We start from the raw sequence: 57,671 nt of genomic DNA, 5'->3' as shown, positions 1-57,671 counted from the left end.
GCTCGAAACCGGTGAGACCCTGCCCGAGTCCACCATGGAATCCCTCAAGAAGCACGACGCGATTCTCTTCGGTGCCATCGGTGCCGACCCGCGCAGCGGCAAGATTCCCTCCGGCCTCATCGAACGCGAAATGCTCCTGAAGTTGCGCTTCGCCTTCGACCACTACATCAACCTGCGCCCCTCCCGTCTGTACCCCGGCGCAGTCTCCCCGCTTGCTAACCCCGGCAACATTGACTTCGTCGTTGTGCGTGAAGGTACCGAAGGCCCCTACATCGGCAACGGCGGCGTGATTCGCCAGGGCACCCCGCACGAAATCGCCACCGAAGTCTCCCTCAACACCGCGCACGGCGTGGAGCGCCTGGTGCGCTACGCCTTCGAGCTGGCCTCCACCCGCCGCAAGAAGGTCACCCTCGTGCACAAGACCAACGTGCTCACCCACGCAGGTCGCCTCTACAACCGCTACTTCGCCGAAATCGCGGCTGAATTCCCCGAGGTTGAGACCGACTACCTGCACATTGACGCGACCACCATCTTCATGGTCACCGACCCCGCACGCTTCGACGTGATCGTGACCGATAACCTTTTCGGCGACATCATCACCGACCTGGCCGGCGCGGTCACCGGCGGTATTGGCTACGCCGCCAGCGGCAACATTAACGCCGTCGGCGAGTTCCCCTCCATGTTCGAGCCCGTACACGGCTCGGCACCGGACATCGCCCGCCAGAACAAGGCCAACCCCACCGCCGCAATCCTCGCCGGCGCGATGCTGCTGCGCCACCTCGGCTACGATGCCGCCGCGGCCCGCATCGAGGACGCCGTCGAGGCGGACATGCGCGAGAACGGCGCCACTGTGCGTGGCACCGATCGGGTTGGCGCGGACGTGCTCGCACGCCTCGGTTAATACTTGCCCGGCTAAAACTGGCTCGGCTAAAACGTGAACTACGCTAGTGAAGCCCGGAAGGAACGCACCTTCCGGGCTTTACCTGTGCCTGCCCCGCGCTCGTCTGCCCACGCTCGTGGCTACATATATCTGTGCGGGCGGGGGAGAGGTATCCACTGCCGCTAGGTTTAAACCCGCCCGCCGAACCTGACCTGCGAAACCCACCTGTTCACATCCTGAATGGGGTAAAAGGTGCACATGCGGCAAAAGCATCTTTCCGGTACTCTAAAACAGTCGAGCACACCCGCCCGACCTCCTCGGCGGTGGATACCCTCCACCGCGTACCTTGATGCATCCACGCTGCTCGAAAGCACGAACCGTCCCCACGGATGCACCACCTGCCTCGGCACCGCGCCCACCGCACACACCCCGGCGCATCAGCGGCCGCAGGCAGCCCCGGCCGCTCCCACCGTGCGAGAGCGACCGAACTCGAAGAACGCAGAATGATGCATTAGACGAAGAGGAACGCAGAACGATGGCCATCGAATTCAGCCACGAAGCAAACCAGTCACCCGCCTCCGCCGAACGCCGCGAAGAAATCCTCAAGAACCCCGGCTTCGGCGACTACTTCACCGACCACATGGTCACCATCGACTGGGAGGGTGACTACAAGACCGGCGGCACCTGGTACGACGCCCGAGTCCACCCCTACGGCCCGCTCGTTCTGGACCCCGCAGCATCCGTCTTCCACTACGGTCAGGAAATCTTCGAGGGCATTAAGGGCTACCGTCACGCCGACGGCTCCGTGTGGACCTTCCGCCCCGAAAAGAACGCCGCCCGCTTCGCGAACTCCGCGCACCGCCTCTCCCTGCCGCAGCTGCCCGCCGAGACCTTCATCGAGTCCCTGCGCCAGCTGATTAAGGCGGACGAATCGTGGGTCCCCACCGGTGACGGCGAGGCCTTCTACTTCCGCCCCTTCATGATCGCAACCGAGGCATTCCTGGGCGTTCGCCCGGCCCGCCACGTGCAGTACCACGTGATTGGCTCGCCCGCAGGTAACTACTTCGGCACTCCCGAGCCCGTGGACATTTGGCTCTCCACCACCTACGCCCGCGCGGGCGAGGGCGGCACCGGCGCAGCCAAGTGCGGCGGTAACTACGCGGCCTCCATGATCGCCCAGACCGAGGGTGAAAAGCACGGCTGCAAGCAGGTGATCTTCAAGGATCCGCACCGCGGCGACGCCATCGAAGAGCTCGGCGGCATGAACGTGTTCTTCATCTTCGGCAAGGAAAACAAGATCGTCACCCCCGAGCTGACCGGCACCATCCTGGAGGGCGTGACCCGCTCCTCGCTGATTCAGCTGGCCAAGGACCGCGGCATGACCGTGGAGGAGCGCGCCATCACCCTCAACGAGTGGCGCGAGGGCGTGGCCAACGGCGACATTACCGAAATTTTCGCCTGCGGTACCGCAGCAGTGATTGCCCCCATCGGCAAGCTCAAGGCCGAGGATTTTGAGATTCCGGCACCCACCGAGCACTTCGGTGAGATTTCCAAGAGCCTGCGCGAGGAGCTCGTCGGTATTCAGCTGGGTACCGTTGAGGACCGCCACGGCTGGATGACCCGCCTCATCTAATCTTTCACGCGAAATCCCCGCGGGATGCGCTCCCACCCGGAACGCACCCGCGGGGATTCGCTGTGCCCGGTCAGTGCTGTGCTCAGCGAATATTGCGCGCGGCGTTGATAGCGCGAGGACAGGGGAGGGGAGGCGCACTCCGCCGAACCTAACAGCGTTGAACCCCGCCGGGCTAAAACCTGCCTTGCCAATTCCGCGCCGCCGCCCACACCCTCGAAGGCTGGTACCCTAGAAAGTATGCGTATTGCACGATTTACCGTAAATAATGAGCTCCACTTCGGGCTGGTCGAAGGCGAAGCGGGCGAAGAGACCCTGCGCGTCATCGCCGGCGACCCCTTCTACTCGGGCGTCGAACCGACCGGCACGACCTACCCCATCGATCAGGTGCGTCTGCTCGCCCCGATCATCCCCCGCTCCAAGGTGATTGGAGCGATCGCAAACTGGGCAGGAACCGAGGCGCCCGCCTCCCCGCAGTTCTTCCTCAAGCCCAACACCACCGTGATCGGCCCCGGCGACCCCGTGACCCTGCCCGAGTACTCCGAAGCCGTCAGTGCAGAAGGTGAACTCGCCGTCGTTATCGGTCGTATCGCCAAGTCCGTGCCGCTCGAGCGCGTGCACGAAGTCATCTTCGGCTACACCGTGGCCAACGACCTCACCGCCCGCGACCTGCTCGAGGACCGCCAGTGGACCCGCGCCAAGGGCTTCGACGGCGCCACCCCGCTCGGCCCCTGGATTGAAACCGACCTGGACACCGACTCGCTGAACATCACCACCTGGGTCGACGGCGACGTCGTGCAGGAGGGCAACACCTCCGAGATGCACTACTCCGTGGCCGAACAGGTGGCCGCAGCCTCCGAAATCTTCACCCTACTGCCCGGCGACGTCATCCTGACCGGCACCCCCGCCGGCGTCAGCGTGCTGCGCGACGGCAACGAAGTAGAGGTCGAGGTCGAAGGCATCGGCTCCCTCGTCACCCGCGTGCGCGACTAAGCCGCCCGCGCCCCACACCATCTACCGTCCATCCTGAACACACCGTCAAGGAGACAACATGACCGAGTACCACGGTCCCGAACTCAACACCCCCGCAGACACCCGCGTGCGTTTCTGCCCCTCGCCCACCGGCACCCCGCACGTGGGAATGGTGCGCACCGCCCTCTTCAACTGGGCCTACGCACGCCACACCGGCGGTAAGCTCGTCTTCCGCATCGAGGACACCGACGCCGCACGCGACTCCGAAGAGTCGTTCAACCAGGTGCTCGACTCCCTGCACTGGCTCGGCATCAACTGGGACGAAGGCGTGGGCGTTGGCGGCCCGCACGAGCCCTACCGCCAGTCCGAGCGTAAGACCGCCGGCATCTACAACGAGATCTTCGAAAAGCTCGTTGAGGGCGGCTACGTGTACGAGGACTTCTCCACCCCCGACGAGGTGAAGGAACGCCGCAAGGCAGCCGGCCAGGACCCGCAGCTCGGCTACGACAACTACGACCGCAACCTCACCGAGGAGCAGAAGGAAGCCTACCGCGCTGAGGGCCGTAAGCCCGTGTGGCGTCTGCGTATGCCCGACGAGGACATCACCTTCAACGACCTCGTTCGTGGTGAAATCACCTTTAAGGCCGGTACCGTGCCCGACTACGTGGTCGTCCGCTCCAACGGTGACCCGCTGTACCCCTTCGTGAACCCCGTGGACGACGCGCTCATGGGCATCACCCACGTGCTGCGCGGCGAGGACCTGCTCTCCTCCACCCCGCGTCAGATTGCGCTCTACCGCGCGCTCATCGACACCGGCGTGACCACCTTCATCCCCGAGTTCGGCCACCTGCCCTACGTCATGGGTCAGGGCAACAAGAAGCTCTCCAAGCGCGACCCCGAGTCGAACCTCTTCCTGCTACGCGATGCCGGCTTCATCAAGGAAGGTCTGCTGAACTACCTGTCCCTGCTGGGCTGGTCCCTCTCCGCAAACCAGGACGTCTTCAGCATCGACGAGCTCGTCGAGCACTTCGATGTGCACGACGTTGTGGCCAACCCCGCCCGCTTCGACGTGAAGAAGGCGGAGTCCATCAACGGTGACCACATCCGTGCGCTCGACCCCAAGGACTTCCGCGACCGCCTCATCCCGTACCTGCAGGCTGCAGGCGTACTCGGCGAAACCCTCACCGAGCGCCAGGAGCAGGTCCTCACCGAGGCCGCACCCCTCGTCCAGGAGCGTATGCAGCTGCTCGGCGAGGCCCCCGGCCTGCTCGCCTTCCTCTTCAAGAGCGACGACGAGATTACCGTGGCGGACGACGCCCGCAAGCAGCTCAAGGAATCCGCACCGCAGGTGCTGGCCGCCGCCATCGAGGCCCTGGAGCCCCTCGAGGACTTCACCGCCGCCAACATCGAGGCAGCGCTGCGCTCGGCCATCGTCGACGGCCTGGAAATCAAGCCGCGCCTGGCCTTCGGCCCCGTGCGCATCGCAGTGTCCGGCGAGCGTATCTCCCCGCCGCTGTTCGAGTCCATGGAGATCCTGGGCAAAGATTCCTCCCTCGCACGCCTGCGCAAGCTGGCCGCTGAGCTGGGCTAACCATGAGTCGGCCGAATAACCAATCCATCATCGGCAAGGCGCTGTTCAAGGGCACCCTCATGGCGCTCACCAATGCCTGCATTATCTGGCTGATTCTGTACATCGCCAACATGGACAAGTCCGTCTTGATGGTGGTCGCTGTTGTCGTTGCGGCAGCCTTCGGGTACGTGACCGCCTACATCGAGGCGCGCGCCGCCCTGAACGCTCAAGAAGCTCAGGCACGGCACGCCCGCGGTGGCGACGTCAGTAGCTCCTCGTCTGACGGCGTAGACACTTCGGATTCTTCGGACTCTTCGGATTCCTCGCGTGAAGAGGATGACAAAGATGACTTCGTGGACCCGGGCCCCGACCCCTACGCCGGCGACTTCGACTCCGGCTCAAGTAGCTCCGACTACAGCAGCTCGGACTCCGGAGGCGGCGATTCGGGCGGCGGCGATTCGGGCGGCGGCGACTAGCGCCTCCTGACACCTGCCTGAGCGGCCGGATACTCGGCATGCTCGTAATGCTAAACATTCCCCCTCTTGACGGAGGGTTTACCGGAATATCTTCCGGGAAACCCTCCGCCGGGAGGGGGAATTTTTGTTGGTCAAAGAAAAATTTTTGTGATGGATAATCCATCTATATTCGCTTGTCAATGCATTTTTATGCGTAAATTTTGGGGCCTGGGATGCGCAGAGGAGAAAGCTTTGGGTTGCACACTCTGTTCGGTATCCGTATAGTTATATCCGTTGCCGCGACAAACAAAGTTTGAAGCGAAAACATGCGGTTGTAGCTCAGTTGGTAGAGCACCACCTTGCCAAGGTGGATGTCGCGAGTTCAAGTCTCGTCAACCGCTCCACTGAAAGCCCCGAGGTTCGCCTCGGGGCTTTTTCGTTGTCTCCAAAAGTTTTGTGTCTTAGTGAATAAATCTGCGAGGGGTGGGGGCGGGTGGAAGTGAAATCCCTGGAGAATGGCGAGGCGTTGAAGCGGGGGCGCGGGATGCGGTAATTCTGTGCCGGTCAATCCCGCACTAACCCTCTAGCTTGTCCGAGGTGTTTTCCGAATCGGATACCTTGAGCTGATTTCTAGGTAGTGGCAGGGATTCAAAAAATCTTCAAAAATTTTGGTGGGCAAATCGTGCGGGGGAGGGGCGGAAACTGCGTTCTGGACCCTCCTTCGACTGCTTTGAGGGGCTAAAATTGGCTCCAGAGCCCTCTCTTTGAGGTTTTTTAAAGAATTTTTTGACCCCAAAAACCCCGGAATTCTGCGGAAGTAGCGGATACTAGGGTGAGAGTGTGAGGCAGGTTACCATATTTTGGCTTGCGTGCCCCCCGAAAGCCCCGTATAGTTATTACTCGTTCCGGTGATGAGCCGAAAGGCGAAAGGCGGAACGGTAACTCAATAGAGTAATGGGATATGGTGTAATTGGCAACACGAAGGTTTCTGGTTCCTTTGTTCTAGGTTCGAGTCCTGGTATCCCAGCTAACCTCCATCTGGAGGTTGCGGCCCCATCGTATAGCGGCCTAGTACTCCGCCCTCTCACGGCGGCAACACCGGTTCAAATCCGGTTGGGGTCACACTAGGAAAGAAGCCTGGTTTCTTCGGAAGCCAGGCTTCTTTGTTTATGTCTTTATTCGTTAGAACTCTCTGGCTCTGCGGTGCCGCCGTGAGCCTCTCACGGCGCCGCTCCTTACGTCGCGGCACTCCGGGGCATGATGGATTTCCTCGCACGCTCGGCATCATGCCCCTCCGTCACCGTTACAAACCGGTTGGGGTCACACTAGGAAAAAAGCCTGGTTTCTTCGGAAGCCAGGCTTCTTTGTTTATGTCTGTATCCGTCGGAAGACCTTTTAGATTCTATGGTGCCGCCGTGAGCCTCTCACGGCGCCGCTCCTTACGTCGCGGCATTCGGACGCATCATGAATTCCCTCGCGCGCTCGGCATTATGCGCCCTCATCACCATACAAACCGGTTGGGATCACACTAGGAAAAAGCCTGGTTTCTTCGGAAGCCAGGCTTTTTTGTTTATGTCTTTATTCGTTAGAACTCTCTGGCTCTGCGGTGCCGTTCCGATGGGAGAGGGCGGCAAAGTTTTTCAAAAAAGTTGGTTCCTCAATTTGACCTCCCCTCAAACCGTCGGTATAGTCTTATCCGTAAGCGTGATTGGCGCAGTGGTAGCGCGCTTCGTTCACACCGAAGAGGTCACTGGTTCGAACCCAGTATCACGCACCAAAGAACCCCCGTTTCAAGGAACGGGGGTTTTATTGTGTCCACCCCGGCACACCCTCCACAAAGGCTCCGAAACCCCGCCGACCGCTCGGTCGCCCCGCCGAGGGAACGCCAACCCCGACACGGCCCCACCACGAACGAGGTACCCCCGTGACATCACCCGAACTCGCAACCTCCACCGACTACGGACGAATGTACTCCCGCAAGCGCGGGGGAGAACTGCTCGTGCCCTCCATTACCACCGTCATCGGCCAGCACGCCACCGACCTGAGCGGCTGGCACGGATACATGGCCGCCAAGGCCGCACTCGAAGACCAGCGCGCCTACCGCGCCTCCGGATCCCACGGCCTCAAGTTCGCCATTATCCGCGACGCCGCCAACGCCTCCGAACGATACCGCGACGCAGCCGCCGCCCGAGGCGACCGTGTGCACAACTACGCCGAAAACGTCGCCCTGCGCGCCATGGGACGTGACCACGACGTCGCCGGATGCCGCGAGCTGCTCATCGCTAACGGCGAGCAAGCCTACGCCGACCGCTTCGACGAGTGGTGGGAAGCCTTCAACCCCCGCCCCCTCGCCGCCGAAATCACCATCTGGAACGACACCGTCGGCTACGCTGGCACCCTCGACCTCGTTGCAGAAATTGCGGGCCGCACCTGCATCATCGACTACAAAACCAAGGGCACCGACAAGCGCGGCCGCGTCAAAGCGCTCGACGAGAAGGTCGTCATGCAGCTCGTCGCCGGCCTCAAAGCCGAAGAATCCCTCGTCGACCCCGACGCCGGCACCTGGGAACCCTGGAAGTACGGGGACGCGCCCGTGCTCATGGGCGTGGCCCTCGGTGAGACGCAGGTTCTGCCACAGCAGGCGAACCCCGCCATCCTCGAACGCAACTGGTACAAGTTCTGCGCCCTGCGCCGCGTCTGGGAATTCGACCGTCAGGTGCAGGAATTCGAGGATCCCGCGCTCATGCCCGTGGTGCCGCCGCCCACCGAGCGACGCTCCGCCGCGTAGCATCACGAGGCAGGGCCGACCGGAACGAACCCCCGGCCGCTCCGCTCAGCTCCCGCGGCGACGACCGGCCCGGGGGTCCGGCTCGGAGACTCCTCCCGGGGACTCAACCCGGAGACTCAACCCGGAGACTCAACCCGGAGACCTCGGCCCGACACCCTCTAGATTTACCCACCCCGATTCGGGGACAATGGGGGAGAGCCGCACCCCGCGGCACCCCACCGAATATCCGTTAGCACATTAGACCGGCCCGGCGCCGGCAGAGGAGAACTATGACCATTCTGAGCATCCGCACCGTGGGCGACCCGGTGCTGCGCAGCGTCTGCGAACCCATCACCGTCTTCGACGACGACCTGGCGCGACTCATCGACGACATGCTGGAAACCATGTACGACGTGGGCGGCGTGGGGCTTGCCGGACCGCAGATCGGCATCTCCAAGCAGATTTTCACCTTCGGTGGCATTGACGACCGTGAGGGCTACATCATCAACCCCGTGCTCGAGGTCGGCGAAGAAGACCAGGAAGGTGGCGAAGGCTGCCTCTCCGTGCCCGGCCAGAAGTCCGCGACCCCGCGCAAGAACTGGGCGCGCGTGACCGGCGTGGACCGCCACGGCGAACCCCTCGTGCTGGAGGGCGAAGGCCTGTTCGCCCGTATGCTGCAGCACGAGACCGACCACCTGCACGGCAAGCTCTTCATCGACCGCCTGGTCGGCGAGGACCGTCGACGCGTGATGCGTGCCCTGCGCGCCGCAGACTACAACACTGTCGCCGCGAAGACCGTGACCGAGCGTGCAACCCGCGTGGGCGGTGCCTTCGGCGGCGCGTTCGGTGCAGGTTCTGCCGGTTCCTCCTTCGGTAGCTTCGGAAAGTAGGCTCACATGCTCAATATCATTTACGCAGGCACCCCCGACGTTGCCGTGCCCCCGCTCGACTACCTGGCGAACTCCGATAAGGTGCGCGTGGTCGGCGTGCTCACCCGCGAAGACGCCCCCGTGGGCCGCAAGCGCGTGCTCACCCCCTCCCCGGTCGCGCAGCGCGCCGAGGAGCTCGGCCTGCCCATCGTGAAGGCAAACCGCTGGAACGACGAAGCCGCCGCAGCCATCGCAGAGCTGAACGCCGATGCAGCCGCCGTGGTTGCCTACGGTGCGCTGCTGCCCCTGTCCGCGCTGGAATCCCTGCGCTACGGCTGGGTCAACCTGCACTTCTCTAAGCTGCCCGCCTGGCGCGGTGCCGCCCCCGTGCAGCGCGCCCTCATGGCCGGCGAGCAGGAAATCTTCTCCACCACCTTCCTGCTCGAGGAGGGCCTGGACACCGGCCCCACCTTCGAACAGGAATCCACCCCCGTGGCCGCCGACGACACCGCAGGCACCGTGCTCATGCGCCTCGCAACCAGCGGCGGCGCGCTGCTTGAACGCACCTTCGAACGCCTCGAAGCGGGCGAGAACGGCACCGTGCAGGTCGAGGACGAATCGGTCAGCTACGCCTCCAAGATGAGCATCGCCGACGGCCGCCTCACCTGGACCGAACCCGCCGAACAGATCCTGGCACACTTCCGCGGCGTCACCCCCGAACCCGGAGCCTGGTGCGAACTGGGCGAAAACCGATTCAAGATTGGCGGCCTGGCTGTTGCCGATGAGCGCCTGGTGCAGTCCCTGACCGAGACAAACGGCGGCCCCCTCGCACCCGGTGCGGTGCGTCTACACGCGAAGAAGGTACTGGTCGGCACCGGTACCGACCCCCTGCAGCTGCTACAGGTTCAGCCCGCCGGTAAGAAAATGATGGATGCGCCCGCCTGGGCTCGCGGCGCTGGCAAGGACATGGCGGAAGGCCTGGTGGTACTCGCATGAGCAACGAAAAGCGCCCCTACCAGGGAGGACACGGCAAACCCGGTCACTCCGGTAAGCCCGGCAACGGCAAGTTCAGCCAGGGTAGCGGTCAGGGTAAGTTCAACCAGGGCGGCGGCCAGGGCGGCGCGAAGCGTAAGCGTCGCCGCCGCTCCGGCTCGGGTAATGGCTCGGGTGCAGGCGAGCAGAACCGCCAGCAGAAGTGGGATAACAACTCCCGCGGCGACAAGAAGCGCTTCGAGCCGCGCGGCGAAAATCGTCATGAGAACCGCGCAGAATCCCGCACCGGCCGCCGCTTTGACGGCCTGACCAGCGTCGAACGCGCCGAACGCCGTGCCAAGACCGCGCACGAGGACACCAAACGCGGTGGCGGCGGCACCTCCCAGCGCAATAAGAGCGGCCACGAACGCAACCGCCGCTCCATGTCGGCCCGGGAGTTCTCGGCGGCGGCACCCTCCGCACGCTCGCGCACCGCAGACACCGCACGCGCAACCGTCTTCGACGTACTGCGCTCCGTGGCGGAATCCGACGCCTACGCGAACCTCGTGCTGCCCAAGGCGATTCGTAGCCACCGCCTCGACCACCGCGACGCGGGCTTCGCCACAGAGCTGACCTACGGCACGCTACGCCACCAGGGCACCTACGACGCGATCCTGCGCCACTGCGTGGACCGCCCCCTCGAGAAGGTCGGCACCACCACCCTGATTGTGCTGCGCATGGGCGTGCACCAGCTGCTGAACATGCGCGTTCCCGCCCACGCGGCGCTGAACCAGAGCGTGTCCCTGGCCCGCGAAAAGATCGGGTCGGGCCCGGCAAGCTTCATCAACGCGGTGCTCCGCCGCGTCTCCGAGCGAACCCCCGAAGAATGGTACGAACTCATCATCGAGGAGGCCAAGGACGACACCGAGCGCATGGCGCTGCTCGCCTCGCACCCCGCCTGGATTGTGCGTTCCATGCGCCAGGCACTCGTCGCGCACGGCCGCCCCGCCTCCGAAATTGAGCAGCTGCTCGAAGCGGACAACCTCGCCCCGGTGGTGAACCTGGTTGCGCTGCCCGGCCTGGGTAGCCTCGACGAGGCACGCGAACAGGGCGCCGTGGACGGCGAACTGGTCGAGGACTCGGCGCTGTACGCCTCCGGCGACTTGGCACGCCTGGAATCCGTACGTGAAGGCACCGTCCGCGCCCAGGATGCCGGCTCCCAGCTGGTGGCACGCGCGCTCGCCGCAGCCCCCCTGGACGGCCCCGACACCGCATGGCTCGACCTGTGCGCCGGCCCCGGCGGTAAGGCGGCGCTCCTCGGCGCGCTCGGTATTCAGCGCGGCGCATCCCTGGTCGCCAACGAGGCGGCACCGCACCGCGCGCAGCTAGTGGAAGGCTCCCTGCGCCCCCTGCCCGAGGACAGCTACACGGTACTCACCGGCGATGGCCGCCAGATCCGCGAGACCCTGCGCAAGAACGCCTCCAACCTGCCCGGATCCATTGAGCCCGACCAGCTCTTCGACCGCGTGATGGTGGATGTGCCCTGCTCCGGCCTGGGCGCCCTGCGCCGCCGTCCAGAGGCGCGCTGGCGCAAGTCCCCGCGCGATATTGCCGAGCTGCTGCCCCTACAGCGTCAGCTCCTGGATGCGGCCATCAGCGTGACCCGCCCCGGCGGCGTGATCGCCTACGTGACCTGTTCCCCGCACGCGGCAGAGACTCAGAACATCGTGGCCGAGGTGCTCGAAAGCGGCGCGGTGAGCCTGCTCGACTCCGCCGCCGCACTGCGCGAAGTCGCCCTGCACACGGAAGGCCCGAACGGCGAGCCCGTGAGCGTGCTGGCGGGGGAGAAGGACCCCGGCCACACCCCCGAAATCAAGGTCAAGAAGGGTGCCCCGGTCGTGAACGCCTCGGCGACCACCGCTCAGCTGTGGCCGCACGTGCACGGGACCGACGCCATGTTCCTGGCCCTGCTGCGCAAGAACTAGGCTCCGGAAGCCTCGGGCGTAAACCTGGGCGTTTCAATCCCGCAGATCCGGAATTGCAGACCCGAACCCGCGCAAAATTAGACCGTCACTCGCCCCGCCCGGCCCATGCTCCATTCCCCGGAGCGCGGGCCGAGCGCGGGGGAGTGCAACGTAAGGACAACACAATGGGCATTGCCATTAACCCGTCGATTCTCTCGGCGGATTTCGCGAACCTGCAGCGCGAGCTCGAACGCATCGCGACCGCCGACGCCGCGCATATTGACGTGATGGACAACCACTTCGTGCCGAACCTCACCTGGGGCCCGCCGGTGGTCAAGCGTCTGCGCGAGGTATCGCCGGTGCCGTTCGACGTGCACCTGATGATTGAAGACGCCGACCGTTGGGCCCCCCAGTACGCCAGCATGGGTTGCGAGTCGGTGACATTCCACGCGGAGGCCGCGATTGCCCCCATCAAGCTGGCGCGCACCCTGCGTGCCGAGGGCGCGAAGGCCGGCATGGCGCTGCGCCCCGCGACCGCCGTGGAACCCTACCTGGACATGCTCAGCGAGCTGGACATGCTGCTGATCATGACCGTGGAGCCCGGCTTCGGCGGCCAGGCCTTCCTGGAGGTGACCCTGCCGAAGATTGCCCGCGCCGCCAAGGCGATTGAGGGCGCGAACCTGCCGGTGACCGTGCAGGTGGACGGCGGCATCACCAAGGAGACCATTCTGCGTGCGGCCGAGGCGGGTGCGACCTGCTTCGTGGCCGGTAGCTCGGTCTACGGTGTGGATGAGGCGCTCGGCGGTCCGGAGGCGGCCATCGCCTCCCTGCGCGCCGCGGCCGCCTCGGTGCAGCGTTCCAAGACCGGATGCGGTTGCGGCCACTAGCGGCCCTCGCCGATGGCGGAACCCCGGAGCCCGCGCACCCCGCTCGTACCTAGAAGGCATCACCGAAACCACGTGTGCCCCGTCGTGGGGAGACGCCCCGTCGCGAACCCCGCGGCGGGGCGTTTGCGCGTTGTAAAGGGGCGGGGAGAGGTACGTCTACGCGCTCGCTCGATTATTTTGACACTCTGTCAGCAAAATTATGACAAATATATGAAAAGTAAAAACCTTGAAAATCCGCGATAGGGCGGGTCGTTACGCCGGGAATGTATGCGAGACTCTGAATATCTTGAAGTGGCACTCAGATATCTGTAAGGTTAGGTATAGTTTAGTGATATCTAGGGAGAACTATGTCTTTCAACCGTTCCGAGCTGACCGACCCCGAGAACCAGGGCGCATCGGGCGTTAACCGCCGCGCCTTCTTCGGCCTGGCCCTCGCATCCTCCGCTGCCCTCGCCCTCGCGGCCTGCAGCAGCGAGACCACCACGACCACCACCTCCGGTGGCTCCGCATCGGGCGACTCGAACTCCGGTGGCACCCGCACCATCCAGGACGTCGATGACGAAAAGGTTGAGGTTCCCGCCAACCCCAAGAAGGTCATCGTGCTCTCCGAGCCGACCCTCGACGGCCTGCTGGCCCTGGGTGTGACTCCCGCCGGTTCCGTCTCCGGCCGCGGCCAGTCCGGCGTACCCAACTACCTCGCCGACCGCGCCAAGGACGTTCAGATTATCGGCACCGTTGCCCAGGTGAACTACGAACAGATCGGCAACCTCGACCCCGACCTAATCCTGGTCGACTCCACCGGCGTGGATAAGCGCTCTGAGGCCTTTGAAACCCTCAAGAAGATCGCCCCCGTGGTCTACTGCGGCTACGCCGGCGGCGACTGGCGCATCAACTTCCGCAACGTTGCGAACGCGATGAACATGGTCGACAAGGGTGAAGAGGTCATCAAGGCCTACGAGGCAAGCGCAGCGGCACTGAAGGAGCAGCTGGCCCCCAAGTACGGCGACAAGACCTTCTCCATCGTGCGCTGGGCGGGCAACGGCCCCGCCCTGATCCTCAAGGAACTGCCCGCCGGCCAGGTACTCAACGACCTGGGCCTCAAGCGCCCCGAGGCGCAGGACCGCAACGGCCAGGGCCACTCCGAACCGGTCTCTCTGGAGAACCTGGCAACCATCGACGCGGACTACATGTTCCTCGGCACCCTCGGCGGCGCAAGCCAGAAGAACCCGAACGCACAGGGTACCGCAGGTCTGCAGGGCGCCGAAGAAGCACTGAATAAGGCGAAGGAAACCTCCGGCTTCACCAACCTGAAGGCAGTCAAGGACGACCACGTGATTCTCGTGGACGGCTCCAAGTGGACCTCCACCGGCGGCCCGCTGCTGCTCAACGGCATTATCGAGGACGTCAAGAAGGCCCTGCCCCTCTAAGCCCTCACCCCCCCCTCTGGCTTCCCGTAGCGGCCCGGTCGCTGCGGGAAGCTTGCACGACTCACCACCTCGCAAGGAACAACCACCATGACCGATCACCGCCCCGCCCGTGCCGCCGCACGGTACGGCGCTGTCGTTGCGCTTGCCGGCGCGCTCGTGGCTCCCGGTGCGGCCCTGACGGCACCGACCGCATTCGCGGATTCCAAACTGCCGATTGGAATCGCCTCGGATCCGGCGGCCAGCCCCTCGGCCACCCCCAGTGCCGAGCCCAGCAAGACCGCGGACCCCACCCAGTCTGTTGCGCCGAGCCCCACCTCCGCGTCACCGAAGTCCACCGACTCCAAGCCCGCGAACCCCGTGAAGGCGACCGTGACCATCTCCACCGAAAAGTGGCGCGAAGGCAAGCTTGTGGTGCGCGGTGAAGGCTTCGTGAGTAATGCCCCCGGCCGCGGTGCCGTATTTGCGGTCAAGTTCCTGGACGCCCGCCCCGATGAGGCTCACCAGGCCATTAACCCCCTGACCAAGAAGGGCGGAAACTCGCCCGCGAACTTCATGGCAATCGCTAATGAAGACGGCACCTTCGAGGTTGAGGTTCCCCTGCCCACCACCGAAAACACCGGTCTGAGTGCTGAAGAACTGGCTAACGCAGGCTGGGCTACCGAAAATTCCGAGCACAACGTGCAGGTCCTCTCGGGCTCCCTGGGCGGAGCGGATGAGCAGGATAATAACTACGACCGTAGTGTGTCTATTCGACAGAAGATTAAGCTCAGCGACACCGCCCCCGAGTACAAGCCCACCGAGGCACCCGAAGCGATTCACGCGACCGCGCTGACCGACGGCAAGGGCGTGCAGGTGCGCCGCGATGGCTCCACCGTGACCGTGACCGTTCCGGGCGCGGAACCGGGCACCTGGGTGTACGCCGCAACCTACCTGGGGGATTCCCCGCAGGCGCTGTACGCCTCCGGCTGGAAGCGCCTGGACGATAACCGCAGCTTCAGCTACGAAACCAGCGAGACCATGCCATCGGCAACCTATCGCGTGGTCGTGCACAACGGTAACCAGGGCGCCGAGAATGCCGTGCTCGGCTTTGCCGACATGACCGTCGAGCGTGCCGCGGCACCCCGCGAGGACGCATCCGATGACGACCTGGGATCCTACGAGGCAGAGCCGACGCTCGCCACGGTGGTCACCCCCGCCGAGACCGTCGTGAACCGCGTGCAGGCCAAAGCGAAGGAAAAAGCTCCCCAAAGCACCGCCGCGAAGCCCGAGGCTAAGGCGACCGCCAAGGCTACCAGCTCGCCTTCCGCCTCGCCGCGTTCGACCACCAGCGCCTCAGCCAGCCCCACGGCCCTGACCGCTCAGGGCCCGACCGTTGAGGGCACCGAGCTGACCGGCGCGACCAAGTGGTTCGTCAACAACGCGAATAATCTGCTGCTCTCCGCGGCCGGCCTGGTGATTCTGGCCCTGGCGCTGACCAGCCGACGCACGAACAAGTAACCCCCCCAAGAGCCCGGGACCGCTCCCGATAGGGCTCACCCGACCTCCGCCGCCTTTTTTCGAGAATGAACGCGGCGGAGCCGGACCAGAACCAACGGGGCGCCCGGCAACGGGACCGCCGGCCGCCCCGGAAAAATGTGAAAGGACCACCATGCGTGCACCTTTTTCGGCTGCCTCCTCGAAGGCACCCTTCACCCGCAAAGCCCTGACCGCCTGCGCCGCGGCCTCCCTGGCCCTGGGCCTGGGAATGGGTAGCGCCTCCGCCCTGCCCCCGGGCGGCGCGAAGGCTTCCACCCCCGGTACCTCCTCGACCGTCTCCTCCTCCGTGAGCGAGCACGGCGTGATTTCCTTTACCCTGAGCGGTTTCCCCGCGAACACCCAGGTGTCGGTGAAGGTTGACGACGGCAACCTGTGCCCCTCCGATGCGGCTCAGGGCGCCTGCGTGGTGCACCAGCAGATGAGCGATGGCAACGGTAACGTCTCCGGCTCCTTCGTTCTGCCGGATGTTGGCGCCGGCACTCACACCCTGCGATTCCTGGCTACGGGTGAGAAACACGATAAGGACGGCAAGTACCTGGGTACCGAGGCGTACAGCAACCGTAGCCCCGAGTTCACCGTGACCTCCGAGGGCGGCTCCGATTCGTCGAACTCCTCGAAGTCTTCCTCGCACCGCACTGGCTCCGAGGACTCCTCGAGCTCACAGGGCGATGAGTCGAACGGCGAGGTCGAGACCGTGTACACCGATGCCGAGGGCAACGTCATCTCCAAGGAGGAGTACGACCGCCTGAACGCGGAGGCCGGTTCGTCCGAGTCTGCTTCCGCATCGGCTGAGCCGAAGGAAACCGTGAAGGCTACCGCGAGCGCTTCGGCCTCCTCGAGCGCCCCCGCACGCGGCAGCGCCTCGGTGCCTTCGGCCTCGGCATCCGCATCGGCTTCGAGCGTGAATAACGCCGAGAAGACCGTGCAGACCGTGACCTACGGCGCCGCATTCCCGTGGGTCGGCGTGATCGTTCTGGGTCTGAGCCTGGTCGCCGCCGCAGCCGTCTTGGTGATTCGTAAGCGCTAATATCTCTGAACGTCGGAGGCGGGTGGGGGAGTGCCCCTCCCGCCCTCGGCGTTTTCTCGCGTCGGCACGCACCGTGCCTGCGTCCCCTGTTTTTGTCCTCATCGAGCATGTCTATAGGAGCAATGTGACCGTCAAGAGTGCATCGCCCAGGCCCGCTCCGCACGAGATGACGACGTCCCCGGCCCGCGTGAAGGATTCCGTGGTACAGGGCCGAAAGCTGGGCCGCCGCCTGGCCTGGTTGGCCCTGCTGGCGCTCCTGCTGGTGGTCGCGGTGGTTGCCTCGTTGCTATTCGGGTCGAATAATCTGCCGCCGGATCAGGTGGTGGGGGTGTTGACCGGGAATGCCTCGGAGGAGGCCCGGACCATCGTCATGGAGCAACGCGTTCCGCGTACCCTGGTGGGAATTATCGTGGGCGCGGCCCTGGCGATTGCGGGTTCGCTCATGCAATCCCTGACCCGCAACCCGCTGGCCGAGCCCGGCCTGATGGGCGTGAACGCCGGCGCCTCGGTGGCCGTCATTGGCTCCGTGGTGGCGTTTGGCGTGATGGGCATTTGGCAGTACATGATTGCCGCGACGATTGGTGGCGCGCTGGCCGCGATGCTGGTGTACACCCTGGGCCGCGGCCGTGACGGGTCGATCGTGAAGCTGGCGTTGGCGGGTGTGGCGATTTCTGCCGCGCTGTCGGCGCTCGCGCAGGGCCTGCTGCTTGCCAATCAGGATGCGTACAACGAGTTCCGCCTGTGGGTTTCCGGTTCTCTGGAGGGTCGTGGCATGGATATCGTCTCGACCGTTGGCCCCGTGATTGCGGTGGGCGTGCTGATCGCCTTTGTGGTGGCCCCGGCCATTAACGCCCTGGGCATGGGCGAGGAGGCGGCCACGAGCCTGGGCGTGAGCGTGCGTACCACGCAGAACCTGACCCTGCTGTCGGTGACGGTGCTGGCCGGTGCCGCGACGGCCGCGGTGGGCCCCATCAGCTTTGTGGGTTTGGCGGTGCCGTTCGTGGTGCGCGCCCTGCTCGGTAACGATGTGCGCTGGGTGAACTACGGCTCGGCCCTGCTGGGGCCGGTGTGGCTACTAGGCGCGGATATTCTGGCGCGCGTGCTGGTGGCCCCGCAGGAGACGCAGGCGGGCATCGTGGCGACCCTGGCTGGTGCTCCGGTCTTCCTGTTCCTGATGACTCGTCGTAAGGTGGAGGCGCTCTGATGTCGAATAGTTCTGTTTCGGCGCGCTCCGCGTCGACTTTTTCCTCGGCTACTGTTTCCGCGGCTGCCGGGGCGGGGTATCCCCGCCGCGGTCGCGACCTGGGCGGTCGTCCCGTTCTGACCGTGCGCGGGCCGCTCAGCGCGCAGATTCCGTGGCGCGTGGTCATCCTGAACGTAATCCTGGTGGCGGCTATCGCTTCGCTGGCCTTCTGGGGCATGTTGCAGGGCGATTACAAGCTCGCCTCCGAGAAGGTCATCCCGGCGCTGCTGGGTGAGGGCAAGCCGATTGCGGTAACCTTTGCCCAGCAGCGTGCGGCGCGCATCGTGGCGGCCCTTCTGGTGGGTGCCGCGCTGGGCCTTTCTGGTTCGATCTTCCAGGTGATTTCGGGTAACGCCCTGGGCTCGCCGGATATTATCGGTTTCACGAACGGCGCCGCGACCGGTGCCCTGCTGCAGATTATTGTGTTCAACTCCGGGCCCGTGGAGGTGGCGCTGGGCGCGGTGATTGGCGGCCTGGCGACCTCGATTCTGGTGTGGCTGATGACGCGCAATACGGGTCTGCACGGTTTCCGCCTGGTGCTGGTGGGTATCGGCGTGGGTTCGACCCTGGCGGCCTTCAATGCGCTGCTGGTCGTGCGCGCCTCCCTGACGCAGGCGCAGACGGCGGCCTCGTGGCTGGCCGGCTCGCTGAACGATATGACCTGGGAGCGCACGTACTCGCTGCTGGGCCTGCTGCTGGTCGTGACTCCGTTGCTGCTGATGCTGGTTCGCCCGCTGGGAGCCATTCGTTTTGGTGATCAGGTGGCCTCCGGCCTGGGTGTGAGCGTGAACTCCTACCGCGTCGCAGCCCTCTTCATCGGTGTGCTTTTGGTCTCATTGGCGACCGCGACGACCGGACCCATCGCCTTCGTGGCCCTGGCCGCGCCGCACATCGCGAAGAGCCTGGGACGCATCGGCGGGGTGGGTTTCACCTCCTCGGCGCTCATGGGTGCGCTCATGGTGCTCGGTTCCGACCTCATCGGTCGATTCGCTATTCCGGGCCGCATCATTCAGGTGGGTGTGGTGACTGGCGCTATTGGCGGTCTCTACCTGATTTATCTGATTTATCGTGAAAGGACGAGGAGCTAGTGAGCACGAAGACTAGCGTGACCAGCCGCCTTGAAGGCGAGCAGATGGTGGTGGCCTACGGCGAGCACACGGTGCTCAACGGGGTGGACTTTCAGGTTCCCGAGGGTGAGCTGACCGTTATCCTGGGCCCGAATGCCTGCGGTAAATCGACGACCCTGAAGGCTCTGGCCCGCGTGAATCCGCTGAAGGAAGGCGAGGTGCGCCTGGATGGCACGCCGCTGCCGCAGATGAAGTCCCGCGCCATCGCCAAGATTCTGGCGATGCTCCCGCAGACCCCCGAGGCGCCCAGCGGCGTGACCGTGGCGGACGTGGTGGCGCGCGGACGTTACCCGCACCAATCGCTGCTGCGTTCCTGGTCCGAGGAGGACGAGCGGGCCTGCGTGGAGGCGATGAAGGCCGCGAACGTCCTGGAGCTTGCGGAGCGTCCGATTGAGGCGCTCTCGGGCGGTCAGCGTCAGCGCGTGTGGATCGCCATGACCCTCGCGCAGCAGACCCCGCTGATTCTGCTCGATGAGCCGACGACCTATCTGGACATCACCCACCAGATTGAAGTGCTGAACCTGACCAAGAAATTGCACGCCGAGGGTCGAACTGTTGCCGTGGTGTTGCATGACCTGAACCTCGCTTTCAGGTATGCTACTCATGTTGTGTTAATGAAGCAGGGACGGATTATCGCTCAAGGTGATCCTCGTGCAATAATTACACCGGAACTAATTCAGGAAGTTTTTGATCTTCAATCGATCATTATTCCTGATCCGTGTACTGGAACTCCTTTGGTGATTCCGAAGGAACACCAGGACATCCATATCGCCGCCGACGCTATTTCGGCGGCCCGCGAAAGCGAATAGTTTTCGCCCCTAAGCCGCGTGGGAGTTGGCGCCACCCGTATCTATACGGGAGGAAAAGCCGGGCATTGCGCTCTGCAGCTAGCGAGAGGATCTGAGGGACCCAGGATCCCCCGCGCGTAGGGCGCCTACCCGGTGCTCGCCCGTCTTTGACGCATGAACGGACCCGAGCACTGGGTAGGTTCCATCTCTCATGGGAATCCCCTGAGTAAGGCACCGAGACTGCCGCATGAGGCGTACATTGTTGCGTTTGATGCACGGTCTCGGTGCCTTATTTGTTTCTGTGCCCTATGCGATTGCCCCCGCGGCTCTTTCGGGGCGTTTTTCTCTTTCAGATGACGTCATATTTTTGTTCGCTATTTCGCTCAGGTTTGGGTTAGGGATACCATAGAGTGAGGTAGGGGAGGCTAACCAATATTGACGTTCCTCCTCACCGCTAAAGGAGTACTACATCACGCTACGTTGCTCACGCGCAGTATCACCGATGAGGAGGCATGGACAGGGACCGCACGACCCCGAATCCGAAAGCACCATGGAGAGCGCAACCACCACGCAGACTGACACCGCCCCGGCGGACACCACGCTGACCGCCACCCCGCAGGCCGCCGAGAAGGCCTCCGCACAGCAGGTTCGTCCGACCCCTCCCAAGACCCCGCGCCCCGTACCTGCGCCGCGCGTGGATAGCCCCCTCATTACCTCCCTGATTGCCGAGGCGGTCAGCTGTGAGGAGCTGAACGCCCGCATCGTTGAGGTTGTCTCCGAGGGCACCCCGATTATTGAGCCGGTGCACCGCGAAGACGGCACCGTCAACGAGAACGAGCGCATTGTTACCTTCCTGTACCACAATGAGCAGGCGGAGCAGGTGCTCATGTTCATCAACCGCCTCACCGATGAGAAGAACCTTGACCGTTCCCTCATGAGCCGCATCGAGGGAACCGGCTGGTGGCAGCTGAGCATGCAGATGGAAACCACATGGCGCGCCTCCTACAACTTCCTGCCCGCGCTGCCCGGCGAGCGTCCCGCCTGGCTGGGCGACGACGACCAGGTGCGCCTGCGCGCCGCCCTGGATTCCGGCGAGGGCGACCCGCTGAACCCCGAGACCGTGTGCAACCGCGTCGGTCGATGCATGGGTGTGGTGCAGCTTGAGCACGCGCCGGTGCAGGAGTTCATCCTGACTCAGGAAGAGATTGACGCGCTGCCCGCCCCCGAGTGGATGCAGACCTCTGACGGCCACCAGTACGTACTCGGCCGCGTGGGCGACCCCGCCCCGGACGCGCCGCTGTTCATCCAATTTGATGGTGAGATGTGGTTCAGCCAGGGCATGGAGCGCACCCTCAACCGCGCCCACGAGGCGGGCCGTATTCCGGCGATGCACGTGTTCTTCCTGCACTCTGGCGGCCGTGAGAACCGCTGGAAGGAACTGAACGGCGACAACCCGATTGCCGACTACCTGGTGGATATTGCGTTCCCGCACCTGGAGGCGGTGCACGGCATTAAGACCGACCCGCAGAACATTGTGATTAACGGCCAGTCGCTGGGTGGTCTGTCCTCCCTGCTAGCGGTTCTGAGCCGCCCGGAGGCGTTTGGCGGCGCGATTGCGCAGTCCTCGTCACTGTGGCAGCCGCAGGTCATGGACCGCCTGGACAAGCTGGAGGCGGCGGGTGAGATTGACCGTCTGCGCCACCTGTACCTTGAGATTGAGGTGGGGGAGCAGGAGTGGATTCTGGTACCGCCTCACCGTGAGTTGAAGGCGCGCCTGGAAAAGCTGGGCCTGGAAAATGCGCGTTGCACGACCTTCAACGGTGGTCACGATTATGCGTGCTGGCGCGGTGCCATTGTGCCGGCCCTGGAACGTATCATTGATGCTCATCAGCGGAATATTGAACGCAGCGAGCAGGCCCGCGAGGAAGACCTGCGACAAGCCGCGTAGGGCTGCACCCTCGTAAAGACAGCCCCGTCCCGCATCGTGCTCATCGTAGAGAACACCCTAAAGACCGAAACACAGAAATCGAGAGAAGATGACCGTAGAACGTAGCCCCCTGGCCCCCACACCGCTCATCCCCGAGTCTTTTGCCGCGAAGTACCGCGAAGCCGGCTACTGGATTGACCAGACCATCCCCGAGTTCCTGCTCGATGCTTGCCGCGCTAAGCCGCACTTCCCGGCGCTGGTGGCGCTTTCGCACGCGCAGCTCGATGAGAACGGTAAGCCCCAGCAGATTCGCCTCTCCTACGGTGAGCTGGAGGCGGCAGGTCGTGCCGCTGCGGCGCGCCTCGTTCAGGCTGGCGTGCAGCCCGGTGACCGTGTGCTGCTGCAGCTGGGTAACACCGCCGAGTACCTGGTGTACCTGCTGGGTATTTTCTGGGCAGCTGCGCTGCCGGTATTCTGCCTGCCGCAGCACCGCACCACCGAGCTCGTGCACTTCGCGACCCGCACCGATGCGGCGGCGCACGTGTTCTCTTCGCTGACCCCCGGCGCGGATTTCATTGCACTGCACGAGGACGTTGCCGCCGAGCTGCGCAAGAACTCCCTGGAGCCGCCGGTTGCTATTGATGTTGCGGAGCCGCTGACCCCGCTGACCGAAGAGGAGCTCGCCGAAGAGTTCGTGCCCGGCGTCATCCAGAACACCGAGAAGACCCTCGCGAGCGAGCAGGTGGCGTTCCTGCAGCTCTCCGGCGGTACGACCGGCATTTCGAAGCTGATTCCCCGCACCCACGCCGCCTACCTGTACTCGGTGCGCGGCTCGGTCGATATCTGCAAGCTGAACAACAACACGACCATGCTCGTGGTGCTGCCCGCCGCGCACAACTTCACGATGAGCTCGCCCGGTATTCTGGGCGTCATGTGCGCCTCCGGCAAGCTCGTGTTCGCGGCGGATCCGTCCCCGCAGACCGCGTTCCACCTCATTGAGATGGAGGGTGTGACCACCTCCGCGCTGGTGCCGCCGCTGGCTCAGGCGTGGGTCGCCTCCGCGGAGAAGCGCGGCGTGTCCCTGCCGTCCCTGCAGACCCTGCAGGTGGGCGGCTCGAAGCTGGCACCGGCGGTTGCGGGCAAGATTGAGTCGGTGCTCGGCTGCACCGTTCAGCAGGTGTTCGGCATGGCTGAGGGCCTGGTGAACTACACCCGCTCGACCGACATGATTGAGCTACGCCTGCGAACCCAGGGTTACCCGATTAGCCCCGACGACGAAATCCTGATCGTTGACGATCAGGACCAGCCGGTCAAGCGCGGCGAGAGCGGCCACCTGCTCACCCGCGGCCCGTACACGATTCGCGGCTACTACCTGGAGGAGAACGCGAACCGCTACGGCTTCACCGAGGACGGCTTCTACCGCACCGGCGACATTGTGCGCTTGGTCGCCGGCAAGTACCTTGAGGTGACCGGCCGCGCGAAGGACCAGATTAACCGCAACGGCGAGAAGATTGCCGTGGACGAAATTGAAGAGCTGGCGCTGACCCACCCCGACGTTTTTGACGCCGTGGTTCTGGGTATCCCGGATGAGACTGTGGGCGAGCGCGTGGGCCTGGTCATTGTGCCGAAGGAAGGCGCCGACCTGGGCGAAAACCCGCGCCGCACGATGCACGAGTTCTTCACCTCGAAGAAGCTCGCCGACTTCAAGATTCCCGAGCGCGTGCAGGTTCTGCAGGAGCTGCCCACCACGAACGTGGGTAAGATTTCTCGCCGCGAGCTGCGCGCCAAACTGGCCGAAATTTTCGGCTAGGCACTTTTCGGCTAAGCCGGCTACGCCCCGTTTCTTTGAGGGATTTTGACCGATCCCGACCGACCCCAAAGAGGAGAAAAATGTCCGCAACCGAGACCCTGCGCCCCATCCTGGCGAAGTACATTGTTGAGCCCGATTCCCTGCAGGCAGCGTTCGACGACCCGACCACCGAGCTGTTCTCGCTGGGCCTGGATTCGATGGGTTCCTTCGCCCTGCTCGATGACCTGGCTGCCGAGGGCGCCGTCATCGAGTTCACCGAGCTGGTGGAGAACCCGACCGTGGAGTTCCTCGCCTCCCGCCTGGGCTAAGCCTTACCGCACCCCGGGTGCCTGCCTGCCGGTATTGCAGGCGGGTGCCCGGGGTGTTCTTTCGGTGTTCTACTTTCACCGTTTCGGCTGATTTCAGCTGAGAATCGCGGGGGAGTAGCCCCCACACGCACATCATCCCTAATCCAGACCTTGATTCAGACCTGAGAGGCCACCATGGGCGTAGCTGATACTACCGCTTCCACCTCGTACACCGCGCAGGCCGTACCGAACGCGCAGGCCGAAACCTCCTGGCTGCCGCTGACCGCCAACGCACGCGGCATCTACTTTGCCGCCGCGATTGACCCGACGAACCCCTGCTACAACACGGCAGAGGTTCTGCAATGCCCCGCGGACACCGACCTCGCTCTGCTGCGTGAGGCTTTTGAACAGCTCTACCGCGAGAACGAGGGCTTCCGCGTGCGCACCCGCATTGCCGATGGTGCCGCCTCCCAGCAGATTCTGCCCGAGGAGGCGTTCCTCGCGGGTATTGACCTGCTCGTGGATGGTGGCGAACTGGATGATGGCGAGCTGAGCGGCACCGCGGAGGCGGGGGAGAAGAACGCCTCTGAGCTGCCCGAATCAGCCCTGCCTGACTCTGATTTGCCCGCGCCGGTGCGCGCCTGGGCACAGCGCCTGCTCGCCCAGCCCCTCGCCACCGATGAGGGCGTGACCGTGCGCAGCGCAGTGGTGCGTTACGGCGGGTTCCTCTGGGCCTACCACTCCTTCTCCCACGTGGTTGCCGACGGATTCGCCGCGTTCAACGGCCTCTCCCGCGTCGCCGCGATATACCGTGCCCTCTCCGCCGGTCAGTCGGTTCCGGCAACCCGCCGCATGAGCCTGCAGCAGCTACTCGACGCCGACGATGCCGCCTCCTCCGCCCGTGACGAAGACGTCGCCTTCTGGGAGGCGAGCGGCGCTCTGGAACAGGAAGACACCTCGCTGGCAGGCCGTACCGCCTCCCCGTCGGCGCGTGCGGTGCGCCTGGCGTTCAGCATTGATACGCCCACCCAGCGGGCTCTGCTGGATGCGGCAAAGCAGCACGCCGTCTCTTGGCCCGTGCTGGCGACCGCCGCCGTCGGCTCGTACCTGGCGCGTGTGGGTGGCTACCCGCAGGCTTCGTTCGGTGTGCCGCAGATGAACCGCATGTTCGCCCGCACCCTGCCGGAGGCGACCCGCGCCCTGGGCACGGCGAGCGCGCAGACCGGCTGTACCGCGGTGAACGTTCTGCCGGTGCAGGTTGCGGCGACCGGCCCCATCGCGGAGTCCCTGCACTCGGTGAAGGAGCAGTACGCCCGCAACGCGGAGCATCCGCTGGCTCGTCAGGAAGACCTCGAGCGTACCGCGCGTAATGCCCAGTCCAGGCTGTTTGGTGCGCAGATTAACGTGGTGCCCTTTGACGCGGTGCTGCCGCTGGCGGCGCCCTCTAAGGACGAGTCTGGAACCGTACAGCCGGTACCGATGGCACGTATTCACAATATCTCTGCCGGTCCCGTTGCTGACGCGACCTTCACCCTGCGCGGCATGCCCGGCCGCGGCAACAGCATCTCCTGCGAGATTGACATGAACCCGGCGCTCTACACCGCTGAGGAGCTGGAACGTCACGCCGCCCGCCTGAGCGAGTGGCTACCCGCCTACGCGGCGGAGGCGCAGCGCGAGGGCGCCTCCCTGAACAACCTCGGCTTGGCGACCGAGGCGGAGCTTGCGACCCTGCGCGAGCTGACCGCCCCGGCGCTGACCGAGCACCCGATGGAGTACAAGACCCTGCTGGGTCGCTTCCGTGACGCGGTGGCGGCGCATCCGCAGGCGCTCGCCGTGCTGGATTCTGCCCCCGCGCCCGGTGAGGTGCTCACCCCCGAGTCGGAGCGCGCCTACGCTTTTGACCGCGCCCTCACCTACGCCGAACTGGACGAGCGCGCCCGCGCGCTTGCCGCGCAGCTGCTGGACTGGGGCGTTCGCCCTTCCGATGCGGTGGGTCTGCGTGTGCACCGCGGCGCCGAGCAGTACGTGGCGCTGTACGCCCTGCTGTACGCGGGCGCCACCTACGTGCCGGTGCTTCCGGATCTGCCAGCCGAGCGTGTGGGCGTGATGATGGAGGACGCCGAATGTTCCCTGCTGCTGCACGGCCCCGGTCTGCAGCCGCTGAGCGCGGAAGAGCTGAACCCGCAGGAACCGCAGCGTCACGCGAACCTGCCGCAGCACACCCTACCGCAGCTGACCATCGAGGAACCTGTACAGGCACCCGCCGCAGAGGAGCTTCCGGGCACGAAAACCGGCCTGGACGAGGACGCTTACGTGCTCTTCACCTCCGGATCCACGGGCAGGCCCAAGGGCGTAGCCATCAGCCACCGCGCGATTGATAACCGCCTGCGCTGGCAGCAGCACCAGATTCCGGTGGGGGAGGGCGACCGCGTTCTGCACAAGACTCCCATCTCCTTCGACGTGCACGTGTGGGAGCTGTACTGGCCTCTCGCCGAGGGTGCCGCCGTGGTCATTGCCGCCCCGGATGGTCACCGCGACCCCGCCTACCTGGCGCGCGTGATTGCCGAGCAGTCCGTCACGGCGGTGCACTTTGTGCCGACCATGCTGTCGGCGCTGACCTCTTCGCCGGCGGCGCGCCGCATCCTGGCTGATGCTGGCTTCGGTCAGGATCGAGAGCAGCCCCTGCGCTATGTGGTCTGCTCGGGTGAGGCGCTGCAGAAGGACCAGGTGCAGGCCGCGGGCGAGGTCCTGGGCGCATACCCGCTGAACCTGTACGGCCCGACCGAGGCGGCGGTGGACGTGACCTTCTGGGAGACCTCCACAGACCCGCAGCGCGAGAGCGTGCCCATTGGCGAGCCCGTCTGGAACACCGGCACCCTGATTCTTGACCCGACCGGCCACCCCGTGCCGGTAGGTGTGACGGGTGAACTGCACCTGTCGGGCGTGCAGCTGGCGCGCGGCTACAAGAACAACCCGCAGGCGACCGCGGCGGCTTTCGTGGAGCAGGCTCCCGCCGGTGCGCTCGCACTGCTGAAGGGTGAGAGTCAGCGCCTGTACCGTACGGGCGATTTGGCGTGCTGGGAGATTCTTCCCGATGGCCGTGCCGTCATTGGTTACCGCGGCCGCACGGACTATCAGATTAAGGTGCGCGGTCAGCGCCTGGAGCTGGGCGATATTGAGATGGCTCTTGCCGCGGTTGAGGGTGTGAGTGCTTCGGTGGCTCTGCTGTACCGCGGTCTGCGTGAGCCTGCCCTGGCGGCGGTGCTGGAGGTGGGCGAGGTTCCCGCCGAGCGTGCCGAGCAGCTGGTGGAGGCGGCGCGCGAGCATTGTGCGCAGGTTCTGCCGGACTACATGGTTCCGACCCTGTGGCATACCCTGCCTGCGTTGCCGGTGAGCCCCTCCGGTAAGGCGGATCGCAAGTTGTTGGCGTCCCTGGACCTGACCCCGCAGACTTCTGATGCCGAGGGTCCGCACGGTCTGCTGGAGCAGCAGCTGTGCTCGATTATTGCGGGTGTGCTGGGTCGTGAGCGTTTTGGCGTGGATGAGGATTTCTTCGCCTCGGGTGGTCATTCGCTGGCGGCTCTTGAGGTGATTGCCGCGGTTGAGGAGCAGCTGGGTCTGAGCGTGAGCATCGGTGCGCTGTTTGCGCATCCGACCGTGCAGGCTTTGGCGGCGTCTATTGCGGGCGAGCGTGGCGAGGGTGCCGAGTTCGCGCCGGTTCTGCCGCTGCGTGAGCACGTTGTGACTCAGCGCGAACACGTTGTGACTCAGCGTGAGCAGCCCGTTGTCCCCGATACTACCGAGGCTCCCGCGCCGCTGTTTATTCTGCCGCCTGCGGGTGGTTTGGGCTGGTGTTATGCGGGGTACCTTTCGCATCTTCCGGCTCAGCAGGGTGTGTATGCTGTGCAGGCTGAGGCGTTCTCTGACCCGCATGCCGGGTTTGCGTCGAGCCTGCAGGAGCTGGCTGAGGGCTACCTGGCTCAGGTTGAGAAGACCCTGGCGGAGCGTTCGTTGCCGCGTCGTTTTGCGTTGATGGGCTGGTCTGTGGGCGGTACTGCCGCGGTGCAGGTGGCGGCTTTGGCGCAGGCTGCGGGTGCGCATGTTGAGCGTGTCATCCTGTTGGATGCGTATCCTTCGGAGCAGTGGCAGGGCGTGCCTGCGCCGGATGAGCAGGAGAGCTTCCGTGCGCTGCTGCGTATGGGCGGTTTGCCGGAGCCTGCCGCCGATGAGCAGCTTGACCTGCCGGGTACGCTGGAGCGTTTGCAGCGGGCGGGTTCGGCGATGGGTTACCTACCGGAGGAGAAGTTGGGCGTGTGCCTGGGTAGTATGCGTGCTTCGGCGGCACTGATGCGTGGTGCTGAGCAGGCGTTCTTTGAAGGGGACGTGTTGCTGGTGGGTGTGCCGCACGAGGATCAGCCGTACCTGGACGCGGCGGGTTGGTCGGCGCATGCGTCGTCGTTCCGTGCGGTGCTGCTGGAGGGCACGCACCCTGATTTGGTGAATCCGGCGCGTCTGGCGGAGGTGACCGGCCACTTCACCGGCTAAACTCGCCAACGCCCACAAGTCATTGAATTAGCCCGGAGGCAACGGCTGTTACCTCCGGGCTAGTTCAGTTAAAGCACGAGTTAAAAACGAAAGCCCCCGGTTGATGAATCATCAACCGGGGGCTTTCGTTTAGCTTCTAACGCAGAACCGGGGTTCTACAGTCAAATGCTTAGTGCTGCTCCAGCTCGGAGTTAGCGTTCACGTTCAGCAGGTCGTACTTAGCGAATGCCTTCGCGGGAACGTCTGCTGCAACCTCGCCGCGCTTTGCCAGCATCTGCAGGGTGCGGACAACAACCGACTCTGCATCGATGTGGAAGAAGCGACGTGCACCCGGGCGGGTATCTGCGAAGCCGAAGCCGTCGGCACCCAGGGTTGCGAAGTCGTTCGGCACGAACTGGCGAATCTGGTCGGGAACATCCGAGGTGTAGTCGGTGGTCGCGATGATCGGGCCAGCAGCGCCTGCCAGCTTCTGGGTCACGTAAGGAACGCGAGCGGGCTGGTTCGGGTTCAGCAGAGCCTCTTCCTCAGCAGCAACGCCGTCGCGGCGCAGCTCGGTCCACGAGGTGACAGACCAGAGGTCTGCGGAGACGCCCCAGTCCTCAGCCAGCAGCTTCTGAGCCTTCTCAGCCCACGGAACAGCAACGCCGGATGCCAGCAGCTGTGCCTTGGGGCCGGAGGTCAGCGGGGACTCGCTGATCTTGTGGATACCCTTGATGATGCCCTCAACGTCAACGTTTGCCGGCTCAGCAGGCTGGTGAATCGGCTCGTTGTACACGGTCAGGTAGTACATGACGTTGTGGTCTTCGTCCTTGGTACCGTACATCTGCTCGATACCGCGCTCCACGATGTGAGCAATCTCGTAGCCGTAAGCCGGGTCGTAGATCTTGAACGCCGGGTTGGTGGAGGCCAGAATCGGGGAGTGGCCGTCGTTGTGCTGCAGACCCTCACCGGACAGGGTGGTACGACCTGCGGTTGCACCGATGACGAAGCCGCGGCACATCTGGTCGGCGGCAGCCCAGAAGCCGTCGCCGGTGCGCTGGAAGCCGAACATCGAGTAGAAGATGTAGATCGGGATCATCGGCTCGCCGTGGGTGTCGTAGGACGAACCCAGAGCGATGAATGCAGCGGTTGCGCCTGCCTCGTTAATACCCACGTGAACGATCTGGCCCTCGGGGGACTCGGTGTAGGTGAGCATGAGCTGGTGGTCAACGGGCACGTAGTTCTGGCCGTTGGGGTTGTACAGCTTAGCCGAGGGGAAGAAGGAGTCCATACCGAAGGTACGAGCCTCATCGGGGGTGATGGGGGCGATACGGTGACCGAAGCCCTTCACGCGCATGAGGTCCTTCATCAGGCGGACGAATGCCATGGTGGTAGCAGCAGTCTGCTTGCCGGAGCCCTTCTTGGTCTGTGCGTAGACCTTGGAATCGGGCAGGGTAATCTCGGGCTGGACGTTCGGACGACCGGGGATGTAGCCGCCGAGTTCCTTACGGCGTGCCTGCATGTACTGCAGTGCCGGGTGGTTTGCCTCGGGCAGGTAGTACGGCGGGTTGTACAGATCCTTCTCCAGCTCCTCGTCGGAGATGGGGATGTTCAGGTGGTCACGGAAGCCCTTCAGTGCTTCCATGGTGAACTTCTTGATCTGGTGGGTGGAGTTACGTGCCTCGAAGTAGGGGCCAAGCTCTGCACCCTTAATGGACTGTGCCAGGATGACGGTGGGCTTGCCCTTGGTCTCCATAGCTTCCTTGTAGGCTGCGTAGAGCTTCTTGTCGTCGTGGCCACCCAGGCGCAGGTTGAAGATCTGCTCGTCGGTCAGGTCTGCAACCAGTTCCTTGGTCTCGGGGTACTTGCCGAAGAAGTGCTCGCGGATGTAGCCACCGTCTTCGCCACGGAAGGTCTGGTAGTCACCGTCGAGGGTCTCGTTCATCAGCTGGATGAGCTTGCCGCTCTTGTCCTTCTTGAGCAGCTCGTCGTAGTCGGAGCCCCACAGGACCTTGATGACGTGCCAGCCTGCGCCGCGGAAGAATGCCTCGAGCTCCTGAACGATCTTGCCGTTACCACGAACGGGGCCGTCCAGACGCTGCAGGTTGCAGTTGATGACGAAGGTCAGGTTGTCCAGGTGCTCGTTTGCAGCCAGCTGCAGTGCACCACGCGACTCGGGCTCGTCCATCTCGCCATCGCCCAGGAATGCCCAGACGTGCTGCTCGGAGGTGTCCTTGATCTTGTGGTTGTGCAGGTACTTGTTGAAGGATGCCTGGTGGATAGCGTTCAGGGGGCCCAGACCCATGGAAACGGTCGGGAACTGCCAGAACTCGGGCATGCAACGGGGGTGCGGGTACGAAGGAATACCGTTTGCGCCCTTGGTCTTCTCCTGGCGGAAGCCGTCCATCTGCTCTTCGGTCAGGACGCCCTCAACGAATGCGCGGGAGTAGACACCGGGGGAGGAGTGACCCTGGAAGAAGACCTGGTCGCCGCCACCGGGGTGGTTACGGCCGCGGAAGAAGTGGTTCTGGCCCATTTCGTAGAGGTCAGCGACACCCGCGAAGGTGGAGATGTGACCGCCCACGCCGATGCCCTTCTTCTGGGCACGCTGCACCATGATTGCTGCGTTCCAACGGATCCATGCGCGGTACTGGCGCTCGAGTTCCTCATCGCCGGGGTACTCGGGCTGCTGATCAACGGGAATGGTGTTGATGTAGTCGGTCTTGACTAGAGTCGGGACCTTAACACCCTTCTCGCCAGCTTCCTTGAGCAGTGCGCGGAGGATGTACTCTGCGCGCTCGGTGCCGTGGGTCTTGATCAGGTCTTCGAGGGATTCAGCCCACTCCTGGGTCTCTTCGACGTCGATGTCCTTCAGGCCATCGAGAAGGGTGCTCAGGGAGTGCTCGTTCGGTACGTTAGCCAAACTAATCCAACCTCTCTTCTGTGCGGTTGTTCAGATGGTTCATGACGCGATTCTGCGTCGTTTGAATCATCTCTATGTTTAAGCGCGGCAGACCGTTAGGCCTGCTGCGCTTCTTTCTCTACTATCTTAGACCTAAAAATGGCCTTCATGGCATCAAAATGATGTTTTTGTGATGTTGTTTTCGCACTCTGGGCATCATTGAGGAAAACGGGGCTCAAAAGAGGGGGTGTTAGGGTCTAAGTGAACCTATATATCAAGGGAAAACGGGTGACATGGAATTGCCGCGAAGTACCGCTTTTTACCGGGATTTTGGTTGGGGTGAAGGTGTTGTGTTCCGTGGGGTTGTGTGGGGTTGGGTAGGACGCAATGAATCCTGGTTCGCGAGCCTGTCAAAAACAGTGAGATGTATAACACGCTTAGATGGTTTGCGTACCCAGAAGTCGGTCTGTATAGTATTACCTTGTGTTCGGCTGACATTCGCTCAGTAAGAACTACGGGTCTTTAGCTCAGCTGGTAGAGCGCCACGTTTACACCGTGGATGTCATCGGTTCGATCCCGGTAGGACCCACCGCTAACCCCGGTACCGCACGGTACCGGGGTTTTGTTTACCCTCAGCGATTTACCCGCCCAGCGTATTCCCCCGCGCGTATCCCGATGCGTGCCCCGGCGCATTTCTCCAAGAGTGAGAACTCCAAGAGTGAGAAGAACAGCTCATCAGGGCTTAAAAGTACACTCCACCTGTATATAGCCTGCCCTCAGCGCGTATCCTTATATACATGACTGAAAACAAGAAGGCACAGATTGGTGTTACCGGCCTTGCTGTCATGGGTGCAAACCTCGCCCGCAACCTGGCACGCAACGGCTACACCGTGGCACTGCACAACCGTTCCGCTGAGAAGACCGACGCCCTGCTCGCCGAGCACGGTGCAGAGGGTGACTTCATCCGCACCGAGTCCCTGCAGGAACTCGTCGACTCCCTCGAATCTCCCCGCCGCATCCTAATCATGGTGAAGGCGGGCGCACCCGTCGACTCCGTGATCGAGCAGCTCACCCCCCTGCTGGACGAGGGTGACATCATCATCGACGGCGGCAACTCCCACTTCCCCGACACTATCCGCCGCGAGCGCGCACTGGCCGAGAAGGGCCTGCACTTCGTGGGCGTCGGCGTGTCCGGCGGTGAGGAAGGCGCCCTCTGGGGCCCTTCCATGATGCCCGGCGGCTCCGCCGAGTCCTACAAGCACATCGGCCCCATGCTCGAGAAGATTGCCGCTAAGGCTCCCCAGGACGGCGCACCCTGCTGCGCATGGATCTCCACCGACGGCTCCGGCCACTTCGTGAAGATGGTCCACAACGGCATCGAGTACGCCGACATGCAGGTGATTGGCGAGGCCTACGACCTGCTACGTTCCGTGGCCGGCATTGAACCCGCCGAGCAGGCAGAGATTTTCAAGGCCTGGAACAAGACCGAGCTGAACTCCTACCTGATCGAAATCACCTCCGAGGTGCTCGCACAGGTGGATGCCAAGACCGGCAAGCCTCTGGTCGACGTAATCGTTGACGCCGCCGGCCAGAAGGGTACCGGCCTGTGGACCGCTAAGGCCGGCCTGGACCTCGGTTCCCCCGTCTCCGCCATCGCAGAGTCCGTTTTTGCCCGCGCCCTGTCCTCCGTCGATCGTGAGCAGCGCGAGCAGGCTCAGCGCGAGCTGTCCGCCGGCCTGATTGCCACCACCGGTGTGGGCGCCGGCGACCCCGAGTTCGTTGAGGACGTGCGCCGCGCACTCTTCGCATCCAAGCTCGTGGCCTACGCACAGGGTATGGACCTGCTCACCCGCGCAGGCAAGGAGTACGGCTGGGACCTGAAGCTGGACACCATCGCATCGCTGTGGCGCGCCGGCTGCATCATCCGCGCCGAGCTGCTGGGCGACATCATGGCCGCCTACGCTGACGAGGCCCCCGCGAACATGCTGCTCGCCCCCGCCTTCAAGAACCTCATGGAGGAGCTCGTTCCCTCCTGGCGTCGCGTGGTGGCTAAGGCAACCGCACTGGGCATCCCCGTGCCGGTCTTCGCCTCCGCCCTGTCCTACTACGACGGCCTGCGCCGCCACCGCCTGCCCGCCGCCCTGATTCAGGGACAGCGTGACTTCTTCGGTGCGCACACCTACGGTCGTATTGACGAAGAGGGCGCCTTCCACACCATGTGGAGCGGTGACCGTTCCGAGGTGAACGCAGCGGATATCCACGTTCACTAAGCTCCCGTAGCTGAACGCGAAAGGCCCGCCCCGGCTGGATGAGAATCCGGCGGGGGCGGGCCTTTGCTATGTCTTCTTGATGTCTCGGCTATGCGCCGTTGTTCACGGCGCCGAAGAGCACCGCAGGGAGCCTCTCAACGCGCCGCTACGGGGCGCAGAAAGCGGGGAGGAGCTAAATCCACATCGCCGGGTCAATATACTCCACAGCGTCCACCAGGGGCTTCTTCTTCTCGGGGGTGCGCGGGCGGTGCTTCGCGGGAATACCGGTAATAATCGAATCGGCCGGGTGATCGTTGACGACCACGGCGTTCGCACCAATCGCGCTATCGGAGCCGATCTCCACCGGCCCCAGCACCTTCGCGCCGGCGCCAATGGTCACGCGGTCACCAATCGTGGGGTGACGCTTCACCTTTTCGAGGGAACGGCCGCCCAGGGTTACGCCGTGGTAGAGCATCACGTCGTCGCCAATCTCGGCGGTCTCACCAATCACGATACCCATGCCGTGATCGATGAAGAAGCGGCGGCCAATCGTGGCACCCGGGTGAATCTCCACACCGGTCAGAAAACGGGCAAACTGCGAGAGCGTACGCGCCAGCGACTTCGTCTCTTCCTTCTGCCAGAGCTTATGCGTGAGGCGGTGCGCCCAGATGGCGTGCATGCCCGAATAGTTCAGAGCGATCTCGACAGCGCCACGGGCAGCGGGGTCGTGCTGGCGGACGTTCTCAATATCTTCACGCAGGCGCGCAATAAAACTCATGGGGTTCCCTTTCCCTCAACGGTCGTGTTCTGTGTGTGCGACCTTTCCAAAGGTACCAACAACGGTGCTCATTCACCTATTCCCGAACTCTGTCGTCGTCATAGTGAGCGCTCTCTTTAACATCTCGGTCACAATTGCGTGCGGAACGTAATATTCGGGCTCGGGCGGGCCCTAAGCGGGGGAGCATCGCGGGGGAACGCAAACGCTCCGCCCCGGTGTGCAACCGGGACGGAGCGTCGAACACTGCGTACTGTTCTAGACGGCGGCCCCACGGGGGCCGAAGACCGGGGTCTACTAGCCGCGGATGTCCTCGTAGAGGGCAGTGGAGATGTAACGCTCACCGAAGTCGGGAACGATAGCCACGATCAGCTTGTCCTTGTTCTCGGACTTCTTGGCCTCTTCCAGAGCTGCCCAGACGGCCGCGCCGGAGGAGATGCCGCCCAGGATACCTTCCTGGGTGGCCAGCTGGCGGGAAGTGCGCATTGCGTCATCGCCGCTGACGGCGGTCACGGAGTCGTAGATGCCGCGGTCCAGGGTCTCGGGAACGAAGTTAGCGCCCAGGCCCTGAATCTTGTGGGGGCCAACGCGACCCTCGGAGAGCAGCGGGGAGTCCTTGGGCTCCACAGCGACAACCTTAATGTTGGGGTTCTGCTCCTTCAGGTACTTACCCGAACCGGAGATGGTGCCGCCGGTACCGATGCCGGCCACGAAGATGTCGACCTTGCCGTCGGTAGCTTCCCAAATCTCGGGGCCGGTGGTCTTGTAGTGAATGGCGGGGTTAGCCTCGTTGGAGAACTGCGAAGCCAGGATAGCGTTCTCGGTGTTGGCAACGATTTCCTTAGCCTTCTCCACAGCGCCGCGCATACCCTCGGTACCGGGGGTCAGCACGATCTGCGCACCGTATGCGCGCAGCAGGACGCGGCGCTCAGCGGACATGGTCTCGGGCATGGTCAGGATGACGCGGTAGCCACGAGCCGCACCGACCATGGCCAGGGCGATACCGGTGTTACCGGAGGTGCCCTCGACGATGGTGCCGCCGGGCTTCAGAGCGCCGGACTCCTCGGCGGCGTCGATGATGGCGCGGCCGATACGGTCCTTGACGGAACCTGCGGGGTTGTAGAACTCGAGCTTGACGGCGACGTTACCGGGCAGGCCCTCGTCCAGACGGTTCAGGCGGACCAGGGGAGTCTCGCCGATAGCCTCGACGATGCTGTTGACAATCTTTGCCATGGAGGTGCTCCTTCTGAGCATGGGGGAGGGGACTACCGGAATAGCTGGGCCTCCCCAGTGAATAATTTGGGTACGTGGACACTCTACTACTCGGCGGCGGCAGGTTTAAACCTGCGGTCACAGTTCGTAACATGACTTTTCGTGACCGGGAAGCCTGCACGAGCGCGCATCAACGGGGTGCCCCGGCGGTGTCTCCACGCCGGATACCTCGAGGCTTCCGCCGGATGCGTCGCCTCAACCTATGCCGTGACCGGAACCTCGGCGGGTACCTTGAGTGGGCAAAAAGAAAAGCACCGCGCCTCACCTTTGTCCTAAAGGCTCTCCCTCACGGAGAGTGCGCGGTGCTTTCTTGAAACATTATGTAGCCCAAAAAGACAACCTCTGTATATAAGAGTAGTGGTGAACCCCGTTCACCGCAAGTCTAGGCGGGCCATTTTATTGCTACTGGATGAAAAAATATTTGCGGCTCGCGTTACGGCTCCTGTTACGGAGGGCGCAAACCTCTCACATACACTCCGCGGACGGCCCAAAAAGCGCATCCGCGGAGCGCCCCCGGAACGATCCTTCGAGTGAACAACCGGTCCGAGAGCGAGGACAAACGCGAGGGTAAACCGACTAGTTGATGTCCATGTGGAGGTCCCACTTATTGTTCAGGTAGCGGCCCACGGCCTCACCGAACATCTTCACGTGACGCTTATCAGCCGCCACGGTCTGCTCCTTGCCGTCCTTGAACAGCTTCTCACCCAGATCCACGTTCAGGGTCACGGTCCAGTTGTACGCACCCTGAGCCAGAACCGGCTGCTTGGTTTCAATGGTCAGGGTAGCGGTCGGGTTCACGTACCAGGTCTTCTTCTCATCAATACCGGACTTGGTGGAATCCGCGTACTTCTTCATCGCGGCCAGGGTCTCCTGGTCGGTACTGACCTCGTTCATGTAGCGCATATCGCCGGTGCGCAGCAGGTACTCAAACGCCGCACCAAAGTAAGCCAGCGCCGAGGCAAAACCGGCCACCGAATTCTGGTGCATGGTCTCCGGCACGACCGGGGAGGGAACATTCTGCGGCGGGTGCTCAGCGTTACCCGGCTGGTACTCACCGTGGTCTTCCATCTTCTCCAGCTTTGCTACACCGCGGTAGTCCTTATCGTCGTTGGGTAGCGGCGAGTTCGTTGCGGTCGCCGATGCGCTCGCCGAGGGCGAAGCGGAAGCGCTCGGAGAGGCAGTCTCGGAGGCGCTAGCCGAAGCAGTCGTCTCGGAGGTAGCGGAGGGGGAATCAGAGGGGGATGCGGAGGCCTCGGAGGAAGCCTTCGAACCGCAGGCCGCCAGTAGCGCCATGGAGCTGACGCCCAGCACACCCAGCGCCGCGCGGCGGGTCAGAATCTCAGACATAGTGATACCTTTCAAAAATTCGGTGATTGCAACCAGTTTAACCGCAAACGCGCCTCAATACAGAGTCCGGACCGGCCCGAAGACGCGGCCGCGTGAGAAGTATCTCGTTCGGCGAGGAACGAACGAAAGCCCGGCCAAACGGCGAACCAGCTCGCGAACGCGGGACGCAATCCGGGCTAGGGCTGGCCAGGGCTGGCTCGAGCTAGGAAGCGGAAGGAGAGCCCGCCGCGGAGCTCTCCACGGCGGAACCCGCAGAGGCGCTGGCCGAACCCGCAGGGGTACCGGCAGAAGCCGAAGCCGCACCTCCCTGCAGAGTGGCACCGTACGCAACGCTCAGCTCCCACGTCTTCGAGTCGGCGTGGTAGCGTCCGCGGAAGTCGCACTCCTGAACCGTCACCTGAGAAGCAGGGCCCGCGGCGGAAGGAGAAGCCGAAGCCGTGGTAGCCTCACCGGAAACCAGCGCGTCCTCGGAAGGCTCGGTAGCCTCGGCCGATGCGGAGGCGCTCGCAGAAGCAACCACCGGCTGCACCTTGCCCTCGGCCACCGCCTCCGCACCAAAGTCAAGGGTGTACTGACCCTTGAAGAGCAGGTTGCCGTCACTCATGATGGACGGCTGCGCGCTCGAAAGAGCGTAAGAAGCCGAGGGGTTTACGTACCAGGAGCCTTTCTCAACACCCGCCAGAATCGACGTCGAGAGGGCGTCCACCTCGGAGCGGGTCTTCGAAGCCAGGGTGATACCCGTCGAGAACGCCTCAGTGCTACCGGTCTTCACCAGGTAATCCATCGCCGCCGCAAAGTATGCAATGGCCTCGTGAAAACCCGTCACCGTATTCATAGAAAGTGCGTCGGTCACCTGCGGCTTAGGTGCGTTACGCGGCGGGTGATCAACGGTGCCCGGCTCATAGTCCAGAGCACCCTCAAAGTGGGTGTACTCCACCGTTCCGGAGTAGTTCTTACCGTCGTCGGTGTAACCGTTCGGGTTAGCGCTCGACTTCGAGCCCGAAAGGCTACCGCCCTGGTTACCGCTTCCCTGCGACCCCGAATTTGAGGAACCGCAAGCGCTCAGCAGGAGCGCGGCAGCGGCTGACCCCGAAAGGCCCAGACCCGCGTGGATGAGGGAACGGCGGGAGACACCGCGCGAAACCCGAGCGGACGCGGGGGAAACGGAAGAATCGGAAGGAAAAGTCATCAGAAATACACCTCACGTAGATGGGGTATGGGGGCGTGACGGAATGATCCATAATTACAGGCCCCGACTAGAAGTCATGCCCTAACCCGACGGGCAGGTTAGGGCATGGGCGCCATTCGGCAAAGATTTAGAGCTTATCATCGGAACCGCTACCACCGGAGCTACCGGTGTTGCTGTTGCCGGAACCGTCGTTACCGCCGGTCTGCGAGCCCGCGCCGCCACTTGCCGGCGCCGAGGCCTGAACCTCGTACTCGTCCTGGATAGTCAGAGCCCAGTCGTTCTCCTGGCGCACACCCGTGACAACCAGACCGCGCTCAATGCGACGTTCCTTCTCGGAAATCGACACCGGGGCACCATCCAAGACCATGGTCGGGCCCAGATCAATCACCAAGTCGAAGGTCCACTGAACGCTCTTCTTCACCAGGGTCGGAAGGGCCGTGTAGGCCTTCAGAGTCACCTTCGGCGATACGTACCAGTCGCGTGCCTGGGTGCTTGCGTTGCCCTCGTCCATGAACATCGAAAGGGAAGAAATAAACTTCTCATCGACCTTCGATTCGCGCAGGGGAGCGGGGTCACCGGTCAGCACCAGGTAGTTGATGGCCGCGTAGACAAAACCGATTGAATCGTACAGGCCCTGCATCGAGTTCTGCGCCGCGCTCTCGGGACGCTTGGGCACCGGCACGTTCTGCGCCGGGGCAGACTCCGTGGCCGCCACGAATTCGCCCTTGGACTCGAAGTGATCGAAGGTTACCTCACCGCTAAAATCGGTGCGAGCCGACGCGGAGGGAGTCACCACCGGCTCATCGGGGTCAGCCGACGCGGAGGGGTTGGAGCTACCACCGCAGGCGGCCAGCAGAGCACTCAGCGACACGCCCGCAACGCCAACACCGGCATACCGCAGGGCGGCTCGTCGGCTCAGACCGGACGCGGAACGGGGGGACTGCCCGGAGGCATGGGGGAAAAGTGCCACGGAGTACCTTTCGCGTGAAACTCTCGTACGAGAGGAGTGAAGGAGTGAGAGGAAAGCCCGTCGCCGACGGCGCGAGATGCCGGATGGCCGTACCGAATCGTCGTCGAACGAGACAGTCCTAAGTATAACGCGCACGCGCACCCGCGGCCGGGCACATCACCGACGCGCAGGGGGTGATATGCCGCCCATCGTAGGCTCGGGTCCGTCCACACTCCGACCCGTGTAACGTCGGTGGGGTGGCCGGGACTTGCGGACCGCTCGCTCGTTCGTCCTCTCGGCGGGCTATCGGGCCGCCGGAGCCTCGGCCGCAGCGGGGTTGGCAGCGGCGGCATCGCCCGCGGGATGATCCGCGGCACCACCGGCGGTCGGAGCCGCGGGGTTCTGCTGAGTCGGGTTTTGCTGGGCCGGATTCTGCTGGGCGGGGGCCTCAGCGCTCTGCTGGCCGGCCGGAGCCGCGGGGGTCGCAACATTCTGCGCGGGGGCGTTCTGTGCACCACCGTTCTGGGCGCCGGTGTTAGCCGCGCCGTTCTGAGCGCCACCCTGGCCGGCGGGGGCCGGCGCGTTCTGGGCACCACCGTTCTGGGCCGTGCCGTTCTGCGCGCCGGTATTCGCACCGCTTCGCGCGGAACCACCCGCGTTAGCGTTGGCGCCAGAACCGGCGTTGGAACCCGAACCGGTGTGAGCCGCCGCGGTGCTGTCATCGGTCACCGTCGGCGTGTAGGTCGAGGAGGGCTGCGGGCGCGAGGTATGCATCGGCTTAGGCGTCATCGACGGATCGTATTGCTGCGCCGAAATCACCGTCCAGCGCTTCGCCTCTTCGTCGTACTCGGCGTAGAGGGCCGTGATGTCCTGCGCCTCGGTGTTCTCGAGAGGCTTGGTCGTATTGGTGGCCTTTTCCACCACCAGACCGTGCTCCTGCGTCACCGAGCAGGCCCACGAGTACTTCGTGCCGCGCGTAACCGGCTGCTTCTCGGTCAGACGGTAGGTCCAGCCGCCGTCCACAAGCCAGTTCGTGCCCGGTGCGTAGAAGGCGCGTAGCTTCTCGAGCGAGGCGCGCTGCGGGGCGTTGTCGGGATGCACAACCTGCAGGGCCGGACCCGTGTCACCCGTGGTGCGCGCATAGTTCACGGCCGCCGCGAAGTACGCGAAGGTCGCGCGCAGGCCGCGAGCGTTCTTGTCGTACATGGTCTCATCCTCGATGGGAATCGGCACCGAGCTCGCCTTGGCATCCACCGAAGCCGGGCCCGCGGTCGGCTCAATCGTGTACACCTCGCCGGTGGTCGGGTCGGTGCTACTGATCGCGGAGGCGCCGTGGCCCGGAACGAACTTGGTCCACTTCAGCTCGCCGGAGAGGTTATCGTACGCGCCGGCAATCGTGGCGGAGGCAGTGGCGGAGGCAGTGGCCGTCGAAGTGCTCTTCGACCCGCAGGCGGCAAGCATCGCGCCCAGGGCTGCGGTGCCCGTGACGGCGAAGAAGCGGCGGCGGCTGTGAATCATGATGATCCCCTCGAACATGATGTGAAACGGAAGTATCGGTGGTGTGTTGCGAGGCCCGCACGCGATGCCCCCCGTCGATGCTGAAGGAAGCACAGGCGCGAAGCCCGTATAGCCCTAAGCCTATAGAGTTCGCGCCCGGCACACAAATAAACCCCCACGTCCGTGCCCTATGTCACCTGCAACGGGAGGATTTACTTGGAGCCCTGAAGATATCGGGTGGCCTTCGCTGTGGCCTTCGCTGAGGGGGTCGCGTTAGGGGTTGGCTGAGCACTCGAACCGGTCGAGGGAGTGGCGATCGCGCTGGGGGAAGCCTGCGGATCCTCCAGCATCTGCCAACCCTCCTCGCCAAAGTACACGTAGACATCAGCCTGAGATTTGTGACCGTACACCTTGGTGAGAAGCTCGCGCTGAAGCGTCTCGTGATTGAAGAGGAACGCCGACTCATCCACCTTGAGCGTGGCCTTCCAACAGTACACGTCTGCCGTCGAAACGGGAACCGGCTGGGCGCTGTCCAGGTTGATGCACAGGGGAGCGTTGCTCTTCGACACGAGCCAACCGATGTTATAGCGGTAAATATCGCGGTACATGTTGGTCATGTGGTTGAACCGTTCCTGGCCGGGCAGATCCATGAAGGGTTCGGTGTTGCCGGTGAGGAACATGTAGTTCTGCGCGGCGCTCCAGTACTGCAGGAACGAGTGCAGACCCTCGACGCTACGCTCACCCAGCTCCTTGGGCTTGAGGGGACGGGGAACGTTGACGGCGCGGTGGCTGAGCGTTCCGGAGGAGAAGACACCCTCACGTTCAAAATAGCGGTCGGGGAGAATCACGGGGCCGCGACCGTCCAACGCCGAAGCCGGCAGCGGCTCGGCGCGACGAATACTGCGAGAAACGACGGCCGAGGTCGGGCTGGTCGAAGCGGTGGGCTCGGGTGCTGAGTCGTCCGACGCCTTACCGGTGGACTCCTTAATATCGGAAGAGGATGCGCCGCAGGCAGTTGCGAGTACGCTAAACGCCGCCCCGGAGGAGAGCGCCAGAAGGCGGCGGCGAGAGAGCGATTCGGGCATGCAGACCTTTCGCGGTGAGTGTGTAGTATGGCAGGTGGAGCCCCCTCGGTTCGGCGGGCCGGTGAGAACCTTGCGGTGAACCGTAGGGGAACCGGGTGTGCACCGGGCGGTTATAAACCGGTGCGCACCGTATGCGCGGGAAGGCGAACGCGGGAGTGAACCGCGACCCGACCCGAAAAGTAAATGGGTCGTGTCAGATGATTTTAGGGACTTTTTTGGGGCCCTCACGCGAGTATATGCCTCTCAGCGTAAAAAGTTATCAAATCTTTATTTTTCTCCTTTCAGTAGGGCGGGAGCGAACGAACCAATGTGTTCGGAACAACCCCTATAAAATTGCCCCCGCTGACCTCCATAACGGTGTGACGGCGTGAGCTGTGGGACAATAACGCTGTGACTACCACCGATTATGCGCAGCTTCAGGCAGTGCGCGAACTCCTCACTCGCATCCCCCTCTCACTGGACGTCGACCCCGAAGAAACCGGCCTTCCTCGGGAGGGGCACGGCGGCGCTCGCGAGGCCGCCTCCGCAACGATAGACACAGCCTCCGCCCGGGCCCTAATCGCCTCCATGGCCCGGCAGCTTGACGACTACATCCTGCCCCGCAGCGCCAGCATGGACAGCCCGCTTACCATCGTGGTTGGCGGATCCACCGGCGCCGGCAAATCCACCCTGGTCAACACCCTGTTGGGCGAACCCCTCACCCAATCCGGCGCGATTCGACCCACCACCCGCCACCCCGTGCTGCTCTACCGCGCCGAAGACGAGGCCGCCCTGGCCCCCGACCGTTTTCTGCCGACCCTGCCCCGCACCCGCGTGCAGAAGGGGGAGGGCCTGCCCGGCGCCGACCCGCTGGTTCCGCAGGCGCTCGTGCCCGTACCCACGGCGGCCCTGCCGTGCGGCATCGCGCTCATCGACGCGCCCGATATCGACTCGGTCTCCGAAGAGAACCGTACCCTGGCCAAGGAACTGCTTTCCGCCGCCGATCTGTGGCTCTTCGTCACCACCGCCAACCGCTACGCCGACGCCGTGCCCTGGGAACTGCTCCACGCGGCGGCCGCGCGCTCCATCGCAATCGCCGTGGTGCTCAACCGCGTTCCCGAAGGGGACGAAGAAGCCATCGAGACAGACCTGCGCCGCATGCTCCGCGAGGCCGGAATCGAGGCCGTGCTGATCCACACCGTGACCGAGCAGCCGCGCGACGATCGAGGGCTTATCAACCCCATCAGCCTGGCCCCGCTCACCCTGTGGATTCGCGAGCTCGGGGCCGACGCGCCCGCCCGCGCCGCCATCGCCCGCACGACGCTTGCAGGAACCGTCGAGACGCTCGCCCGGAACCTGCGCACCCTTGCCCTCGACCAGGAGGGGCAGCAGGCCTCCCACCGCGCCCTGGCCCAGGTCGCCGCCGAAGAGTACGAAAAAGCCCTGGCCGGTATCGACGCGGCGCTCTCGGACGGCTCGCTGCTGCGCGGCGAGGTGCTCTCTCGCTGGCACGACTTCGTGGGCACCGGCGACTTCTTCCGCTCCCTCGACAGCACCATCGGCCGTCTGCGCGACCGCGTGGGCTCGGCGCTGCGGGGCCAACCCGCCGCCGCGCAGAAGGTCGAGGACGCTCTCGAAAGCGGCATCTACGCCGTGGTCGTGGATGCGGCCTCCCGAGCCTCCGAAGGCACCCGCGCCCGCTGGCGTTCGACCCGTGCCGGCCGCTCCCTGCTGCACCGGCTGGACGCGGCCCCCGCCCCGACCGCCGGCGCCACGCCCGAGGAAGAGTTCTCGGCCGCCGTGGCCGCGGAAATCCGCCTCTGGCAGGCCTCGGTGCTCGACATGATTCGCGAGGAGGGCGCCGGCAAGCGCCAGCGCGCCCGATTCCTTTCGCTGAGCGTCAACGCCGTGGCCGTGCTCATGATGGTCGCCGCGTTCAGCCTCACGGGAGGTCTCACCGGCGTGGAGGTCGGCATCGCCGGCGGTAGCGGCGTGGTTGGCGCCAAGCTCCTCGAATCCATCTTCGGCGAGGACGCCGTGCGCCGCATGGCCACCCGGGCCCGCACCGACCTGCTCGAACGCATGGGTGCCCTGCTGCGCGAGCACGGACGCCCCTTCACCGAATTGTTGGCGGAAACCGAACCCGAAGTGCCCGCCGAAACGGTCTGGGACGCGGCCCGCGGCGTGCAATCGCTTGCCGAGGCCATGACCGCTGAGAGCGCCTAGCCACAGGAACCACCTCTTCCCGGCAGCGGGTCTTAGCCCCCAGCCAACACCCACCAGACCTTCCAGAAAGCCCACTATGACCACCCACAACCCCCGAGGTGACCGCCCGAACCCGCCGGCGGAACCCCAGGCTCCCCGGGCCGTCTCAACCTTTGCCCGGGCCGTCGCGAGCCTCAACGACGCGCTGGAATACGGCCGCGACCGCCTCCCCGAATCCGTGGTGCTCGAAGCCTCCGAGGCCCTCGAACGCCTGAGCCGCCGCCGCGAGCTCTCCACCGAACACACCATCATCGGCTTCTTCGGCGCGACCGGCAGCGGCAAATCCACGCTCTTCAACGCCGTGGCGGGGTACCCCATCGCCCGCTCGGCGCCCACGCGCCCCACGACCTCCGCGGTGCAGGCCGCCGTCTGGGGCGCCGAGGACAGCGACGAACTGCTGGACTGGCTGGGCATCGAGAACCGCGTTTACCCCCAGAGCACGGAATTTATCCGGGACGTCGAGGGGCAGACGCAGAACGCCGCGAGCGCGCAGCCCGCACCCAACGCGGTGACCGAACCGGCCCCGGGCCTCTTCAACCGCATCCGGCGCATGGTGGGCCGCGGCGAAACCCGCACCCGCACCGGCGGCCTAATTCTGCTGGACATGCCCGACTTCGATTCCGTCACCACCGCCAACCGCGAGCTTGCCGCCCGCATGATGCGCTACGTGGATGTGCTCGTCTGGGTTGTCGACCCCCAGAAGTACGCCGATGCGGTGATTCACAGCGAGTTCATGGTGCCGCTGGCCGCCTCCGGCGCGCAGACCCTCTGCGTTCTCAACCAGGCCGATAAGCTTGAGCCCTCCGAGGTGCCCGCCGTGCTGGCCTCCCTGACGCACCTGATGCAGGCCGAAGGTACCGACCGGCACCTGCTGGCTCCGCCCCTGGCCGTCTCGGCCCGAACCGGTGAGGGAATGGACGCGCTCCGCGATCTGCTGGCTCAGGTGGCCGCCGCGAAGAGTGCCTCGCTGCAGAGCACGGACGCCCAGCTGCACGCCATCGCCAACGATTTGCGCGCCTACGCCGGGGGAGAGGGGACGGTCCTGGCCGGAACCTACGCGCTGAACGCCGAGCGGGAGCTGACGCAGGCCTGCTACGATGCGAGCCCCGCCGCCCAGGTTTTGGAGGCGGCCACCGAGTCGTACCGCCGTGCGGCCCGCACCCGCACCGGCTGGATCGCCACGCGCTGGGTGGGACGCCTGAAGGCCGACCCCCTGCGCCGCCTTCACCTCGGAACCGGTTCCGAAGGAAAGAACGGCACAAAGAGCGACGCGAAGGGCGGGCGCGAGAAGGGTGCCGGGGCCTCGAACCCCGGGATGCTGGGCGGGTACGCCCAGGATTCCGCGCCCGAGCTCGTGGCCCCCTCGCTGCCCCCGCTGAGCGCCGCGCAGAAGGCAAACATGGCCAACGCGGTGCGCCGCTACGGCTCGCGCATGGGACAGAACGTGAGTGAACCCTGGAAGCGCTCCCTCGGTGAGGTATCCCTCTCGCGGGAGTCCGAGCTGCCGACCCTGATTGAGCGTGACATCGCGCGCATCGACTACACGCGCGGCCGCCAGCGTGCCCCGTGGGCGGTCTTCAACGTGTTGCAGTGGCTGGCCCTGCTTAGCGCCCTGGTGGGCGTGGCCTGGCTGACCCTCATCGCGGGGCTGGGCTATCTGCAGATTCAGCTACCGCCGCCTCCCGCCCCCGAGGGGTTCCCGGTGCCCCTGCCGACCCTGCTCGTCATCCTGGGCGTGCTGCTGGGCATTGCCGCCGCCGGACTGGGGCGGCTACTGACGGCCTTGGGTGCCCGACGCTACGCTCGCCGCCTGCGCGTCCGCCTGAACGCTGGGGTCGAGGAGGCGGTCCGCTCCTGCGTCATCGAGCCCGTGCGGGCGGAGGCTCAGCGCCTGCAGGCCTACCGTTCGGCGCTCGAGATCCGGCCCTAGCGGGATAGTCGGGACCTCTCAGGCCGGCGCCCATGCCAGGGGGTGCTGACTCGGAGCCCAGCGCTGGCACCCACCAGCCCAGCCCCGGCGCGCACCAGCCCGAATACAAATAGTCCCTCCCCACCGGAAAAGGTGGGGAGGGACTATTAGTCTGCACGACGCTGTTTCTGCGAGGTGCCGCTGAAACTAGCCGACCTCGTTGGGGTCGGCGGGGGTCTCCGCCTCGCTGTCAACGTGTTCGTGCGAGGCCGAAAGCTCGCGCAGGCCCTCGGTGATGGCGTGCGCGGCTTTGAAGACCAGCTCGGGGTAGTTGCGGTTGGGCTGACGGGTCATGCGGTCGATCGGGCCCGAGATGGACACGGCCGCAATCACCTTGCCGCCGGGTGCGCGCACGGGGGCCGAAACCGAGGCGGTGCCGCGTTCGCGCTCGCCCACGGACTGTGCCCAGCCGATGCGGCGCACGGCCGCGAGCATGGCGGCGCTGAAGTGGGCGTCGCGCAGGCCCTCGACGATGCGGTTCTGGTCTTCCCACGCCAGCAGCACCTGTGCGGCGGAGCCGGCCTGCATGGACAGCTGGGTACCCAGGGGGATGGACTCGTGCATGCCGGAGGGGCGGGGAGCGGTCGCGACGCATACGCGCCAATCGCCCTGACGGCGGTACAGCTGGGTGGACTCGTCGGCGTCGATGCTGAGCTGCTGCAGAATCGGGTTGGCCACGGTGGTGAGCTCGTCAGAGATCGTGGCGGAGGCCAGCTCGGTCAGGCGCGGGCCGAGCATGAAGCGGCCCTGCACGTCGCGGGCCACGAGGCGGTGGTGGGCCAGGGCCACGGCGAGGCGGTGCGCGGTGGGGCGTGCCAGGCCGGTGGCCTTGACGAGATCGCCCAGGGAGACGGGGCCGGCCTCGAGGCAGTCGAGGATGAGCGTGGCCTTGTCGAGCACACCCACGCCGGAGGAACTGTGGGAGTGTACCTCTACCACATGCTCATCGGCGTTCATGTGCTCGGGCGGCTTGACGGGGTCGATGATCGGTGCGTTGTGTTGTGTGGATGCGTTGACGTGACGCATTCCGTGTGCGCTGAAACGTGATGCGGAAGGAGTCATTCCTTCATTCTATCTCAGAATATGAAAGATACCCCGGACTTCATGGACTCTTTGGGATGCAGAGCTGAAGATGGAATCACCCCCTACGGGATAAATTATGAACTTTTCATAATAAGTGTTTGCGTGGGTTTATGGGTGAAAATATGCGAAAAGACGCAGAAAAATGCGAATAATCCCGCAAAATTACCCTGGAGTCATAGAGTAAACCCACATAAAAACACTCGCTAGTTCGGGGTGTTTCTAGGCCGTCTCACAGGCTAAGAATCCGTGAAAAAATATGCGACACGCCGTAGGGAAATACCGATTTGAGGGTCCCATCGGGTACATAATCCGCCCCTCAACTCCGCAAACTTGCGGTACGCACCACACCGAACGCATCCACCGTAGGAACGCATCAAGCAGGAGAAAGCATGACTAGCGAACAGAACGCAACCACCGCGGGCACCCGTCCGCGCACCCTGGCAGAAAAAGTCTGGGACGCCCACGTTGTCGTCCCCGGCGAAAACGGCAAGCCCGACCTGCTCTACATCGACCTGCAGCTACTGCACGAAGTGACCTCGCCCCAGGCCTTCGAGGGCCTGCGCATCGAGAACCGCCCCCTGCGCCGTCTCGACCTGACCATCGCCACCGAGGATCACAACACCCCCACCGACAACATCTTCGGCACCATCGCCGACCTGACCAGCCGCACCCAGATTGAGACCCTGCGCCGCAACGCCAAGGAATTCGGCGTGCGCATCCACTCCCTGGGCGACAAGGAACAGGGCATTGTGCACGTGGTCGGCCCGCAGCTCGGCCTGACCATGCCCGGCATGACCATCGTCTGCGGTGACTCCCACACCTCCACCCACGGCGCGTTCGGTGCGCTGGCCTTCGGTATCGGCACCTCCGAGGTGGAGCACGTCATGGCCACCCAGACCCTGCCCCTGGCACGCTTCAAGACCATGGCCATCAACGTTGAGGGCACCCTCAAGCCCGGCGTGACCGCTAAGGACATCATCCTCGCCGTCATCGCGCAGATTGGCACCGGCGGCGGCCAGGGCTACGTGCTCGAGTACCGCGGTTCCGCCATCCGCTCCCTCTCCATGGAGGGCCGCATGACCATGTGCAACATGTCCATCGAGGCGGGTGCACGCGCCGGTATGGTCGCCCCCGACGAGACCACCTTCGAGTACATCAAGGGCCGCCCGCACGCCCCCAAGGGTGAAGAGTGGGACAAGGCCGTGGAGTACTGGAAGACCCTGCCCACCGACGAGGGCGCCGTCTTCGACAAGGAAATCTTCATCAACGCCGACGAGCTCGAGCCCTTTGTTACCTGGGGCACCAACCCCGGCCAGGGCGTGCCGCTGAGCCAGTCCGTGCCGTCCCCCGACGACTTTGAGGACGAGAACGACAAGGTTGCCGCAACCCGCGCCCTCGAGTATATGGGTCTGGAGGCGGGTACTCCCATGAAGGAAATCCCCGTGGACGTCGTCTTCCTGGGCTCCTGCACTAACTCCCGCATCGAGGACCTGCGCGCCGCGGCCGACATCGTGCGCGGCCGCACCATCGCCGAGAACGTGCGCATGATGGTCGTGCCCGGCTCCCAGAAGGTGCGCGCACAGGCCGAAGAAGAGGGCCTGGACAAGGTCTTCAAGGACTTCGGCGCCGATTGGCGATTCGCCGGCTGCTCCATGTGCCTGGGCATGAACCCCGACCAGCTGGCACCCGGCGAGCGCTGCGCCTCCACCTCGAACCGTAACTTTGAAGGACGCCAGGGCAAGGGCGGCCGCACCCACCTGGTCTCCCCGGTGGTCGCCGCCGCAACCGCCGTGCGCGGTACCCTGTCCGCACCGTCCGACGTTCTGGCGTAATACGCCACCGACGCTATAAAGGAGAGCCATTATGGAACCCATTATTAAGCACACCGGTATCGGCGTACCGCTGCGTTCTTCGAATGTTGATACCGACCAGATTATCCCCGCGGTCTACCTCAAGCGCGTGACCAAGACCGGCTTCGACGACGCGCTCTTCGCCAACTGGCGCAAGGACCCCGAGTTCATCCTGAACCAGGAGCCCTACAAGCACGGTAGCGTTCTGGTGGCCGGCCCCGACTTCGGCACCGGTTCCTCGCGTGAGCACGCCGTGTGGGCGCTGCGCGACTACGGTTTCAAGGTCGTTATCTCCGCTCGCTTTGCCGATATTTTCCGCGGTAACTCGGGCAAGCAGGGCCTGGTGACCGCCCAGGTCGCCCAGGATGACATCGAGCTGATTTGGAAGGCCCTGGAGCACGAGCCCGGCACCGAAATCACGGTCGACCTGGAGTCGAAGACTGTGACCGTGGGTGCGCTGGTCGTTCCCTTCGAGATTGACGACTACGTGCGCTGGCGCCTCATGGAGGGCCTGGACGACATCGGCCTGACCCTGCAGAACATTGACGCCATCGAGGCGTACGAGGCGAAGCGCCCCTCCTGGATGCCGCGCACTCAGGAGCTCTAAACGCCTGCACCTCGCTGCCGCGAGAGTACCGAATTGCTAAAAGCTCGGGGCGGTCACCGAAAAGGTGACCGCCCCGAGCTTTTGTCATGCGCGTGGAATACCGCGGAATAGCGTTAGGCGGCCTCTCCCGTGATGGGGGAAGCGAGGGATGCGTTCTCCGAGCAGTTGTACAGCTGCACCGAGCCGGGGGAGCGCACGCCCACCTGCGAGTTCGCGTTCTTTGCGGTGGACAGGCTGAAGTCGCTCACCAGCTCGTGGTTGATGTAGCTGCCGCCCGCACCGCCGCCGCTGCTCATCGCGGTGACGGAGGTGATGCTGCCTCCCTCGTTGAACTGCACCTGGCGGCCGAAGACGTCGTCAAAGTAGGTGGCGGCCGTCCAGATGTTCAGGGCCGCGCCGCCGCCGCCGTATCCAGCGCCGCCACCCGAGGCGATGCTGGTCAGGCTGAACCTATCCTGATCGTGGGCGATGAGGGCACCCGAGCCGCCTCGACCCTTGTACCCGGAGGTAGCCTCGGAGCCTCCGGTGCCCTTGACGCCGGTGACCACGGAGTCGCCGTCGTAGCTGTAGTAGGGCGGGAACTCGACGTTCTCAAACCAGGGGGTCTTCATGTCCTTGAGGGTCAGCTGGCGATCGGCGCCGAGTACGCCGATGAGTGCCTCTCCGGTCGTGCCGGGTACGCCCGCGCGGCCCGGGGTGCCTCCGGTGACGCTGATGCGCAGGTCCATGTCTTCGTCCCAGGTGGTGACGGGGTGGAGAATCTGGTAGGGTCTCGCCATGAGCATGCCGCCCTGGCCGTCGTCATCCTGGCTCGCGTCGGCCCCGGCGTTGCCGCCGCCGATAGCGGTGCCGGCACCATCTGCGGCAATGCGCATGGCCGGGTTGAGCTGGTCATCGGGGGCTTCCGAAAAGACCGCGAAGTGGCTTGCGAGGGTCGCGAACTGCGCGCCGCCTCCGCCAGCGCCGGCCACGGCTACCACGGTGACGGTGCCGTTGCGGACCAGCTCGATAGCGGAGGAGCCGCCGCCGGAGGCTCCGTAGACGATGCCGGAGGTGCTTTCGGGGGTCTGCGCCTGGCCGATTTGCGTGCTGGAGCCGGTGGAGTCGCCGCCCGCCGCGTAACCGCCGCCGCCGAGTGCGGGGCGGGTGCCGGATGCGGCACCGACGCCGCCGTTGCCGGCCCAGACGCGCAGGATATCGCCCTCCGAGACCTTCAGGATGCCGCTGAGCTGGGCACCCGCGCCTCCGCCGATGAGGTAGGAGTTAGTCTCTTCGGCAAGGTACGAGGGGGTAAAGGAGGAGGTGGCTCCGCCTGCGCCGCCAATCAGATCGAAACGCACGCGGCCGGTGCCCTGCGGAACGATCCATTCGCTGTAGGCCCCCTTCACGTCGTCGTAGCCGGTGGCAGCGGGCTTGAGGGAGAGGGCGGGGATGCAGGCCTCGACGCTAGCTGCCCACGCCGGGATGGCGGAGCTTGCGAGAATGACGGGGGTGCTCCAGGCAGCTCCCCGAACGAGGTTGCGGCGCGACATCTTCGGCGATGCTACGGCTCGGGTGCCGGTGGTTCGGGAATCGGTGTGATGTGCGGTGTTTTGTGATGCGTGATTGTATTTCATGGGGTTCTTTCGGTGTAGCGCGCAGGTGCAGCTGCGCACGTTATTGTAGGGGTGAAACGCGAGTAAGGTTCAAGTTCCGGGTTATGTTCAGGGTTTTCGACGATATATTTAGCCCCAATCCCGTATTTATTTGCAATGTAATGAATTTTCAGGTATGTTGACTTATTTTTCCAAGCGTTTTCTCAAGTATTTTTCGGGGCGAGGTCTTGACCGCACCCAGGTACCTCAGAAACGTCAAGCGTCGAATCCGCGAGGTGGTATCCGTGCCGCCAAGCACCACAATCTGTCTGGCGGGGCGGGGGAGCGAGGCAGGCGTAGCGCCGCGTATCAGAGGTGCACTCTCCGCATAGTGGGCCCACTACGGGGGAACGTCCTTCCTTGTTTGGAGCACCTTTACACTGGGGCTTAGAATAATGATGAATATATGCGCCCGTTTCACCTTCGCGCTCGAAGGCACGGCACGTACACAACGCTGGCGCAGTTACACACGGTTTTCCGGTTCGGGTCGCACCGACCGACGCTCCAAAGGATTTTTAATGACTGAGAACATCAGCAAGCTTCGCATCGAAGGTGGCACCCCGCTCGTCGGTGAGGTTCACGTACGCGGCGCCAAGAACCTGGTGCCCAAGGCGATGGTCGCAGCACTACACGGTTCGACCCCCTCGACCCTGCGCAACGTCCCCGACCTGAGCGACGTGGAGATCGTTACCACCCTGGTCGAACTGCACGGTGCGAAGGTTGACTACGATCCCGAGTCCGGTGTTCTCACCCTCAACCCCGCCCAGGACGCGACCACCGCGGCCAAGAACGCGGAGGAGATTCAGCTCTTCGGCGGTAACTCGCGTATTCCGATTCTGATGGTGGGCCCGCTGCTACATACCCTGGGCACCGCGCGCATCCCCAACCTGGGCGGCTGCAAGATTGGTGACCGCCCCATCGACTACCACATGGCCGCGCTGCGTAAGTTCGGCGCCGTCGTCGAGAAGGACGACGAGACCGGCACCACCCTGATCGTGCCCGAAGAGGGCCTGAAGGGCGCCGAGATCGTGCTGAACTACCCCTCCGTGGGCGCTACCGAGCAGGTTCTGCTCACCGGCGTGCGCGCCAAGGGCAAGACCGTTCTGCGCAACGCCGCGATTGAGCCCGAGATTATTGACCTCATCGCCGTACTGCAGAAGATGGGCGCAATCATCTTCATCAACGAGGACCGCACCATCGTCATCGAGGGCGTGGACGAGCTAACCGGCTACGACCACACCTCCCTGCCCGACCGCAACGAGTCCGCTTCCTGGGCTTCCGCGGCCCTGGCCACCGGCGGTGACATCTTCGTGCGCGGCGCGGCTCAGAAGGACATGACCGCGTTCCTGAACCAGTTCCGCAAGATGGGCGGCCTGTACGAGGTGACCAACGAGGGTATCCGCTTCACCCACCCCGCCCGCCGCACCCCCGGCGCAGAGCTCAAGCCCATCGTCTTTGAAACCAACGTGCACCCCGGCTTCATGACCGACTGGCAGCAGCCGCTCGTCGTGGCGCTGACCCAGGCCAAGGGCGCCTCCATCGTGCACGAGACCGTGTACGAGGAGCGCTTCGGCTTTACCAACGCCCTCAAGCAGATGGGCGCCGACATTGTGGTGATGCGCGATTGCGTGGGCGGTGCACCCTGCCGCTTCGAGGGTAAGGGCTACGGCCACTCCGCCATCATCTCCGGCCCCACCCCGCTGACCGGTGCCGACATCGAGGTTCCCGACCTGCGCGGCGGCTTCTCCCACATCATCGCGGCGCTGACCGCCAAGGGTACCTCCCACGTGAGCGGTGTTGAGCTGATTGCCCGCGGCTACGAGAACTTTGAGCAGAAGCTCAAGAACCTGGGCGCAAACTTTGAGGTGCTCAAGCGCAAGGCTTCCAAGGCCCCCAAGCCGGACGCCGCTATCGTCGTGGTGGAGCCCGAGGAAGTTGAGGTTCAGGGCTAATGAGCGGGCAGCAGGGAAAGAAGGCACTGCCGGAAATTGAACCCACCGCCTACGGCGATGCGCTCTACAAGGTACTCGGTAATGCAGCGCGCGGGGTGTATAAGCTCATCGCGCGCGTCGAAATTACCGGCCGCGAGAACCTGCCGAAGAATGGTGGGTACATCATCGTTGCCAACCACACGACCGAGCTCGACCCGGTCACCGTGGCTTTCCCCGCGTTCGTTGAGGGCGCCCTGCCGCGCTTCTTGGCGAAGGATTCGCTCTTCCGTGCTCCCGTGCTCGGCTACATTATGCGCAAGCTCGCGCACATCCCCGTGGTGCGCGGCTCGGTGGATGCCCGCAAGTCACTGATTACCGCTCGCAAGGTCGTGGAGGCCGGCGGCGCCGTCGTGATTTTCCCCGAGGGTACCACCACCCATGACCCGCAGCTGTGGCCCATGCAGGCGCGTACCGGCGCGGCTCGTCTGGCTCTTGCGACCGGCGCGCCCGTCTTCCCGGTGGCGCACTGGGGCGACGAACAGATTCTCGGTTATGTGGATGAGGCTGGCGAGGACGGTCGCGTGAAGGAAAAGCGCAAAGTTTCGCTCTTCCCCCGCAAGACCGTGCGAGTAAAGGTCGGACCGGCCCTCGACATCGCCTCCCTCGTGGCCGACCCCAGCCCGGAGGCAAAGCACACCCGCACCGAGTTGGGCGTGGTCACCGACGCGATGCTGGACGCCATCACCGCCGAACTTGAGGAAATCCGCGGAGAGAAGGCCCCCGAGGGACGCTGGAACCCGCGCACCAAGCGCCGCGAAGCCCCCGGCACCCCCTCGGGTCCGGTCGGCGGCGCCCTCGGCGAACCGGACGCGAAGTAGACCTTCGCCCCGGCCGCCCGCGCGATCCCGGCTCGCACCCTCCCCCTACCAGCCACACCAATGCCCCGCACCCCGCATCCGTGGGGAAGCGCGAGAGAGACAGGTTCCCATGAGCTTCTTTGGACGAACCCCGGCACCGAGCCCCGAGTTCACCCTCTCACCCACCGTGGAATCCATTGCGATTCTCGGCGCGGGTAGCTGGGGCACGGCCTTCGCCAAGATCGCGGCGGACGCCGCTCGCGAGCGCGGCGACGACACCCGCGTGACCCTCATCGGTCGCGACGAGCAGGCCATGGCCGAGTGCGAACGCACCCGCGAGAACTCCCGCTACTTCCCGGGCATTAAGCTCCCCGACAACCTGCACTTCACCGCGGACGCGCCCTCGGCGCTGACCGGGGCGGACCTGGTGGTCCTGGCTCTGCCGGCACAGGTTTTGCGCTCGCAGTTGCAGAACTACGCCCGCTTCATCGAACCGGATGCGTTGCTGGTCTCCCTGGCCAAGGGCCTGGAAACCGGCACGGGTCTGCGCATGTCGCAGGTCATTACCGAGGAGCTGGAGGAGGCCCTCGCGATGCGCGGCGCGGATGTGCGCGCGATCGGCCACATTCCGCACCGCGTGTGCGTGCTCTCGGGCCCGAACCTGGCGAAGGAAATCATGGGGGAGGAGCCTACCGCCTCCGTGGTTGCGGCCCGCACCCTGCCCGTGGCCGAGGCCGTGGCCCGGGCCATTGCCTGCGGCTACTTCCGCCCCTACACCAACACGGACGTGGTCGGCACCGAAATCGGCGGCCTGGTCAAGAACGTGATTGCCCTCTGCGTGGGTATCTGCGAGGGCCGCAACTACGGCGATAATTCGAAGGCCTCCATCATGACGCGCGGCCTGGCGGAGATTACCCGCCTGGCGGTGGCGCTGGGTGGCGAGGCCTCGACCATGAGCGGACTGGCCGGCATGGGCGACCTGATCGCCACCTGCTCCTCACCACTGTCCCGTAACCACACGGCCGGCCGCCTGCTGGCCGAGGGGGTTGCCCCCGACCGTCTGCACGAGCACATGAGTCAGACGGCCGAGTCGATTAAGTCGGCTCCCGTGGTGGCCGAGCTGGCTCGCCGCCACGGCGTGGAAATGCCTATCGTGGAGGCCGTGGTGGCGGTGCTTTCGGGCCGCATCAGCATTGAGGACCTCGCCCCGAAGCTGCTGGGCCGCCGCCTCAAGCATGAGGGCCACTAGGGGCCGACCGGGGCGGGGGTCGCGTTGCGATCCGGGCCCCGAGGCTGCCGGTCTACCCGGCTCCTTGCGCGCGGGCCCTCCGCGCGGACATACTAGAAAAAGATTTGCATCCAACGACGGATACCGTTGCGAACCCCGAATGTACGATGGTCGGGTGAGTCGCGGCGGTATTCGCGCGTTTGACGCTCAAACCCGTGGCGTTCCAACCGACGCTCACCGTTCTGCCCTTCCGCCCGCGGTAAGGGGAACACCGACTAGGAGAAACACATGACCGAGAAGAAGACCGTCGCCCTGCTGTGCGGTGGCCGCTCCTCCGAGCACCCCATTTCGCTCATCACCGCCGCCGGCGTGCTGGGCGCTATTGACCGTACCGCCTACGACGTCATCACTATCGGTATTACCCGTGACGGCTGCTGGTACCTGACCGACGAGCAGCAGCTTGCCGAGCTGACCGCCGGCACTCGCGGTACCGCGGAGTTCCCCGAGGGTACCCAGCAGGTGTTCCTGCCGATGGGCGCCGGCGATTCCCGCCTGACCCTGGTGGATGCTGAGGGTAACGTTACCCGCACCGCGCCGGTGGACGTTGTGTTCCCGCTGCTGCACGGCCCCTTCGGTGAGGACGGCACCGTGCAGGGTCTGCTGGAAATGGCTGACCTGCACTACGTGGGTTGCGGTGTGACCGCCTCGGCCGTGGGCATGGATAAGCACTTCATGAAGGTTGCTTTCGAGTCCGCTGGCCTGGAGGTCGGCCCCTACGAGGTTGTCACCAACCGCCAGTGGGAGCACGAGGACCGCGAGCAGATTCTGGAGCGCGTGCTGAAGCTGGGCTTCCCCATGTTCGTGAAGCCGACCCGCGCCGGTTCTTCCTTCGGCATCACCAAGGTGGATTCGGTAGAGGAGCTCGTGCCCGCGATTGAAGAGGCTCGCCGCCACGACCCGAAGATCATCATTGAGGCGGGTATTGTGGGCCGCGAGATTGAATGCGCCGTGCTCGACGGCCACCACGGCGAGATGCCCCGCGCATCCTACCCCGGCGAGATCGAGGTTGTGGACCAGGACCACGGCTTCTACGATTTCGAGGCGAAGTACGTCTCTGAGTCTTCCGCTGTGACCGTGTGCCCGGCAAACCTGCCGCAGGATGTGCAGGATCGTCTGCGTGAGCTGGCTGTGAAGGCGTTCCTGGCGCTGGACGGTGAGGGTCTGTCTCGTGCGGACTTCTTCTACACCGAGGATGGCCGCCTGGTCATCAACGAGGTGAACACCATGCCCGGCTTCACCCCGATTTCGATGTACAAGACCATGTGGGAGAACACCGGCATTTCCTACACCGACCTGATTAGCGAGCTGCTGACCCTGGCGATGGAACGACCCTTGGGTCTGCGCTAGTTTCTGCATTAGCCGGGGCGCCGTACTCTGTCTTCCGTACGGTGCCCCGGCGTGTGTGCACTCTCTCGGCGTCGTCGCGCCCCACCGGCCGAGCCGCAGGGGGGGGGATTCTCAAGAATATATGAGAGACATTCTAATTTCTCTGGTGTGAAAAATCACTTGACGGTTATACTTTTAGGATGCCTTTGCGATTTATCGAGTAAAAGTGCATACCGATTAGGGGTAATGCAAATTTTCTCACAAGTGAATGTAGCGCCCGCAAAGGGTAATAAACCCGAATAGGCGGTCGTAAAAATTCATGACAAGCCCGAAGACATACCCAAAAGCGATAAGATAGACGGGAAAGAATCCGCTAATTCGGTAGAATAACTGATGGTATTCCGTCGCTCGCTGATGGGATACCTATTCACTCACGAAATATCAGAAAGTCAAGGACAACCTTTTGGGAAAACGAAACCGTAAGGTGGTCTCTGCGAGTCTGGCGACAGCACTGGTTGCTTCCGGAAGCCCCTTTGTAGCCTCGTTTGCGCAGGATATACAGGATGCCGCCCAGGTACCGGTGCACCCCGAAAACGCTGCAGACCAAACCCTAGACCCCGCCGTTGACGAACATTCGCAGACGGCAGTTCCTACCCTAGCTACGGTGAGTGCATGGCCTACCACCGAAGCTACTTCCTCCGCGACGGCCGATGCTGAGGCATCCCCTCGCGTTACTTCTGATGCCCAGCCGACCCCGTCCGAGAGTGCTGAGCCGACCAAGGAGGCCGCTCCGGCACCTTCTGAGAGTGCGGACCCCACCCCTGAGCCGTCGAAGACTGCCGAGCCCACCCTCGAGCCTTCGAAGAGTGCCGAGCCGACCCCGGAACCGTCGAAGACTGCTGAGCCCACCCTCGAGCCTTCGAAGAGTGCCGAGCCGACCCCGGAACCGTCGAAG

General features: G+C 64.3%; 39 protein-coding genes, 5 tRNA genes and 1 pseudogene (1 of these 45 running past the window's edge). 35 read left to right on the top strand and 10 right to left on the bottom strand.

All coding sequences use genetic code 11. The annotated features are described in order from the left end of the window. The 24 genes from ADJ95_RS05060 to ADJ95_RS04945 all read left to right on the top strand — a co-directional run. On the top strand, positions 1-901 hold the 3' portion of the coding sequence (locus tag ADJ95_RS05060; protein ID WP_049333209.1) for a 3-isopropylmalate dehydrogenase. The gene continues 155 nt to the left of window position 1, outside the view; 901 of the gene's 1,056 nt are visible here — the last part of the coding sequence; its start codon lies off the left edge, out of view; the stop codon is at positions 899-901. Between the two features lie 514 nt (positions 902-1,415). Then, a complete protein-coding gene (locus tag ADJ95_RS05055; protein WP_049333207.1) occupies positions 1,416-2,513 on the top strand; it encodes a branched-chain amino acid aminotransferase in 1,098 nt (365 codons plus the stop codon). Positions 2,514-2,750: 237 nt separating this feature from the next. Beyond that, complete coding sequence (locus ADJ95_RS05050; RefSeq protein ID WP_049333204.1) at positions 2,751-3,503, top strand: fumarylacetoacetate hydrolase family protein; 753 nt, start codon at positions 2,751-2,753, stop codon at positions 3,501-3,503. A 58-nt stretch (positions 3,504-3,561) separates the two neighbouring features. Further along, positions 3,562-5,073, top strand: coding sequence for a glutamate--tRNA ligase (gene gltX / locus ADJ95_RS05045; protein WP_049333203.1), 1,512 nt, complete (start codon positions 3,562-3,564; stop codon positions 5,071-5,073). 2 nt (positions 5,074-5,075) lie between these two features. Beyond that, positions 5,076-5,528, top strand: a complete 453-nt coding sequence (locus tag ADJ95_RS05040; protein WP_049333201.1) for a hypothetical protein — start codon at positions 5,076-5,078, stop codon at positions 5,526-5,528. Between the two features lie 307 nt (positions 5,529-5,835). Further along, a tRNA-Gly gene (locus tag ADJ95_RS05035) sits at positions 5,836-5,911 on the top strand. 551 nt (positions 5,912-6,462) lie between these two features. After that, positions 6,463-6,534 (top strand) — tRNA-Gln (locus ADJ95_RS05030). Positions 6,535-6,556: 22 nt separating this feature from the next. Then, positions 6,557-6,629 (top strand) — tRNA-Glu (locus ADJ95_RS05025). A 580-nt stretch (positions 6,630-7,209) separates the two neighbouring features. Then, positions 7,210-7,284: transfer RNA gene (locus tag ADJ95_RS05020), tRNA-Val, on the top strand. A 147-nt stretch (positions 7,285-7,431) separates the two neighbouring features. Further along, positions 7,432-8,295, top strand: a complete 864-nt coding sequence (locus ADJ95_RS05015) for a hypothetical protein (RefSeq protein WP_049333199.1) — start codon at positions 7,432-7,434, stop codon at positions 8,293-8,295. A 269-nt stretch (positions 8,296-8,564) separates the two neighbouring features. Continuing rightward, positions 8,565-9,164, top strand: coding sequence for a peptide deformylase (def, locus tag ADJ95_RS05010; protein ID WP_049333197.1), 600 nt, complete (start codon positions 8,565-8,567; stop codon positions 9,162-9,164). Positions 9,165-9,170: 6 nt separating this feature from the next. Then, positions 9,171-10,139, top strand: coding sequence for a methionyl-tRNA formyltransferase (gene fmt / locus ADJ95_RS05005; RefSeq protein WP_049333194.1), 969 nt, complete (start codon positions 9,171-9,173; stop codon positions 10,137-10,139). Then, a complete protein-coding gene (locus tag ADJ95_RS05000; RefSeq protein WP_049333192.1) occupies positions 10,136-12,100 on the top strand; it encodes an RsmB/NOP family class I SAM-dependent RNA methyltransferase in 1,965 nt (654 codons plus the stop codon). The genes fmt and ADJ95_RS05000 overlap by 4 nt, the downstream gene beginning before the upstream one ends. A 164-nt stretch (positions 12,101-12,264) precedes the next feature. Beyond that, complete coding sequence (gene rpe / locus ADJ95_RS04995; protein ID WP_049333191.1) at positions 12,265-12,966, top strand: ribulose-phosphate 3-epimerase; 702 nt, start codon at positions 12,265-12,267, stop codon at positions 12,964-12,966. Positions 12,967-13,313: 347 nt separating this feature from the next. After that, on the top strand, positions 13,314-14,393 hold the full coding sequence (locus tag ADJ95_RS04990) for an iron-siderophore ABC transporter substrate-binding protein (RefSeq protein WP_049333189.1): 1,080 nt from the start codon (positions 13,314-13,316) through the stop codon (positions 14,391-14,393). A gap of 87 nt (positions 14,394-14,480) precedes the next feature. Beyond that, positions 14,481-15,890: a hypothetical protein gene (locus ADJ95_RS04985; protein ID WP_053088810.1), complete on the top strand. Its 1,410-nt coding sequence runs from the start codon at positions 14,481-14,483 to the stop codon at positions 15,888-15,890. Between the two features lie 151 nt (positions 15,891-16,041). Then, positions 16,042-16,956 carry a hypothetical protein gene (locus ADJ95_RS04980; RefSeq protein WP_049333188.1) on the top strand — a complete coding sequence of 305 codons (915 nt, stop codon included), beginning with the start codon at positions 16,042-16,044 and terminating at the stop codon, positions 16,954-16,956. 124 nt (positions 16,957-17,080) lie between these two features. Continuing rightward, the gene (locus ADJ95_RS04975; RefSeq protein WP_239662793.1) at positions 17,081-18,160 is read left to right on the top strand and encodes a FecCD family ABC transporter permease; all 1,080 of its coding nucleotides are present in this window, start codon (positions 17,081-17,083) and stop codon (positions 18,158-18,160) included. After that, on the top strand, positions 18,160-19,287 hold the full coding sequence (locus ADJ95_RS04970) for a FecCD family ABC transporter permease (RefSeq protein WP_049333186.1): 1,128 nt from the start codon (positions 18,160-18,162) through the stop codon (positions 19,285-19,287). Before ADJ95_RS04975 ends, ADJ95_RS04970 begins: the two co-directional genes overlap by 1 nt. 44 nt (positions 19,288-19,331) lie before the next feature. Continuing rightward, positions 19,332-20,135, top strand: a complete 804-nt coding sequence (locus ADJ95_RS04965) for an ABC transporter ATP-binding protein (RefSeq protein WP_049333362.1) — start codon at positions 19,332-19,334, stop codon at positions 20,133-20,135. 481 nt (positions 20,136-20,616) lie between these two features. After that, complete coding sequence (locus tag ADJ95_RS04960; RefSeq protein WP_152691705.1) at positions 20,617-22,062, top strand: enterochelin esterase domain-containing protein; 1,446 nt, start codon at positions 20,617-20,619, stop codon at positions 22,060-22,062. 88 nt (positions 22,063-22,150) lie between these two features. Beyond that, positions 22,151-23,851: a (2,3-dihydroxybenzoyl)adenylate synthase gene (locus tag ADJ95_RS04955; RefSeq protein ID WP_049333184.1), complete on the top strand. Its 1,701-nt coding sequence runs from the start codon at positions 22,151-22,153 to the stop codon at positions 23,849-23,851. An 80-nt stretch (positions 23,852-23,931) separates the two neighbouring features. Further along, positions 23,932-24,159 carry a phosphopantetheine-binding protein gene (locus tag ADJ95_RS04950; protein WP_049333182.1) on the top strand — a complete coding sequence of 76 codons (228 nt, stop codon included), beginning with the start codon at positions 23,932-23,934 and terminating at the stop codon, positions 24,157-24,159. 174 nt (positions 24,160-24,333) lie between these two features. Next, a complete protein-coding gene (locus ADJ95_RS04945) occupies positions 24,334-28,683 on the top strand; it encodes a non-ribosomal peptide synthetase (protein WP_049333180.1) in 4,350 nt (1,449 codons plus the stop codon). 169 nt (positions 28,684-28,852) lie between these two features. On the opposite strand, the gene aceE is transcribed toward ADJ95_RS04945, so the two are convergent. Further along, on the bottom strand, positions 28,853-31,585 hold the full coding sequence (gene aceE, locus ADJ95_RS04940) for a pyruvate dehydrogenase (acetyl-transferring), homodimeric type (protein ID WP_049333178.1): 2,733 nt from the start codon (positions 31,583-31,585) through the stop codon (positions 28,853-28,855). 495 nt (positions 31,586-32,080) lie between these two features. Here aceE and ADJ95_RS04935 point away from each other — a divergent pair. After that, positions 32,081-32,153: transfer RNA gene (locus tag ADJ95_RS04935), tRNA-Val, on the top strand. Between the two features lie 208 nt (positions 32,154-32,361). Continuing rightward, positions 32,362-33,834: an NADP-dependent phosphogluconate dehydrogenase gene (gene gndA / locus ADJ95_RS04930; protein ID WP_049333176.1), complete on the top strand. Its 1,473-nt coding sequence runs from the start codon at positions 32,362-32,364 to the stop codon at positions 33,832-33,834. 172 nt (positions 33,835-34,006) lie between these two features. On the opposite strand, the gene epsC is transcribed toward gndA, so the two are convergent. From epsC to ADJ95_RS04895, 7 genes are all read right to left on the bottom strand, one after another. Continuing rightward, positions 34,007-34,591 carry a serine O-acetyltransferase EpsC gene (gene epsC, locus ADJ95_RS04925; protein ID WP_049333174.1) on the bottom strand — a complete coding sequence of 195 codons (585 nt, stop codon included), beginning with the start codon at positions 34,589-34,591 and terminating at the stop codon, positions 34,007-34,009. Positions 34,592-34,885: 294 nt separating this feature from the next. Further along, positions 34,886-35,821, bottom strand: coding sequence for a cysteine synthase A (gene cysK, locus ADJ95_RS04920; RefSeq protein ID WP_049333172.1), 936 nt, complete (start codon positions 35,819-35,821; stop codon positions 34,886-34,888). Between the two features lie 615 nt (positions 35,822-36,436). Continuing rightward, positions 36,437-37,207 (bottom strand): DUF6318 family protein, encoded by a 771-nt coding sequence (locus tag ADJ95_RS04915; protein ID WP_049333169.1) that lies wholly within the window; start codon positions 37,205-37,207, stop codon positions 36,437-36,439. A 202-nt stretch (positions 37,208-37,409) separates the two neighbouring features. After that, entirely contained in the window at positions 37,410-38,396 is a 987-nt protein-coding gene (locus ADJ95_RS04910; RefSeq protein ID WP_049333166.1) for a DUF6318 family protein, read from the bottom strand. A 127-nt stretch (positions 38,397-38,523) separates the two neighbouring features. Continuing rightward, positions 38,524-39,366 (bottom strand): DUF6318 family protein, encoded by an 843-nt coding sequence (locus ADJ95_RS04905; RefSeq protein WP_049333164.1) that lies wholly within the window; start codon positions 39,364-39,366, stop codon positions 38,524-38,526. Between the two features lie 282 nt (positions 39,367-39,648). Then, positions 39,649-40,863, bottom strand: a complete 1,215-nt coding sequence (locus ADJ95_RS04900) for a DUF6318 family protein (RefSeq protein ID WP_239662792.1) — start codon at positions 40,861-40,863, stop codon at positions 39,649-39,651. Positions 40,864-41,054: 191 nt separating this feature from the next. Then, a complete protein-coding gene (locus ADJ95_RS04895) occupies positions 41,055-41,927 on the bottom strand; it encodes a DUF6318 family protein (RefSeq protein ID WP_049333162.1) in 873 nt (290 codons plus the stop codon). A gap of 390 nt (positions 41,928-42,317) precedes the next feature. Here ADJ95_RS04895 and ADJ95_RS04890 point away from each other — a divergent pair, with 390 nt between their 5' ends. Both ADJ95_RS04890 and ADJ95_RS04885 read left to right on the top strand, forming a co-directional pair. Then, positions 42,318-44,132: a GTPase gene (locus ADJ95_RS04890; RefSeq protein WP_049333160.1), complete on the top strand. Its 1,815-nt coding sequence runs from the start codon at positions 42,318-42,320 to the stop codon at positions 44,130-44,132. Between the two features lie 76 nt (positions 44,133-44,208). After that, positions 44,209-46,101, top strand: a complete 1,893-nt coding sequence (locus tag ADJ95_RS04885) for a GTPase (protein WP_049333158.1) — start codon at positions 44,209-44,211, stop codon at positions 46,099-46,101. A 186-nt stretch (positions 46,102-46,287) separates the two neighbouring features. Here the strand turns inward: ADJ95_RS04885 and ADJ95_RS04880 are convergent, their stop codons facing one another. After that, entirely contained in the window at positions 46,288-47,097 is an 810-nt protein-coding gene (locus tag ADJ95_RS04880) for an IclR family transcriptional regulator (RefSeq protein ID WP_049333357.1), read from the bottom strand. Positions 47,098-47,612: 515 nt separating this feature from the next. Between ADJ95_RS04880 and leuC the strand changes: the two genes are divergently transcribed. Together leuC and leuD are read left to right on the top strand one after the other, a co-directional pair. Beyond that, positions 47,613-49,055, top strand: coding sequence for a 3-isopropylmalate dehydratase large subunit (leuC, locus tag ADJ95_RS04875; RefSeq protein ID WP_049333156.1), 1,443 nt, complete (start codon positions 47,613-47,615; stop codon positions 49,053-49,055). 31 nt (positions 49,056-49,086) lie between these two features. Then, a complete protein-coding gene (gene leuD, locus ADJ95_RS04870; protein WP_049333154.1) occupies positions 49,087-49,680 on the top strand; it encodes a 3-isopropylmalate dehydratase small subunit in 594 nt (197 codons plus the stop codon). A 113-nt stretch (positions 49,681-49,793) separates the two neighbouring features. Here leuD and ADJ95_RS04865 read toward each other — a convergent pair whose 3' ends face one another. Beyond that, positions 49,794-51,296, bottom strand: coding sequence for a transcriptional initiation protein Tat (locus ADJ95_RS04865; RefSeq protein ID WP_239662791.1), 1,503 nt, complete (start codon positions 51,294-51,296; stop codon positions 49,794-49,796). A 536-nt stretch (positions 51,297-51,832) separates the two neighbouring features. On the opposite strand from ADJ95_RS04865, the gene murA reads away from it, so the two are divergent. The 5 genes and pseudogenes from murA to ADJ95_RS04840 all read left to right on the top strand — a co-directional run. Continuing rightward, entirely contained in the window at positions 51,833-53,266 is a 1,434-nt protein-coding gene (gene murA, locus ADJ95_RS04860) for a UDP-N-acetylglucosamine 1-carboxyvinyltransferase (protein ID WP_049333152.1), read from the top strand. Further along, positions 53,266-54,123 carry a lysophospholipid acyltransferase family protein gene (locus ADJ95_RS04855; RefSeq protein WP_049333150.1) on the top strand — a complete coding sequence of 286 codons (858 nt, stop codon included), beginning with the start codon at positions 53,266-53,268 and terminating at the stop codon, positions 54,121-54,123. Before murA ends, ADJ95_RS04855 begins: the two co-directional genes overlap by 1 nt. Before the next feature lie 109 nt (positions 54,124-54,232). Next, positions 54,233-55,351: an NAD(P)H-dependent glycerol-3-phosphate dehydrogenase gene (locus ADJ95_RS04850; RefSeq protein ID WP_049333149.1), complete on the top strand. Its 1,119-nt coding sequence runs from the start codon at positions 54,233-54,235 to the stop codon at positions 55,349-55,351. Between the two features lie 267 nt (positions 55,352-55,618). Beyond that, a complete protein-coding gene (locus ADJ95_RS04845) occupies positions 55,619-56,737 on the top strand; it encodes a D-alanine--D-alanine ligase family protein (protein ID WP_049333147.1) in 1,119 nt (372 codons plus the stop codon). A 442-nt stretch (positions 56,738-57,179) separates the two neighbouring features. Continuing rightward, a pseudogene (locus tag ADJ95_RS04840) lies at positions 57,180-57,671 on the top strand (hypothetical protein); the annotation flags it as partial.

The organism is Rothia mucilaginosa (genome assembly GCF_001061665.1).
GTDB classification, from domain to species: Bacteria; Actinomycetota; Actinomycetes; order Actinomycetales; family Micrococcaceae; genus Rothia; species Rothia mucilaginosa_A.
Note: the sequence above shows the minus strand (reverse complement) of the source record. Positions and strands in the feature narration are given on the sequence as shown.

Bases quoted from the DNA above. Each gene is read 5' to 3' on its own strand.
- ADJ95_RS05055 (WP_049333207.1), top strand. From the start codon at position 1,416: ATGGCCATCGAATTCAGCCACGAAGCAAACCAGTCACCCGCCTCCGCC.
- ADJ95_RS05050 (WP_049333204.1), top strand. From the start codon at position 2,751: ATGCGTATTGCACGATTTACCGTAAATAATGAGCTCCACTTCGGGCTG.
- gltX (WP_049333203.1), top strand. From the start codon at position 3,562: ATGACCGAGTACCACGGTCCCGAACTCAACACCCCCGCAGACACCCGC.
- ADJ95_RS05040 (WP_049333201.1), top strand. From the start codon at position 5,076: ATGAGTCGGCCGAATAACCAATCCATCATCGGCAAGGCGCTGTTCAAG.
- def (WP_049333197.1), top strand. From the start codon at position 8,565: ATGACCATTCTGAGCATCCGCACCGTGGGCGACCCGGTGCTGCGCAGC.
- fmt (WP_049333194.1), top strand. From the start codon at position 9,171: ATGCTCAATATCATTTACGCAGGCACCCCCGACGTTGCCGTGCCCCCG.
- ADJ95_RS05000 (WP_049333192.1), top strand. From the start codon at position 10,136: ATGAGCAACGAAAAGCGCCCCTACCAGGGAGGACACGGCAAACCCGGT.
- rpe (WP_049333191.1), top strand. From the start codon at position 12,265: ATGGGCATTGCCATTAACCCGTCGATTCTCTCGGCGGATTTCGCGAAC.
- ADJ95_RS04990 (WP_049333189.1), top strand. From the start codon at position 13,314: ATGTCTTTCAACCGTTCCGAGCTGACCGACCCCGAGAACCAGGGCGCA.
- ADJ95_RS04985 (WP_053088810.1), top strand. From the start codon at position 14,481: ATGACCGATCACCGCCCCGCCCGTGCCGCCGCACGGTACGGCGCTGTC.
- ADJ95_RS04980 (WP_049333188.1), top strand. From the start codon at position 16,042: ATGCGTGCACCTTTTTCGGCTGCCTCCTCGAAGGCACCCTTCACCCGC.
- ADJ95_RS04970 (WP_049333186.1), top strand. From the start codon at position 18,160: ATGTCGAATAGTTCTGTTTCGGCGCGCTCCGCGTCGACTTTTTCCTCG.
- ADJ95_RS04965 (WP_049333362.1), top strand. From the start codon at position 19,332: ATGGTGGTGGCCTACGGCGAGCACACGGTGCTCAACGGGGTGGACTTT.
- ADJ95_RS04960 (WP_152691705.1), top strand. From the start codon at position 20,617: ATGAGGAGGCATGGACAGGGACCGCACGACCCCGAATCCGAAAGCACC.
- ADJ95_RS04955 (WP_049333184.1), top strand. From the start codon at position 22,151: ATGACCGTAGAACGTAGCCCCCTGGCCCCCACACCGCTCATCCCCGAG.
- ADJ95_RS04950 (WP_049333182.1), top strand. From the start codon at position 23,932: ATGTCCGCAACCGAGACCCTGCGCCCCATCCTGGCGAAGTACATTGTT.
- ADJ95_RS04945 (WP_049333180.1), top strand. From the start codon at position 24,334: ATGGGCGTAGCTGATACTACCGCTTCCACCTCGTACACCGCGCAGGCC.
- gndA (WP_049333176.1), top strand. From the start codon at position 32,362: ATGACTGAAAACAAGAAGGCACAGATTGGTGTTACCGGCCTTGCTGTC.
- epsC (WP_049333174.1), bottom strand. From the start codon at position 34,591: ATGAGTTTTATTGCGCGCCTGCGTGAAGATATTGAGAACGTCCGCCAG.
- cysK (WP_049333172.1), bottom strand. From the start codon at position 35,821: ATGGCAAAGATTGTCAACAGCATCGTCGAGGCTATCGGCGAGACTCCC.
- ADJ95_RS04915 (WP_049333169.1), bottom strand. From the start codon at position 37,207: ATGTCTGAGATTCTGACCCGCCGCGCGGCGCTGGGTGTGCTGGGCGTC.
- ADJ95_RS04910 (WP_049333166.1), bottom strand. From the start codon at position 38,396: ATGACTTTTCCTTCCGATTCTTCCGTTTCCCCCGCGTCCGCTCGGGTT.
- ADJ95_RS04900 (WP_239662792.1), bottom strand. From the start codon at position 40,863: ATGATTCACAGCCGCCGCCGCTTCTTCGCCGTCACGGGCACCGCAGCC.
- ADJ95_RS04895 (WP_049333162.1), bottom strand. From the start codon at position 41,927: ATGCCCGAATCGCTCTCTCGCCGCCGCCTTCTGGCGCTCTCCTCCGGG.
- ADJ95_RS04885 (WP_049333158.1), top strand. From the start codon at position 44,209: ATGACCACCCACAACCCCCGAGGTGACCGCCCGAACCCGCCGGCGGAA.
- ADJ95_RS04880 (WP_049333357.1), bottom strand. From the start codon at position 47,097: ATGAACGCCGATGAGCATGTGGTAGAGGTACACTCCCACAGTTCCTCC.
- leuC (WP_049333156.1), top strand. From the start codon at position 47,613: ATGACTAGCGAACAGAACGCAACCACCGCGGGCACCCGTCCGCGCACC.
- leuD (WP_049333154.1), top strand. From the start codon at position 49,087: ATGGAACCCATTATTAAGCACACCGGTATCGGCGTACCGCTGCGTTCT.
- ADJ95_RS04865 (WP_239662791.1), bottom strand. From the start codon at position 51,296: ATGAAATACAATCACGCATCACAAAACACCGCACATCACACCGATTCC.
- murA (WP_049333152.1), top strand. From the start codon at position 51,833: ATGACTGAGAACATCAGCAAGCTTCGCATCGAAGGTGGCACCCCGCTC.
- ADJ95_RS04855 (WP_049333150.1), top strand. From the start codon at position 53,266: ATGAGCGGGCAGCAGGGAAAGAAGGCACTGCCGGAAATTGAACCCACC.
- ADJ95_RS04850 (WP_049333149.1), top strand. From the start codon at position 54,233: ATGAGCTTCTTTGGACGAACCCCGGCACCGAGCCCCGAGTTCACCCTC.
- ADJ95_RS04845 (WP_049333147.1), top strand. From the start codon at position 55,619: ATGACCGAGAAGAAGACCGTCGCCCTGCTGTGCGGTGGCCGCTCCTCC.